Annotated in this window: 50 protein-coding genes (1 of these 50 only partly in view); 47 read left to right on the top strand and 3 right to left on the bottom strand. The window is 49.7% G+C overall.

Annotation, left to right across the window (positions count from 1 at the left end):
- The first annotated feature begins 57 nt into the window (after positions 1 to 57).
- The 8 genes from ACFRAM_RS04550 (at position 58) to ACFRAM_RS04515 (ending at position 6,482) form a co-directional block, all read left to right on the top strand.
- The gene (locus ACFRAM_RS04550) at positions 58 to 1,146 is read left to right on the top strand and encodes a hypothetical protein (protein ID WP_379464712.1); all 1,089 of its coding nucleotides are present in this window, start codon (positions 58 to 60) and stop codon (positions 1,144 to 1,146) included.
- Between the two features lie 248 nt (positions 1,147 to 1,394).
- Positions 1,395 to 1,574: an IDEAL domain-containing protein gene (locus ACFRAM_RS04545; RefSeq protein WP_066363216.1), complete on the top strand. Its 180-nt coding sequence runs from the start codon at positions 1,395 to 1,397 to the stop codon at positions 1,572 to 1,574.
- 242 nt (positions 1,575 to 1,816) lie between these two features.
- Positions 1,817 to 2,236 carry a DUF2487 family protein gene (locus ACFRAM_RS04540; RefSeq protein WP_379464711.1) on the top strand — a complete coding sequence of 140 codons (420 nt, stop codon included), beginning with the start codon at positions 1,817 to 1,819 and terminating at the stop codon, positions 2,234 to 2,236.
- 283 nt (positions 2,237 to 2,519) lie between these two features.
- A complete protein-coding gene (locus ACFRAM_RS04535) occupies positions 2,520 to 3,074 on the top strand; it encodes a Rieske (2Fe-2S) protein (RefSeq protein WP_175373677.1) in 555 nt (184 codons plus the stop codon).
- Positions 3,075 to 3,080: 6 nt separating this feature from the next.
- Positions 3,081 to 3,752: a menaquinol-cytochrome c reductase cytochrome b subunit gene (gene qcrB, locus ACFRAM_RS04530; protein WP_038594453.1), complete on the top strand. Its 672-nt coding sequence runs from the start codon at positions 3,081 to 3,083 to the stop codon at positions 3,750 to 3,752.
- Positions 3,753 to 3,819: 67 nt separating this feature from the next.
- Positions 3,820 to 4,692 (top strand): menaquinol-cytochrome c reductase cytochrome b/c subunit, encoded by an 873-nt coding sequence (locus ACFRAM_RS04525; protein ID WP_379464710.1) that lies wholly within the window; start codon positions 3,820 to 3,822, stop codon positions 4,690 to 4,692.
- A gap of 184 nt (positions 4,693 to 4,876) precedes the next feature.
- Complete coding sequence (locus tag ACFRAM_RS04520; protein WP_379464709.1) at positions 4,877 to 5,494, top strand: DUF1405 domain-containing protein; 618 nt, start codon at positions 4,877 to 4,879, stop codon at positions 5,492 to 5,494.
- A gap of 88 nt (positions 5,495 to 5,582) precedes the next feature.
- Positions 5,583 to 6,482: a sporulation protein YpjB gene (locus tag ACFRAM_RS04515; RefSeq protein ID WP_379464708.1), complete on the top strand. Its 900-nt coding sequence runs from the start codon at positions 5,583 to 5,585 to the stop codon at positions 6,480 to 6,482.
- Positions 6,483 to 7,930: 1,448 nt separating this feature from the next.
- Here the strand turns inward: ACFRAM_RS04515 and ACFRAM_RS04510 are convergent.
- On the bottom strand, positions 7,931 to 8,800 hold the full coding sequence (locus tag ACFRAM_RS04510) for a YitT family protein (protein WP_379464707.1): 870 nt from the start codon (positions 8,798 to 8,800) through the stop codon (positions 7,931 to 7,933).
- 178 nt (positions 8,801 to 8,978) lie between these two features.
- Here ACFRAM_RS04510 and ACFRAM_RS04505 point away from each other — a divergent pair, with 178 nt between their 5' ends.
- The 39 genes from ACFRAM_RS04505 (at position 8,979) to ACFRAM_RS04315 (ending at position 55,223) form a co-directional block, all read left to right on the top strand.
- Positions 8,979 to 9,308, top strand: a complete 330-nt coding sequence (locus tag ACFRAM_RS04505; RefSeq protein WP_066363194.1) for a nucleotide pyrophosphohydrolase — start codon at positions 8,979 to 8,981, stop codon at positions 9,306 to 9,308.
- A 61-nt stretch (positions 9,309 to 9,369) separates the two neighbouring features.
- The gene (locus ACFRAM_RS04500) at positions 9,370 to 9,891 is read left to right on the top strand and encodes a tetratricopeptide repeat protein (RefSeq protein ID WP_379464706.1); all 522 of its coding nucleotides are present in this window, start codon (positions 9,370 to 9,372) and stop codon (positions 9,889 to 9,891) included.
- A gap of 34 nt (positions 9,892 to 9,925) precedes the next feature.
- Positions 9,926 to 10,732, top strand: a complete 807-nt coding sequence (gene dapB, locus ACFRAM_RS04495; RefSeq protein WP_379464705.1) for a 4-hydroxy-tetrahydrodipicolinate reductase — start codon at positions 9,926 to 9,928, stop codon at positions 10,730 to 10,732.
- A 17-nt stretch (positions 10,733 to 10,749) separates the two neighbouring features.
- Positions 10,750 to 11,172 (top strand): methylglyoxal synthase, encoded by a 423-nt coding sequence (gene mgsA, locus ACFRAM_RS04490; protein ID WP_066363183.1) that lies wholly within the window; start codon positions 10,750 to 10,752, stop codon positions 11,170 to 11,172.
- On the top strand, positions 11,169 to 11,888 hold the full coding sequence (bshB1, locus tag ACFRAM_RS04485) for a bacillithiol biosynthesis deacetylase BshB1 (RefSeq protein ID WP_379464704.1): 720 nt from the start codon (positions 11,169 to 11,171) through the stop codon (positions 11,886 to 11,888). Before mgsA ends, bshB1 begins: the two co-directional genes overlap by 4 nt.
- 29 nt (positions 11,889 to 11,917) lie before the next feature.
- Positions 11,918 to 12,862, top strand: coding sequence for an alpha/beta hydrolase (locus ACFRAM_RS04480; RefSeq protein WP_379464703.1), 945 nt, complete (start codon positions 11,918 to 11,920; stop codon positions 12,860 to 12,862).
- Between the two features lie 56 nt (positions 12,863 to 12,918).
- Positions 12,919 to 14,091 carry an N-acetyl-alpha-D-glucosaminyl L-malate synthase BshA gene (gene bshA / locus ACFRAM_RS04475; RefSeq protein WP_379464702.1) on the top strand — a complete coding sequence of 391 codons (1,173 nt, stop codon included), beginning with the start codon at positions 12,919 to 12,921 and terminating at the stop codon, positions 14,089 to 14,091.
- Positions 14,091 to 15,473: a CCA tRNA nucleotidyltransferase gene (locus tag ACFRAM_RS04470; RefSeq protein ID WP_379464701.1), complete on the top strand. Its 1,383-nt coding sequence runs from the start codon at positions 14,091 to 14,093 to the stop codon at positions 15,471 to 15,473. The genes bshA and ACFRAM_RS04470 overlap by 1 nt, the downstream gene beginning before the upstream one ends.
- Positions 15,460 to 16,260, top strand: a complete 801-nt coding sequence (locus ACFRAM_RS04465) for a biotin--[acetyl-CoA-carboxylase] ligase (protein WP_379464700.1) — start codon at positions 15,460 to 15,462, stop codon at positions 16,258 to 16,260. The genes ACFRAM_RS04470 and ACFRAM_RS04465 overlap by 14 nt, the downstream gene beginning before the upstream one ends.
- 312 nt (positions 16,261 to 16,572) lie before the next feature.
- Positions 16,573 to 17,439, top strand: a complete 867-nt coding sequence (gene panB, locus ACFRAM_RS04460) for a 3-methyl-2-oxobutanoate hydroxymethyltransferase (RefSeq protein ID WP_066363166.1) — start codon at positions 16,573 to 16,575, stop codon at positions 17,437 to 17,439.
- Position 17,440: 1 nt separating this feature from the next.
- On the top strand, positions 17,441 to 18,331 hold the full coding sequence (panC, locus tag ACFRAM_RS04455) for a pantoate--beta-alanine ligase (protein WP_379464699.1): 891 nt from the start codon (positions 17,441 to 17,443) through the stop codon (positions 18,329 to 18,331).
- Complete coding sequence (panD, locus tag ACFRAM_RS04450; RefSeq protein ID WP_379464698.1) at positions 18,324 to 18,707, top strand: aspartate 1-decarboxylase; 384 nt, start codon at positions 18,324 to 18,326, stop codon at positions 18,705 to 18,707. The genes panC and panD overlap by 8 nt, the downstream gene beginning before the upstream one ends.
- A gap of 122 nt (positions 18,708 to 18,829) precedes the next feature.
- Positions 18,830 to 19,471, top strand: a complete 642-nt coding sequence (locus ACFRAM_RS04445; RefSeq protein WP_379464697.1) for a tetratricopeptide repeat protein — start codon at positions 18,830 to 18,832, stop codon at positions 19,469 to 19,471.
- Between the two features lie 117 nt (positions 19,472 to 19,588).
- A complete protein-coding gene (dinG, locus tag ACFRAM_RS04440; protein ID WP_379464696.1) occupies positions 19,589 to 22,447 on the top strand; it encodes an ATP-dependent DNA helicase DinG in 2,859 nt (952 codons plus the stop codon).
- A 415-nt stretch (positions 22,448 to 22,862) separates the two neighbouring features.
- Positions 22,863 to 23,516, top strand: a complete 654-nt coding sequence (locus ACFRAM_RS04435; RefSeq protein WP_379464695.1) for a redox-sensing transcriptional repressor Rex — start codon at positions 22,863 to 22,865, stop codon at positions 23,514 to 23,516.
- The gene (locus ACFRAM_RS04430) at positions 23,503 to 24,804 is read left to right on the top strand and encodes an amidohydrolase (protein ID WP_379464694.1); all 1,302 of its coding nucleotides are present in this window, start codon (positions 23,503 to 23,505) and stop codon (positions 24,802 to 24,804) included. The genes ACFRAM_RS04435 and ACFRAM_RS04430 overlap by 14 nt, the downstream gene beginning before the upstream one ends.
- Positions 24,805 to 24,858: 54 nt before the next feature.
- Positions 24,859 to 25,377: a cell wall elongation regulator TseB-like domain-containing protein gene (locus ACFRAM_RS04425; protein WP_379464693.1), complete on the top strand. Its 519-nt coding sequence runs from the start codon at positions 24,859 to 24,861 to the stop codon at positions 25,375 to 25,377.
- Between the two features lie 1,284 nt (positions 25,378 to 26,661).
- Positions 26,662 to 27,204, top strand: a complete 543-nt coding sequence (locus ACFRAM_RS04420; protein ID WP_379464692.1) for a hypothetical protein — start codon at positions 26,662 to 26,664, stop codon at positions 27,202 to 27,204.
- On the top strand, positions 27,197 to 28,699 hold the full coding sequence (locus ACFRAM_RS04415) for an AAA family ATPase (protein ID WP_379464691.1): 1,503 nt from the start codon (positions 27,197 to 27,199) through the stop codon (positions 28,697 to 28,699). The genes ACFRAM_RS04420 and ACFRAM_RS04415 overlap by 8 nt, the downstream gene beginning before the upstream one ends.
- 133 nt (positions 28,700 to 28,832) lie before the next feature.
- On the top strand, positions 28,833 to 29,705 hold the full coding sequence (locus ACFRAM_RS04410; protein ID WP_066363139.1) for a 3-hydroxyacyl-CoA dehydrogenase family protein: 873 nt from the start codon (positions 28,833 to 28,835) through the stop codon (positions 29,703 to 29,705).
- The gene (locus ACFRAM_RS04405) at positions 29,702 to 30,910 is read left to right on the top strand and encodes an acetate/propionate family kinase (RefSeq protein WP_379464690.1); all 1,209 of its coding nucleotides are present in this window, start codon (positions 29,702 to 29,704) and stop codon (positions 30,908 to 30,910) included. The genes ACFRAM_RS04410 and ACFRAM_RS04405 overlap by 4 nt, the downstream gene beginning before the upstream one ends.
- A 21-nt stretch (positions 30,911 to 30,931) precedes the next feature.
- On the top strand, positions 30,932 to 32,227 hold the full coding sequence (asnS, locus tag ACFRAM_RS04400; protein WP_175373655.1) for an asparagine--tRNA ligase: 1,296 nt from the start codon (positions 30,932 to 30,934) through the stop codon (positions 32,225 to 32,227).
- A 110-nt stretch (positions 32,228 to 32,337) separates the two neighbouring features.
- Positions 32,338 to 33,084, top strand: coding sequence for a DnaD domain-containing protein (locus tag ACFRAM_RS04395; protein ID WP_379464689.1), 747 nt, complete (start codon positions 32,338 to 32,340; stop codon positions 33,082 to 33,084).
- 224 nt (positions 33,085 to 33,308) lie between these two features.
- Entirely contained in the window at positions 33,309 to 33,857 is a 549-nt protein-coding gene (locus ACFRAM_RS04390) for an RNA polymerase sigma factor (protein ID WP_379464756.1), read from the top strand.
- Positions 33,854 to 34,345, top strand: coding sequence for a hypothetical protein (locus ACFRAM_RS04385; RefSeq protein WP_379464688.1), 492 nt, complete (start codon positions 33,854 to 33,856; stop codon positions 34,343 to 34,345). The genes ACFRAM_RS04390 and ACFRAM_RS04385 overlap by 4 nt, the downstream gene beginning before the upstream one ends.
- Positions 34,346 to 34,359: 14 nt before the next feature.
- Positions 34,360 to 35,463 (top strand): hypothetical protein, encoded by a 1,104-nt coding sequence (locus tag ACFRAM_RS04380; protein ID WP_379464687.1) that lies wholly within the window; start codon positions 34,360 to 34,362, stop codon positions 35,461 to 35,463.
- Positions 35,460 to 36,188: a hypothetical protein gene (locus ACFRAM_RS04375; protein WP_379464686.1), complete on the top strand. Its 729-nt coding sequence runs from the start codon at positions 35,460 to 35,462 to the stop codon at positions 36,186 to 36,188. Before ACFRAM_RS04380 ends, ACFRAM_RS04375 begins: the two co-directional genes overlap by 4 nt.
- Positions 36,189 to 36,424: 236 nt before the next feature.
- Complete coding sequence (locus ACFRAM_RS04370; RefSeq protein ID WP_379464685.1) at positions 36,425 to 37,546, top strand: ABC transporter ATP-binding protein; 1,122 nt, start codon at positions 36,425 to 36,427, stop codon at positions 37,544 to 37,546.
- Positions 37,543 to 40,500 carry an extracellular solute-binding protein gene (locus ACFRAM_RS04365; RefSeq protein ID WP_379464684.1) on the top strand — a complete coding sequence of 986 codons (2,958 nt, stop codon included), beginning with the start codon at positions 37,543 to 37,545 and terminating at the stop codon, positions 40,498 to 40,500. Before ACFRAM_RS04370 ends, ACFRAM_RS04365 begins: the two co-directional genes overlap by 4 nt.
- Positions 40,497 to 41,477, top strand: a complete 981-nt coding sequence (locus tag ACFRAM_RS04360) for a carbohydrate ABC transporter permease (RefSeq protein ID WP_379464683.1) — start codon at positions 40,497 to 40,499, stop codon at positions 41,475 to 41,477. Before ACFRAM_RS04365 ends, ACFRAM_RS04360 begins: the two co-directional genes overlap by 4 nt.
- A gap of 3 nt (positions 41,478 to 41,480) precedes the next feature.
- Positions 41,481 to 42,347: a carbohydrate ABC transporter permease gene (locus ACFRAM_RS04355; protein WP_379464682.1), complete on the top strand. Its 867-nt coding sequence runs from the start codon at positions 41,481 to 41,483 to the stop codon at positions 42,345 to 42,347.
- Positions 42,348 to 42,373: 26 nt separating this feature from the next.
- Entirely contained in the window at positions 42,374 to 44,389 is a 2,016-nt protein-coding gene (locus tag ACFRAM_RS04350; RefSeq protein ID WP_379464681.1) for a YIP1 family protein, read from the top strand.
- A gap of 127 nt (positions 44,390 to 44,516) precedes the next feature.
- The gene (locus ACFRAM_RS04345; protein ID WP_379464680.1) at positions 44,517 to 46,610 is read left to right on the top strand and encodes a DUF5696 domain-containing protein; all 2,094 of its coding nucleotides are present in this window, start codon (positions 44,517 to 44,519) and stop codon (positions 46,608 to 46,610) included.
- Positions 46,603 to 47,499, top strand: a complete 897-nt coding sequence (locus ACFRAM_RS04340) for a carbohydrate ABC transporter permease (protein WP_379464679.1) — start codon at positions 46,603 to 46,605, stop codon at positions 47,497 to 47,499. The genes ACFRAM_RS04345 and ACFRAM_RS04340 overlap by 8 nt, the downstream gene beginning before the upstream one ends.
- Complete coding sequence (locus tag ACFRAM_RS04335; protein ID WP_379464678.1) at positions 47,496 to 48,473, top strand: carbohydrate ABC transporter permease; 978 nt, start codon at positions 47,496 to 47,498, stop codon at positions 48,471 to 48,473. The genes ACFRAM_RS04340 and ACFRAM_RS04335 overlap by 4 nt, the downstream gene beginning before the upstream one ends.
- Positions 48,474 to 48,598: 125 nt before the next feature.
- Positions 48,599 to 49,960: an ABC transporter substrate-binding protein gene (locus tag ACFRAM_RS04330; protein ID WP_379464677.1), complete on the top strand. Its 1,362-nt coding sequence runs from the start codon at positions 48,599 to 48,601 to the stop codon at positions 49,958 to 49,960.
- 264 nt (positions 49,961 to 50,224) lie between these two features.
- Positions 50,225 to 51,763: an extracellular solute-binding protein gene (locus tag ACFRAM_RS04325; protein WP_379464676.1), complete on the top strand. Its 1,539-nt coding sequence runs from the start codon at positions 50,225 to 50,227 to the stop codon at positions 51,761 to 51,763.
- 27 nt (positions 51,764 to 51,790) lie between these two features.
- A complete protein-coding gene (locus tag ACFRAM_RS04320) occupies positions 51,791 to 53,431 on the top strand; it encodes a response regulator (RefSeq protein ID WP_379464675.1) in 1,641 nt (546 codons plus the stop codon).
- On the top strand, positions 53,424 to 55,223 hold the full coding sequence (locus ACFRAM_RS04315; protein WP_379464674.1) for a sensor histidine kinase: 1,800 nt from the start codon (positions 53,424 to 53,426) through the stop codon (positions 55,221 to 55,223). The genes ACFRAM_RS04320 and ACFRAM_RS04315 overlap by 8 nt, the downstream gene beginning before the upstream one ends.
- 307 nt (positions 55,224 to 55,530) lie before the next feature.
- Here ACFRAM_RS04315 and proC read toward each other — a convergent pair whose 3' ends face one another.
- Entirely contained in the window at positions 55,531 to 56,400 is an 870-nt protein-coding gene (gene proC / locus ACFRAM_RS04310; protein WP_379464673.1) for a pyrroline-5-carboxylate reductase, read from the bottom strand.
- A gap of 27 nt (positions 56,401 to 56,427) precedes the next feature.
- Positions 56,428 to 57,671, bottom strand: the 3' portion of a protein-coding gene (locus tag ACFRAM_RS04305) for a glutamate-5-semialdehyde dehydrogenase (RefSeq protein ID WP_379464672.1). The gene runs 4 nt beyond the window's last position; 1,244 of the gene's 1,248 nt are visible here — the last part of the coding sequence; the start codon falls outside the window, past its right edge; it ends in the stop codon at positions 56,428 to 56,430.

Genomic DNA, 57,671 nt, shown 5'->3' with positions numbered 1-57,671 from the left:
AGGAATAAAAAGGGCATTAAATCCCATAATGGTAGTAAAACGGTGAGGCGATAAAACATGAATCTGGCGGATATGCTCACTTACGCAGATATTGGTCAGCTAACCGCCATTGCGGGACGCTACCAGTGCCAATGCAAGCAGAATTCCAAGCATGATTTGATCCAAAGCATCTTGGTTACGCTGGGAAGCCGGGATTTTCTGGAGTCTTATATCCAGGGGAGCAGTCCGGAAGAATTACGTTTCTTGAACACACTTCTGTTCGATGGACGCAGCCACTTCAGTCTTGAGGATCTGTTGGCGGCAGCGAGGCAGGCAACCTTTGATGCTGCTCCAGATAAGCAAGGGAACTATCGGGAACTGGTATCACGCTTCAAAAACGGAGGCTGGCTCTTTAACGGCGCTTCACAACAGACACGGTATTTATACCAGATGCCGGGCGACTTGAAGGCACGTTTTCGGGAAGCCCTGGGCCGGCACATTCTGGAGAAGGTTGACGGAAGTCCAGAGCCTGAAGGGTACCGGAGCGAAGGTGATATGCTGGAGAGTGACTTGTTGCTAATCCTGCGGTATATTGGGGAGAACGAGCCGGAGCTAAATCAAGAAGGAGCGCTTTACAAGCGTTACCAGCAGGGGCTGATGAAAGCTCTTCATATCCCGGAGCCGCTGCTTAGCAAGGGGGGGTGGAGGTTCGGATACGGAAGGGCCGGCGAACATTATCCGCCCAGGTTGGCCCTGCTATATGATTATGCCCGTCATCGTCACTGGATCTCTGAGGCAGGCTTCCGACTAAGATTGACTGCGGCAGGAGTGGCAGTGCTGGAAGCTGGAAAATGTAAAGACCTGATGCAGTTATTCTCCTTTTGGTTAAGACTGTATAAAGGTGCCATACCCAATCTACCCTCACTGGTGTACTGGATCAGTACAAGTGCAGACCGGTGGGTCAGTGTTCCATCACTGGTCAGGGGAGTAGGCTGGCTAGTCAAGCCGTTTTATTATGATGATGCTACTTCCATTATGGAAGGGCGGGTTTTGCGGATGATGGTACATCTGGGAATGCTGAGGCTAGGTGAGAGCTCGGAAGGGCCTGCCGTCATGATGACATCATGGGGAACCCAGGCTGCGGCGCCAAAGAAGCTTTTTCAGTAGAAGAACAGAAGGTCATTAAAAAGATCTGAATGGTAGACGAACCTACATACCGCAGCTTCCTGAATTCTTCTCTTTGCAGAAGAAGCATAGCCGGGGGTAGGCACAGACACATTCATCGATGTGGAAGCCATAATGTTGAACGGAGCTGGAATTGGTGAATATGATTTAGTAGGAGCCGGCTTCAATGTAACCGAAAACAAAAGAAGGCCCGAAAACACGGAATCTCTTAAACAGCGGAGGTGTATCGAATGGACAAAATGAAGGCTACCTATGAAGTGATGCTTGGACTTGCAGCAGAAATGGTGTGGGACGAAGCGCTGCGAAAGCGGCGTACCGACATCTTGTACCGGGAGATCGACACGGCGCTGGCTGCGGGGGACGAGACTGCTTTCCGGAATCTGACCGCAGAGCTGAAAAACCTGGCTTAAGGATCTTATACATTTTCAGGACCCGCAAAGTACCTGAGAAAAAATCAAGGCATCAGCCTCACGTAGTGGGGCTGTTTTGGGATATCAGGACATAAGGTGCTTAAATAGGCCGGATGTCCTGATATTTATGTTGAAGTGACTTTTACGGATTCAAAGGTAGACGATCATCTCGCGCGTTCACTATAATAGGACCTGTATATTTCTGACTTGGCTCTATATTATCAACAAAGGAGAGGAACGAGATGAAATTTAGTGATTTTGATCCCGCAGCCTGGAAAGAGAATGGGAAATTCTATGATACTTGTCTGATTCCTTTCACGGGTTTGCAGGGTACAGAGAGCCCTGTTGAGACAGCTGCCGCGCTTGAAAGACTGCGTGATTTTATGGACATAGTTGAGATTCCATTTCGTGGCCGAATTGTGACCTATCCCGCTTTGCAGTACATGGGGGCCGGATATAAGGGATTAATTAATGAGCTTTGTCATAAAGTCAAATCCAGTGGCTTCCAGTATGCAGTAGTGCTGACTGTGGATGTGAACCTGTCTGGGCATGAGATTATTGAAAGCGATTTAGTGCTGGCCCTGCCTAATATTGAAGTGCCTAAAGGGGGACGTCTAAATACCATCGTGGGGGACAGAATTCAGGAAATGTGGCAGAAATAAAAGAGGGTTAAATGTGACGAAAAATCAACAATTTATGAATTTATGCCCTTTTCGGCTTGTCACAAAATAGACAATATTCTTGACGGGTTTTGGAGCCTGGGCTATGATTAGGTTGAACTTATGTGACATGTGATCTTATTCATTGAAATCGGATTTAGCAATAAAGAAACAAAATAACTGAAGCGCTTTTATTTCCAAATGGGCACCCATATTCGGTCCAGCCTCTTAATCTTACGGCGATATACATTTTCTTATATATTGAAAGAGGGGGTTATATTGCAATATGAGCAGCTATAATGAGCAACAGGAGACCTGGCCCGACCAACCACCCAGCCGTAAAGAGATGTCACGCAGGCAATTTTTAACGTACACGCTCGGCGGTGCCACTGCTTTTATGGGAGTGGGTGCGATTCTCCCCATGATCCGCTTTGCTGCGGACCCGATACTACATAAGAAAGGCGCAGGGGAGTTCATCAAAGTTGTGGAAACCGGAAAAATTACCGATGAACCACAGGAATTTACATTTGAGCTTCAGCAGCAAGACGGATGGTATGCCAGTACAGCTACGCTGACGGCCTGGATCCGTAAAGATGAGAGCGGAGAAATTTATGCGCTTTCACCAATTTGTAAACATCTGGGATGTACGATTGGCTGGAACAATAACAAGACGCACCCGGATGAATATCATTGCCCTTGTCACGGTGCTCGTTATACCAAGCTGGGCAAGAATCTGGCGGTGGCACCGAAACCTCTGGATCAATACAAGACGAAAATTGATAACGGCTGGGTGTATCTCGGAGACATTATACCGAATACCGTAGCTAACAAGGAGGCGTAGATTCCGATGTTTAAAAATGTCTATAACTGGATTGATGAACGTTTGGATATTACGCCGATCTGGAGAGATGTGGCTGACCATGAAGTTCCCGAACACGTCAATCCGGCGCATCATTTCTCGGCATTCGTATACTGTTTTGGCGGACTTACGTTCTTCATCACGGTGATTCAAATTCTCTCTGGGATGTTCCTCACCATGTACTACGTACCCGATATCATTAATGCTTATGCCAGTGTGGAATACTTACAGACAAAGGTTGCATTCGGACAAATTGTACGCGGGATGCACCACTGGGGCGCAAGTCTCGTTATCGTTATGATGTTCCTTCATACGATGCGTGTATTCTTTACCGGCTCTTACAAAGCACCGCGGGAAATGAACTGGATCGTGGGCATGCTGATCTTCTTTGTCATGTTAGGTCTGGGTTTGACTGGTTATTTGCTGCCTTGGGACAACAAAGCGTATTTCGCCACCAAGGTTACGCTGGAGATTGCCAACTCGGTTCCAGTGATGGGACCTGTGCTTAAGGAATTGATGCAGGGAGGTACGATCGTCGGCGCGGAAACGCTGACCCGCTTCTTTGCACTGCATGTATTCTTCCTTCCGGCGGTATTGCTTATTCTGCTTGTAGGACACTTTATCATGATCCGCAGACAGGGTATCTCCGGTCCGCTATAAGACAAGTACTGGATCGTGGCTTAACGGTGCTGGTGATGCGGGGCAACACTTATAAGGAGGAGTACAGATGGCACACGGAGATAACTCCAAAGAAAAGGTCGTGTATGTCGGTGATTCCCGTGTACGGAGGGGAAGCGGATTCATTACGCCGCCTGACTATACAGCTTATCCCGGTAAATCGGAAGCTTTTATCCCTAACTTTCTATTAAAAGAGTGGATGGTCGGCGTGGTAGTTCTGGTCGGTATTCTAGTGCTAACCATTTCCGAGCCAGCGCCGCTGGGCTTTCCTGCAAATGCAAGCGCGACAGTCATTCCCATCCCTGACTGGTACTTCCTTTTTCTTTATCAGTACTTGAAATTGCCTTATGCATCGGGGGATTACATCGTTCTCGGTACCCTGGGTGTTACGGGCGTAGCGTTCGGCTCGCTGCTTCTGGCTCCATTCCTGGATACAGGCCGAGAGCGCCGCTTCTATCGTCGTCCGATCGCCTCTTCGTTGATGTTCCTGTCCCTTGCGGCCATAGTCTACCTGACAAACACCGCCTGGACGGAATACAAGCATGAGATGGCGGAAACGGGTCAAATCCCGGAAGATGTTCAGCGTGAGGAAAAAGCGGCGGAGAACCGGGCCAAGGGCTTGCCTACGTCCAGTGCAGTCAAGGCTAAGGAGATTGCAATTGTGGACAAGGATGACCCGGCCATGGCGCTTTTCAAGCAGGCGACCTGTATCTCCTGTCATGCTACCGATTTGAAGGGGGCAGCAGGCCCTTCTCTACGCGGGGTGGGGGACACTCACGACAAGGAAGCGATTCTTAAAATCATTAAAGACGGCCAGGGACAGATGCCATCTATGCTGGAGGCTGCAACGGGTGCAGGCCTGTCAGATAAGGATATTGACGATCTGGCCGGATGGCTTGCGAAACAAAAAAGTCAACAGTAAAATAGAGTTAACGCAAACCTGATCGTGCATGCGGTCAGGTTTTTGCATGAATATAAGGATTTATATGTTTTAAGTTATAAATCAGCCTTATATTTCTTGCTGAACGGGTACCGTCCATTAGAGGATGGCAAAGCCGTTTCTGCTTGGTCTTGCATAAAGTGTCATCGGGAGGTTAATAGTCAGAATGTCGCAACATTGGGTTGAGAAACTGTTTAAACACCGGGGAATTCTTTGGCTCTTATTCATTGTGAACCTACTCGGTACGATTTATGGGTATATGTGGTACGGCAACCAGCTCGCATACACAGCGGATCACTATCCGCTTTGGCTGCTCCCAATGGTGCCTGACAGCCCAACGGCTAGCCTCTTCTTTACCATAGCACTCCTGCTGCTGTTGTTTCCGCCGAAAAGCCTAAACGGGAATATTGTTCGCGGAATTATTGAAGCGCTTGCGGTAGTCACTTCCGTGAAATATGGGATCTGGGCGGTCAGCGTTATTTTTGCCGGGGGCTATCTTGGGGATGCCCTGACCTGGCAGGATTGGATGTTAGTCATTTCTCATACAGGGATGGCTGTGGAGGCATTGTTATATGCGAGATTCTTCTCGTATCGAAAAATGCTACCCTTGGCCTTAATCTACACATTGTTCAACGATACAGTAGATTATTCCTATGGCGTTTTCCCTTGGTTGCCATCGGTGCTTACAGATCATGTGCAGCAGGTGATGTATTTTACCTTCGCGCTCACGATCTTTAGTACAGCTGCCGCCTGGGTGTTTCATGGTAGGAAAAACAGACTCTGAGGGAGCTCTAACGAGGCGTCATTTCCTTCATTGCATCTGTTCTATCCCTTGTCCTGCTGCCATACATTTAGGGTAGGAGGGATGTCTCATGCCGCGCAGAAGGTATAGTTTGTTGATTGGCCTGATACTCTGCTGGCTGGTGGCCGGGCTGTATGGAGCGACGGGAGCCGCAGCCTTTGGTACCGGAGCGGATCATTCGGGTAGCGGTACAGTGCAGAAAGTTCCAGAGACGACTGATGACGGTTCGGCTGTGCTTGGAGCAAGGAATGATGCACAGCAGCTGGAACAGGCAGCGGAAGCGCTGTATGGCTATGTGGTGGATGGTAATGTTGCCAAGGTCCGGCAGCTGACCGAGGAAATCTCGCGGATTTTTGTGTCCTCTTCCTTTGAAGGGCTGACCTCGGTGGAAGGCATCAATGCACTGTCGGCTGTAATTATAGACCTGAAGTCTGCCATTGCCGGGGTGAAAATCTCCCCTGAACGCTGGGAGTCTGCTGCCGCGAGACTGAGGCTGGCGGCTAACAGCCTGAATCATCCACGCCAGCCGATGTGGCTCCATTACTACAAGCTGCTGCGTGAGGACCTGAACGCGATGGAGCAGAGTGCCTCTGCTAGTGATTTGACAGCGTGGAAAACGGCGCTGGAGCGGCTGCAGGGCAGGTATGACAATATCCGTCCGGCGGTGCTGATCTCGCGTCAGCCTGAGGTCGTGAATGCCTTAGATTCCTGGCTGTCTTACGCAGCTGGTGTGCCGTCCCAGAGCCAAAAGCCGGAACGTGCCCGGCTTATGGAGATCATCTCATACGGCCACGAGGCGGTCCGGGTGATGTTTGGCAAAGAAAAGGATGAGCCCGCCCTATCGCTCCCGCTGGCGCCGAAGGAATACGGGGCCTGGGGACTGCTGGCAGCCGGATTTATTATTGCCGCCCTTGTCTACGTCGCTTACCGCAAATACCGCGGCCAGAACGAGGAATGGAAGCCGGTTTAGAGCGGCGGCATGAGGACTGGAAGCCGATGTAGAGAGGTGGTCCTGAGGATCGGGAGTCGATACAGGGTGACCATGTGAGAACCGGGGCTCATGTAGAGCGACAATGTGAGGGTTGGAAGCTATATAGAGCGACAATGTAAGGGATGGAAGTCAGTAAAAGGGCATTCCATGAGAGCTGGAAGTCGATTTAGAGAGGGACAACCTGAAGATTGGAAATTGATACACTGTGACCCCAAAAGGGGCGGGTAGTCCTTCGACAAGGTTCAGTGGTGGAATTGAACCAGGGGAATGAAGGGGATCGGCGAGGCACGCCGGTCTCTTTTTGTGTTGATTACTAGAGTGAGGAAGGGGTTGGACGGGTTTCTTTTCTAAGGTGAGTCGTTTCTGGACGGGCTGGAGCGGATAGGAAACTAGGTACGACCCTGCTTGTACGCGGGCAGTGGAGCTGCTGAAGAAACTAAGTGCAATCTTGACTAGACTGAGCTGTGGGGGCAATTTGAGAACTAAGTGCAATTTTGTACCTTAATTTGTTGGAAATATAGTTTTAGAGGCATTTAGTGGCAAAAATGTATGTTAAATATTGCGATAAAGCCTGTAACAGCCAATCTCGAGGTAATTAAGGTACAGAAATGCACTTAATCACTGGAATGATAAGTTGGAGAGAAAATTAAGGTGCAATATTGCACTTATTTCCGATAGCAGATGCTTTCGGCACTGCGGAATGGCTGGATTATGGATAAGAACATGTGTATTTGAGAATGGCTGGAGAGTATGTGCTAGAAGTTAGAAGTCGAAAATTAAAGAGTAAAGGGTGAAGGTTGAAGAGTTAGAAGTTAGAGTTTAGGAGTTAGAAGTTAGAAGTTAGAAGTTAGAAGTTAGAAGTTAGAAGTTAGAAGTTAGAAGTTAGAAGTTAGAAGTTAGAAGTTAGAAGTTAGAGTTTAGAGGTTAGGGGTTAGAGGTTAGGGGTTAGGGGTTAGGAGTTAGGAGTTAGGGGTTAGGAGTTAGAGGTTAGTGGTTAGGGTTAGGGTTAGGGTTAGGGTTAGAGTTTAGGGGTTAGAGGTTAGAGTTTAGAGGTTAGAGGTTAGAGGTTAGAGGTTAAAGGTTAGGGATTAGAAGCCAGTCCTTTATTGGTTTAAAAAGATTGCTGCAAAGTGAGAGTGGTTTTGTGTTCACTCAGAAACGTCGGTGTTGATGTTGGAGCTGTGGTGTATATGTTGCAGATAGTACGCTAACTTTTCAACTAAAAAAGCCGCTGATTTGATTGCTTCTCGCAACCGAACCGCGACTTTTTATATGTTTTTATCATGCGACTACTATTAGTACAGTCCAATTTATGTAATAGAACAATACTAAAAATCCGGATCAACAATTTCAATTATCATCAGTCCACACCAATCAATATTGATTAACGTCAATCTATATCAGTAATATCAATCAACATCAGCTAACTACGTCTCCCGGAACCCTTCACCCTGCACATCATGGACATCGTTGATAATGACAAAGGCGCGGGGATCAACGGATTTGACTAATTGACTGAGCCTGCGGATCTCTTGGCGGGATACCACGCAGTACACCATGTATTTGGCCTGTTTGGAATAAGCGCCGATGGCGGGTATCAAGGTTACCCCGCGCTCCAGCTCCTCGCTAATGAGATCGGCGATCTTTGGGGCCTCGTCGCTGATGATGGTAAAGGCTTTGGCGGCATAGGCGCCTTCCTGTATGAAATCAATGACCCGGGAGGAAATGAATACAGCCACGAGGGTATACAGAATCTTTTCCCGCGAAATGTATAACAGAGAAGCACCAATAATGATGACATCAGTGGTAAGGATAACCTGTCCCATGCTCCAGCCGAATTTGCGTCCGATGATCCGTGCAACAATATCGACGCCGCCGGTGGTCCCTCCGAAGCGGAATACGATACCCAGGCCAAGGCCGAGGGTCACCCCTGCATATAATGAAGCGAGAATAAAATCATGCTCTGTGCTAAACGGGTTGATCCAGCCCAGATCGATCATTTTTTCGAACAACCATAGGAATATAGTCAGAGAACCAATACCGACTCCGGTATAGACGATCTGGCGCCCGCCGAGTACCTTCCAGCCCATTAAAAAGAGCGGCAGATTAATTAGTAGTGTAGTCAGAAAGATCGGAATGTGGAACGCGTAGTTTAGCAGGATGGTTATCCCTGTAACACCGCCCTCCATCAGTTGGTTCGGAATGATAAAATACAGCAGTCCGAAGGCATAGATGGCGCTTCCCAGCATGATTGGCGCTACTGTTTTTGTAATCGCAAACAATTTGGATGAATTCATATAATCCCTCGTTAGGCCTCTATAGGGCATTTTTCTGGACTTTTACTTGTCTACAATAAGTATGCCTTTTTTATCTGATACTTAAAATTCCTTAAAAAAGATTTGTCTTCAAAACGTCTTTACGATAACATAGGGGCAAACAATAGGCAAGATGCAACAGGGGGCGAAGGAACATTTTATGGAAAAAAGTCTGAATGAAATTCAGCGTGAAGTAGATGCATATATCTCGCAGTTTAAGGAAGGTTACTTCAGCCCGCTGGCGATGTTGGCCCGAATGTCCGAGGAAGTCGGCGAACTGGCCCGCGAGGTGAACCATCAATTCGGCGAAAAGCCGAAGAAGGCGGATGAAGCGGACAATTCTATCGAGCTAGAGCTCGGGGACATCTTGTTTATCACCATTTGTTTTGCCAATTCACTTGGCATTGATCTCACAGAGGCTCATGACAAGGTCATGCACAAGTTCAATACGCGTGATGCCGACCGTTGGACCAAGAAAAACACCGATTAGGCAAATGTATCATATGCTGTACCAAACGACCGGCACTTGAAGCCGTGAGGATGGTGCATATATGAGTAATACTGATTATATCAAAGATGCTTACCGTGCCATTTTGCGCAGTGATTTTGCGGAGGCCGTATCCTGCTTCGAGAAGGCGATTACCGCCAGCCCTTGCGATGCGGAGGTTCGATACCGTTGTTCCATTACTTATGCGCGTAGTGGCAAATTGGATAAAGCGGTCGAGCACGCCCTTGTCGCAGTGAAGCTGGACGGCAGCAAGCCGGAATATAATCTCCACCTGCAGCATTTGCAGGCAATGAGGCTTGTCAACGAAGCCAAACGATTGCTGGAAGATGAAGAGGCAGGTACTCTCAACCCGTATCACCCCATTACATTATTAAAAGAAGCGGTCACGCTGGATCCTTTATATGGTGACGCTTATGTATGGCTGGCCATTGCGCATAGCCGGATGAATGAGCATGTACAGGCGATCTCCGCCTTGAAAGAAGTTATTTCCTTGCATCCGGATGATGCCGGATTACGGCAATTGATGAAGGACCTACAGAAATCATTGCAGACTTATATGCAATAACTACAGAACCAGCGAAAGCGAGGATGAATTTGATATGAGCAGTAAGAAAATCAGAGTAATTGTAGCAGGTGCAGGCGGAAGAATGGGTAAGGAAGTATTGAAGCTGGTTCTTCAGGATGAAGAACTGGAACTGGCTGCTGCGGTAGACCGGTCCTCAGCTGAAAGCGATGCAGGCCGTCTAGCCGGGTTGGAGGAAGCTGGCATCGTAGTGGTGAGTGACTTGGAGACTGCGCTTGCCAGCAGCAACGCGGATGTGCTTGTAGACTTTACGAACCCGAAAGCGGCTTATCCGCATACCGCGCTGGCTGTTAAATATGGCGTTCGTCCTGTAATTGGTACAACCGGATTTACTCCGGAACAAATCGCCGAGCTGGACAAGCAGTGTAAGGATCAGGGGATTGGCGGTTTGATCGCGCCGAACTTCTCTATTGGAGCCATTCTGCTCATGAAATTTGCTGCACAGGCCTCCAAGTACTTCCCTAATCTGGAGATTATCGAGTACCATGGAGACCAGAAGCTGGATGCACCATCCGGTACTGCCATTAAGACGGCCGAAATGATCTCTGAAGTGAGGCAAGAGCTTCGCCAGGGCAATCCGCTGGAAGAAGAGATAATTGAAGGCTCGCGTGGCGGTTATTACAACGGCTTCCGTATTCACAGTGTTCGTCTGCCGGGCATTTTCGCCCAGGAAGAAGTGATATTCGGCGATTTCGGGCAATCCCTGAAGATCCGTCATGATTCCTATGAACGTGCGGGTTATATGCCAGGAGTCAAGATCGGGATACAGAAGGTAATGGAATATACAGGAATGATCTACGGATTTGAGCATTTTATAGATTAGACGGGAGAGAGTACACCATGATGAGAATCGCATTTATTGCGCATGACCGCAAAAAGGATGAGATGGTTAACTTTGTGACGGCGTATGAGCATGTTTTTAAAGGGCATGAATTATTTTCAACGGGAACTACAGGTCAGCGGATTATGGATGTCACAGAGCTAGTCATTCACCGCTACATGAGTGGCCCTCTCGGAGGAGATCAGCAAATCGGGTCCATGGTGGCTCAGGATGAGCTGGATCTCATTATTTTCTTGCGCGACCCGCTGATGGCGCAGCCGCATGAGCCGGATATTACGGCGCTACTCCGTCTTTGTGACGTATATGGCATACCGGTGGCTACGAATATCGCTACCGCGGAAATTCTGGTCAAGGCGATTGACCGGGGGGATTTTGCCTGGCGTGAGCTGGTACATAAATATAAACCGGGGGTAGACGAATGAAGCTGGATATTCTCATATTCGGCGCTCATGCAGACGATGCTGAAATCGGTATGGGGGGAACGATTGCCAAGCATACAGCTGCTGGCCTGAAGGTAGGTTTGTGTGATCTGACGGCCGCTGAGATGTCCTCCAACGGTACAGTTGAGCTTCGCAAGACCGAAGCGCAGCGTGCGGCTGACGTGCTTGGCGTTACCGTCCGGAGTAATCTGGGGCTGCCTGACAGAGGTCTTCATATTACTGAAGAACACGTGGCTGCGGTTACCGCTGAGATTCGCAAGTACGCGCCTGATATTGTATTCGCGCCGTACTGGGAAGACCGCCATCCCGATCATATTGCCTGCTCCAAGCTTGTAGAGGAAGCGGTTTTTAACGCCAAGCTGCGTAAATATATGCCGGACAAGCCTGCGGTCGCCGCGCCGCAGCTGTATTTTTACTTCATCAATGATCTGGGCCGGACCGATTTGATCGTCGATGTAACAGAACAATACGGGGTGAAGGAGCAGGCGCTATCCTGCTACCGCTCCCAGTTCACCAAGCCGGAAGGAGAGGACGCTGTATCCACTCCCCTGACTGAGGGTTATATCGAACGTGTCCGGTCGAGAGACATGCTGCTTGGACAGCGCAGACTCATTCCTTATGCGGAAGGGTTCGCGACAAAAGTACCTTATGCTGTGGAAATGTTCACTGCCGGGAATGGTTCGCAGCAGTCATCGTGACGAGGCGCGACAGGGCACTTCTAAGGGAATTGCCGCCATCTTATAATGAAAGTGATTTATATTGGCGGCAATACCAGAAGTTCTTTCCTGAAGAAATTCAGCTAAAAGCAGTGGATCTTCCGTCCGAAGAATGGTGGGAATGGGACAAGGGAACTATTCATATAGATCGTATGCCTGTGACAAGCTCCAAACTGAAGATCATTTCAGTTCATGGAGCAGGCGGTAATGGCAGGATGCTTGCGCCCTATGCCAAAATGCTGCAGAACAGCGGATACGAAGTGGTGTCACCCGACCTGCCTCCTTACGGACTAAGCCGTGCGCATTCTTTTCATTCTATTGACTACCAGATCTGGATCCAGCTGATCTCGGATTTGATTGACCGGGAGCTGGAGCGGGATGAACGACCTATTGTTCTGCTCGGCAGCAGCATTGGCGGTATGCTGTCATATCATGCGGCTGCGCACAATAAAAAAGTAAAAGGCCTGATAGCAACGACATTTGTTGACACCAGCCGGAGTGAGGTTCGTGATCAGCTGGCTCCTAACAAGTTGATCAGCCGATTCGGCAAATTGATGTTGGACTCATTTCCAATGGTATTGGATTCCTTGAAAATATCTGTGAACCATGTTTCACGCATGCATTTCATTTCTAATAATAGCGAGTTAAACCAACTAATTATGAATGATTCAGGGGCGGCAGGCACCAAGGTTCCATTACGCCTGTTACGAACCTTTCTGGATATGAAGCTGTCCGTTAGACCTGAGCATTTTGAGGTCTGTCCAGTCCTATTGGTTCATCCACAGGAGGATCGAATGACGCCGATTTCACTTAGCGAACCCTTTTATAATAAACTTAGGGTTAGTAAAAAATGTGTGATTTTGGAGGGAGCCGGGCATTTCCCGCTCGAATCTCCAGGCATGGAGCAAATGAAAGATGCGGTGCTTGCTTTCTTGCAAGCATTAGAAAATGAGTAAACAACTCAACTTTATATAAGAAGTTACCAAACATTAGACAAGAAGGGGACGGAAAGATGGACCGGTTGTTAAAGATAGGCATTACTTGTTATCCGTCTCTGGGCGGCTCGGGCGTAGTGGCAACTGAACTGGGCAAGCTGCTGGCTGAAAAAGGCCATGAGGTCCACTTTATTACCCACAGTATCCCGTTCCGGCTCGGAACGTTTCAGAAAAATATATTTTACCATGAGGTTGAGGTCAACGATTATTATGTGTTCCGTTACCCGCCTTATGATCTGGCACTAGCTAATAAGATGGCTCAGGTTGCTAAAATGCAAAATCTGGACATTCTGCATGTCCATTATGCAGTTCCGCATGCGGTTTGTGCATTTCTCGCCAAACAAATGCTGAACAATGATATGAAAGTTGTAACGACTCTGCATGGTACGGATATTACGGTGCTGGGTCAGGATGAGTCGCTGAAGGATTTGATCCGGCTCGGTATTAATGAAAGTGATGCGGTCACCGCCGTATCGCAGGACTTGATAAAAGAAACGCGTAAGGTCCTTGATATCACACGCGATATTGATCTTACCTACAATTTTGTAGACAAGCGTGTTTACTATCCGCGGGATGTAACGGATTTGCGCGGCGATTTTGCCAAACCTGATGAGAAAATCCTCATGCACATCTCTAACTTCCGTCCAGTCAAACGTGTCGGAGATGTAGTGGATGTATTCGCCCGGGTCAGCCAGAAGATTCCTTCCAAGCTCCTGCTGGTCGGCGAAGGGCCGGATCTGCCGAAGATTCAGGCTAAAATCAGTGAGATGGGTCTTGACGACAAGGTTCGTTTCCTCGGAAAGCAAGATGAAATCGCTCAAGTGATCTCTTTGGCTGATCTGTTGCTTCTTCCTTCCGAGAAGGAGAGCTTTGGTCTTGTCGCGCTGGAGGCGATGGCCTGCGGTGTTCCGACCATTGGTTCTCAGGCTGGGGGCATACCGGAATTGATTCAGCATGGCAAAACAGGCTTTTTGGCCCCGATCGGCGACACGAAGACGATGGCAGAATATGCCGTTAAGCTGTTGTCCAATGAGGTCATGATTGAGGAATTCAGAGCAGCCTGTCTGCATCGGGCCTGTGAGGATTTCTGCAATAATACGATCACGGATCAATATGAATCCATTTATTACCGGGTACTTGACCGCAAGGTGCCGGAACTGGGTTATGGTTCGGGAGTTAGGAGCTTCTAATGGAATGGAAGATGGCGCCTGCCGGCATGGCGGAAGCTGCAGAGAATGTGATAGACAAGCTGATGGAGAACGGCCATGAGGCATTTTGGGTCGGGGGCTGTGTCCGCGATGAGCTGATGGGCCGTCCGGTCCATGATATGGATATCACCACTTCGGCGCTCCCGCAGGAAGTGGTGGCGCTTTTTCCGCGGACAGTCCCTACTGGACTTCAGCATGGAACCGTAACTGTTCTTGAGGGCGGTCATGCCTATGAGGTGACGACCTACCGGACAGAAAGCGGCTATGCCGATCATCGCCGTCCGGAACAGGTGGTTTTTGTCCGGGATGTAAAGGAAGACTTAAGACGCCGCGACTTTACGATGAATGCCATCTGCTGTGGAGCAGATGGTGTGCTGACGGATCCTTTTGGCGGTGCGGAGGATGTGAGCCGCCGGACCGTAAGATGTGTAGGGGACGCGGAGGAGCGCTTTGCAGAAGATGCGTTGCGGATGCTGCGCTGCGTGCGTTTCGCGTCCGTGCTGGATTTCTCCGTCGCCAAGAACACGTGGCGCGGGCTGCTGCGCCAGCGGGATAAGCTGGCGCATATTGCTGTGGAGCGGCTCCGCGCAGAGCTGGAGCGCATCGTAGAGGGGCCGCATCCCCTGCGCGGCCTCGGCATGCTGGCCCGTAGCGGGCTATTGCCGCGCGGCAAGGCCCCGTTCCCCTGGACCGATGCCGATCTGGCGGTAGCCGCCGCCCTGACGGCCGGGATCGGGGAACTTGAGGGTGCCCATCTGCGCTGGGCGCTGCTCCTGCATGCCCTAGGCGTGTCGGCCACAGAGGCCGACAGTCTGCTGCGGGCATGGACGTTCCCTGGGACGACGCGCACCGCCGTCGTCCGGGTGCTGCGGGTCCGCGAAGCCTGGACCTCAGCCCTTGAAGCAGCGCCCGCGGGGGACCCGGGCGCTGTGGAGGCCCTGCGGCGGCAATGGATCGCCGCCGTGCTGGCCCATGGCAGCGCCGCCGCCGAAGGCTGGCTGGCGCTGCTGGAGGCGCTCCCTGCAGCAGCGGGGAGCGCACCGGGCGGCGGCGCAGACCACGCCGCCTTCCTTGTGGCAGCGCCTGCGGATGCTGCCACAGCCGCTGGCCTTCCCCGTACTGGGGAAGGCCAGGACTTCCCGGCCATCGCGCGCCAGTGGATGGCGCAGATGCCGGTGCAGGCACTTGCCGGTCTCGCGGTGACCGGCAACGATCTGGCCGCGGCCTTGGAACAACGGCCGGGGCCATGGGTAGGGAGGCTGCTGCAAGACCTTCTTCAGGGGGCAGCAACCGGTGACCTGCGTAATCAACCAGAAGAATTGTTACTGGAAGCAAAAAGGATGGTAGGACATGAGCAACATTGAATTGTTATCGTTGTCCGGATTACAACAGGAAGCTTCGGCTTCCCGTTGGGGCGGACATGTACATATGCTGACGACTGTAGGGTCAACCCAGGAGGAAGCCAAGCGGCTAGCCGAGAACGGTGCTCCCGAAGGCACTACCGTCATTGCAGAGGAACAGACGGGTGGCAGAGGCCGGCAAGGTAAGAAATGGCATTCCCCGTTCGGCAAGGGCATCTGGATGAGTGTGGTGCTTCGGCCGAGTCTTCCGCTGTTGTCTACCCCGCAGCTCACGCTGATGGCGGGCGTAGCGGTCTGCCGGGCTATTCGGCGCGTGTCTGGCGTGGATGTCGGAATCAAATGGCCAAATGATCTACTCGCCGGAGACCGTAAAATATGCGGGATTCTGCTGGAGTCATCCTGTTATGAGAATGAGCTGGCCTATTGCATTGCCGGTATTGGCATTTCCGTTAATCTTGCGGAAGAGGATTACCCGGATTTTCTGAACGGAGTGGGTACCTCGCTGCTGATTGAACGGGGAGGGGCTTCTGTTGACCGTTCGGTTCTGGCCGGAGCCGTACTGACCGAGCTGGACAGTCTGTATGCCTTTTATTTGGAGCACGGTTTTTCCCCGGTTGCTCGACTATGGGAAGCCATGTCGGTTACGCTAGGCCGTCAAGTGGCCCGAAATACTCCACAAGGGCGAATGGAGGGTCTTGCGACAGGTCTGGATGATAATGGTGGCTTACTGCTGATGGACCGATCGGGACAAATTCACAGCGTATCCTCTGGTGAAATCGAGCTTATTTGAGACTTTGTACCATGACTTGTCACATTTTTTTCGTGTATTTGCGGCAATCATTTGTTATACTATGGACAGAGGCGGTATCGGAATTTAAGCGAACTGCACTCCGGAATAGATCATGTGTTTCTTGGATTCACCTTCATAACTGTAATGAACGGTTACGTTGGATTCTGCTCTGAGCCGTAAGGACCGAGACAGAAGGGACGATCGCGAGTGACTCTTTTTTGCCCTTCGGACCTTTTTAGCGGACTTATGCTAAAGGGTTTTTTATTTGCGCGTTTACGCGCTATCTACTCAGGAAAAGGGGAATGAGGAGCAATGGCAGACAAACAGGCATTGAACATTGTGAAAATGAAAAAAATGAAGGCGGACGGTATTCCGCTAACTATGATTACTGCATATGATTACCCTTCAGCCCGTCTGGCCGAAGAGGCCGGCATCGACATCATCCTTGTTGGCGATTCGCTGGGCAATGTGGTGTTGGGCTATGATACGACCCTTCCGGTCACATTGGATGATATGGTATACCACACACGTTCCGTAGTCCGCGGAGCACATAATACGTTTATTGTGGCGGATATGCCTTTTATGACCTACCATGGCAGTATTGACGAAAGTCTCCGCGGGGTGCGCAGACTGATGCAGGAGGGACGTGCCCATGCGGTTAAAGTGGAGGGCGGCGTCGAGATCTGTGAGACCGTTAAGCAAATTGTGTCTGCTGGTGTACCCGTACTTGGACATATCGGCTTGACTCCGCAGTCCGTGAATACCATTGGCGGTTACCGGATTCAGGGTAAGGACCCGGCGGACGCGCAGCGGTTGATGGATGAGGCCAAGGCACTAGAGGCTGCAGGCGCTTTTGCCGTAGTGCTGGAGCTGGTGACTGAGGAAGTGGCGGAGGCCATTTCACGGGCTATTAGCATTCCAACTATCGGTATCGGAGCTGGACGTTATACTGACGGGCAGGTTTTGGTATATCATGATGTACTGCGTTATGCCTCCCCTTACCGTGAAAAGCGTTTTGTTAAAACCTATGCCGATATCGGTACACAAATCCGCGAAGGGATCACTCAATATGTGCAGGAAGTCAAGCAGCGCGCCTTCCCTGATGAGAGCCATATTTTCAAAGCGGATGAGACGGTTCTAGAGTCCTTGTATGGCACCGCGTCAAAAGGAGCGAAATAAGATGAGAGTGGTCAGAACAGTAGAACAATTGCGCGAAGCGCTGGAATATATGCGTGGCGGCGGTCATACACCGATTGGTTTTGTGCCGACCATGGGTTACTTGCATGACGGACATGCCAGCTTGCTGCGCCGGGCTACGGAAATGTCCGGTACGGTGGTTATGAGTATATTTGTCAACCCGCTGCAATTTGGGCCAAATGAGGATTTTGCTTCATATCCCCGTGACGAAGCCCGGGATCTGGAGCTTGCGGAGCGTGAAGGTGCAGATATCGTATTTATCCCGTCTGTGGAAGAGATGTATCCGCGTCCTATTCGTACAGGAGTGTCCGTCTCTTCACTGACCAACGTGCTGTGTGGGGCTTCGCGCCCGGGACACTTTGACGGTGTCACTACCGTGGTCTCCAAGCTGTTTAATATGGTGCAGCCTGATTATGCCTTTTTCGGTCTGAAGGATGCTCAGCAAGTAGCCGTTCTCCGCCAAATGGTGTCTGACCTGAATATGAATGTGCAGATTATAGCCTGTCCTATCGTTCGTGAAGCGGATGGTTTGGCGCTCAGTTCCCGCAATGTGTATCTGTCGGAGGAAGAACGACTTCAAGCACTTGTACTGTCACGTTCCCTGCGGGCGGCACGCGAAGCTGTTGAAGAAGGATCAGCCAAGACGGCCGAGGAAATCAGACAATTACTGGCCTCGATCATTTCTTCTTCACCACTTGCGGTGATAGATTATGCGGAAATTTTGACTTTTCCAGATCTTGAGCCACTAGCTGACGATTCTGTTTTGGCACAGGCAGATGGTGAGATCATTATGGCACTGGCCGTCAAATTCGGTAAAACCCGCCTGATCGACAATATTGTGTTTACTCCTAAGGAGGTAGCTGCAATTGTTTAGACATATGATGAAATCCAAAATCCACCGGGCAACAGTGACGGAAGCTAATTTGAATTATGTGGGCAGTATTACCATTGATGAAGATTTGATGGAAGCCGCAGACTTGCTGGAGAATGAAAAGGTGCAGATCGTGGACAACAACAACGGGTCTCGTCTGGAGACTTATGTCATTCCCGGTCCGCGCGGCAGCGGTGTGATTTGTCTCAATGGTGCGGCAGCCCGGCTGGTGCAGCCTGGCGATACAGTGATTATTATTTCTTATGCGATGCTTTCTCAAGAGGAGCTTCAGGGCCACAAACCGACTGTAGTTTTTGTAGATGAGCTGAACAAGCCGGTCAAACTCGCCGATCATGAGATCCACGCGACCATCGTCTGACCGTTTCTGACGGGCATGTAATCAATGGCAGGCATGAAAGACCCTCACCTTGCGAAAAATGAAGTCAGGCAAGCTGAACTGAACTGAACTGATACCATTTTCAGTAAGGGTGGGATGAAGTCATGTTTCAACATTTATTTGCTGAAATGAACCAGATGCTACAGGAGGTCGTCACTGACTATCCTAAAGCGCAGGGTGCCCGCCGGGAAGAGCTTTTATGCAAGTACAATTTGTTACACCGGATCAGCGATCATGTCATGGATGAATGGCTGGTCTTCGCGGAGAAGCTCAGCCATTTCCGTGACAACCTGGAAGTGCCGGATGAGCCTCTGGAGCCTGCCGCTCAGCAGGAGGCGCCAGAGCTGTCCATGGAGTCCTTCGTCAGAGGTCAGGGCTATTATAAGCTGCTGATGTACCCGCAGTGTATCGAACAGTTTAAGGGCGTCGTTCAGGAGTACCCGGACAGCCTCGCCGCCCGACTGTATCTTGCCATGGCTTATCTGCAGGAAGGGGAAGGCGAAGCCGCATGGGTTCATCTGAACCATATGCTGAATCTCGTTCGGGAACGCAAGCTCAAAGCGATGATCTATAATGCTATGGGCTGTATCCGAGCTTCTCAGGAGCGCTTCCCTGAAGCGCAGGAGTTGTTCGATTTGTCTCTTCAGCATGATCCGGCCCTGCCGGAACCAACTGTGAATCTGGAAGTGTGCCGTAAGCGTGGGGGACAACTCCAGTATGGCAGCCAGCTTGTCTCGCTTTTATAACCATCAGTCTTGCCACAGAAGCGATGCCTCCACTGTTGACAGCGGGGTGCATCGCCTTTTTTCGCAACTTCTGTTATGCTGATTAAGAGTCTCAAGTGAAAGGGAATAGAACTTACAATGAAATTTGCCGTGCTTGATTTTGAAACAACGGGAACCCAATCGGTGGGTGAAATCATCCAGGTGGGTCTTGCCATTATAGAAGAAGACCGGTCCATTTCCCGGGTATATGGTTCCTTTGTCAAGCCCGGAGCGCCGATTCCTCCTTTTATTACGGGCTTGACAGGCATAACCGACAGCGACGTGGCGGATGCGCCAGAGCTGGATGAGATGATGATGGAGCTAGTGCCTTTACTGGACGATGTCGTTCTGGTAGGGCATAATGTGGCCTTTGACTTCCATTTTTTACAAAATGCATTGGATCGATGCGGATATTTGCCGTTTCAAGGCCGTATTCTGGATACGATCGATTTTCTGAAAATTTGCTTTCCTTCGCTGACGACTTATCAGCTAGGTGCCGTCAGCAGCCATTTCGGCATTACGCATGAACGGCCGCATCAGGCCGACAGCGATGCTTTGGCTACCGCGCTCGTGCTGCTCCAATGTCTGGAGGAGCTATACAGCCTGCCGCTTCTAACAATACAGCGGCTCAGCGAGTTATTCGCCGCAGAAGACAGCGATCTTGGCTGGTATTTCGACGGGCTGCTGCGGGAACGGGAGATGGAGACTTTCCAGCCGGAGAGCGATTTAACATTTTACCGGCAGCTTGCCCTCAAGGTAGGCGACTGGACAGAGCTGGAGCCTCCAAGGGATCAGCATGGTGCTAATCCACTGCATTCATTATCTTTCTCTGATTATATGGATGAGATTAGACAACGGCTCAAGGACAAGTTACCCCATTATGAAAGCCGGGAAGCCCAGGATATTATGTTTAGCGAGGTTATAACCGCACTTTCCGAGGACAAGCACCTGCTGATTGAGGCAGGGACGGGAACCGGCAAGTCGCTGGGTTATCTGCTTCCGGCAATTTATCAGAGCGTTCGCAGCGAGCAAAAGGTCATGGTCAGCACTCATACCATTAATCTGCAAGACCAGCTCCGGGAGCGCGATATTCCGCTGCTGACCGAAGTTGTACCATTTCCGTTCAAGGCTGCTATCTTCAAGGGAAGAGGGCACTATTTGTGTCTGCGCAAATTTGAACATAAAATAAATAAAAGGGACTTTACGAGTCCGAGGGAAGATGCCATCATTGCCGCGCAGATGATCGTGTGGCTGACTCAGAGTGAATCCGGGGATGACGAGGAGCTGAACCTCGGCGGACGCGGCGGGGATTTCTGGGAGACGGTAGCAAGCGACACCGATTCGTGCCTGGGCCGTGCTTGCCCTTGGTTCCGCAAGTGCTATTACCACCGGGCCAAGCATGAGGCCGGTATTGCGGACGTGGTAATTACGAACCATTCCAAGCTGTTTGCAGATGTGAAGGCTGGACATCAATTGTTGCCAGCCTATGAGCATCTGGTTATTGATGAGGCCCATCATCTGGAGGATGTAGCCGGGAAGCATCTCGGCATGCACATGAAGCATTTTACGGTGTCACATACTCTGGGTAGACTCTACAAGGACAGCCGTAACGGACAGCTTCCGGCCTTGCGTCAGATTCTGCAAACTTCCGGTAGCGAGCAGGCTTCCGAATGGAGTGTCATCATTGACAGGCTTTATCCGGACTTGCTTACGGTGAAGGAGACATGGGATGTATTAAGCGAGAGGCTGTACACTCTCCTGCCGGAGCGCAGCGATGCGGCCGCAGGGGAAGCGGGACAGCTTGTGCTTCGTCTCCAGCCGGGAAGCAAGCCGAAGGACTGGGAAGAGCTGGCGGCATTAGAGAATACAATGCACCTGAGCCTCAGCGAAGTCATCCGTAAGGGTGAGAAGATGCTGAGCGAGATGCGTGAACAGGATGGTCAGTCCAGCTCGGACAGTCTGGTGACCGATCTTGGGGGTCTCTTTAAGGATTTGGGCGCCATTCGCGAACAGGTGCGCTTCTTTATGAATCTGAACGACGTGAATGTTGTCTATTGGCTGGAAGCCAGCACTAATTATCGCAGCAAGTCCCTGCAACTCTATGCGGTGCCTGTCGATGTCAGTGCCCAGCTTAAGGAGCTGTTCTTCGACAAGAAGAACAGCATCGTGCTGACCTCGGCCACATTGTCGGTCGATAAATCATTCCAATTCATGATTGACAATCTGGGGCTCGGCGAGGCAGCGGAGCAGGGGCGTCTGATGACCTCGCTGCTGCCTTCTCCGTTCAAGTACCGTGAACAGGCCCTGCTGGTCATTCCGCGCGACTTCCCGAGCGTTAAGGGCAGCATAGGCGATGCCCGCTTTGTGGACACGCTGGTGCAATCACTGGCGGAGGCTGCGGTAATCACACGCGGACGGATGCTGGTGCTGTTCACTTCTTACCGTATGCTGCGCCAGGTCTATGATCCCCTGAAGGAAGCTCTGGCTTCACAGGATATCAGTGTACTGGGCCAGGGAGTCGAAGGTGGAAGCCGTAGCAAGCTGATCCGCCGTTTCCAGGACAGCAACGCTTCTGTGCTGCTTGGTACAAGCAGCTTCTGGGAGGGCGTAGACATTCCGGGCGAGGCCCTAACCTGCCTGGCCATCGTCAGACTGCCGTTTCAGCCGCCGAATCATCCGCTCGCGGAGGCTAAGGCTGAGCTGCTACAGGCGCAGAAGAAGAACCCGTTCATGAAGCTCTCCGTGCCGCAGGCGGTTATCCGCTTCAAGCAGGGCTTCGGCCGTCTCGTTCGGACGGCACAAGACCGGGGGATCGTTATTGTTTATGATACCAGGGTGATTGAATCCTATTACGGTAAATATTTTCTGTATTCGCTGCCCGGTCCCAAGATGGAGCATATGAAGACCGAGCAAATGGTTCCCCGAATTGCAGAATGGCTGGAGGAAGGGGGCAAATAATGCCCCTTTCATTCCTCGTGTAATGCGTTATTTTCAACAATCGGATTAATCTATATAGAACACATTAATGATCTCCGAAGTGTAATTAACGGCATTTTTGTACCCTAATAAGTCTGAAGTTAAGGGTGTACTTAAATTAAGAGCAATAATGTACCTTAAATCTTCCGTAATACGCTTTCGGGGTGCTTTTTTGAAAAATAAGATACAATAATGCTCTTATTATCCTTTTTAAGTATTTATCTAGAAAAATAAGGTGCGGAAATACTGTTAGTTGGGGAAACAGAGCTATTTTTCACTGGTTTAAGAAAGCCGATATAGGGGAAGATGGATTTGCGACTTATAGCCCTAACTTCACCAGAGTAACGCTTTGTCTTCTGTTTGAATCTTTATTTCACTTAATCTAGGAGGAGAAAACATGAAATCGGATAAAATCTCGGAGGCGGTGGTACGCAGACTTCCTGTATACCTGCGATTCCTCAACGATCTCCAAAAACGTGAAATCTCGACAGTTTCTTCTCAAGAACTTGGTCAGAAGCTGGATCTTAACCCCGCCCAGATCCGTAAGGATCTGGCTTATTTTGGCGACTTCGGCCGTAAAGGTATCGGTTATGATGTATCTTATCTCATTGAGAAGATCCGCCATATCCTGAAACTGGATCAGCAAATTAACGTGGCTCTGGTAGGCGCCGGTAATCTTGGACATGCCTTGTCCAACTACAATGCTTACTTGAAGGACACGATGAAAATAACCGCTATTTTTGATTCCTATGATCCCAAGGTAGGTCAGAAAATCAACTCACTCATTGTACAACCCATGAAGGATCTGGGCAGCACTATCCGTGAGCAGGGCATCCGTATCGGCATTATTACTGTACCGGATACCGAAGCGCAGAATGTAGCTGATATCCTGGTGGAATCCGGTATTGAAGCGATTTTGAACTTTGCACCTGTAATTCTAAAAACGCCAGCGCATATCCGTGTTCATGCGGCCGACTTCACAACGGATTTGCAGAGCCTGGCTTATTATTTGCAAGATGGAAAGGAGGAGATTGGGCATGAGCAGCAGTAAGATTCTTATCCGTAACGGGAAGTTTCTTGTGCCTGGGTCTCCTCTGTCTGTGTTGAACGGCTGTATGATCATTGAGAATGATCTCATCACATACATAGGCGAAGAAGAGCCGTGCCTTGAAGAAGAGCTGCAAGTGATCGATGGCAGCCGTCTGCTGTTCATGCCTGGTCTGGTGAATACCCATGGTCATGCGGCGATGTCGCTGCTGCGCGGCTATGGTGATGACCGGACTCTTCAGGTCTGGATGCAGGAGAAAATGTGGCCGATGGAGGGCAAGTTTACCCCGGATGATATCTACTGGGGAAGCTCGTTATCCATACTTGAAATGATGAAGGGCGGCACGACGACCTTTTTGGACATGTATGACAAAATGGACCGGGTAGCTGAGATTACGGAGCAGTCCGGCATGCGCGGGGTTCTGACACGCGGCGTTATCGGTCTATGTCCGCCGGAGGTACAGGATGTGAAGCTGGCTGATGCTGTCCGGTTCGCTCGCGACTGGAATGGCAAGGCAGACGGCAGAATTACAACGATGCTGTCCCCGCATTCTCCTTATACTTGCCCGCCGGAGTTTTTCGTCAAGTTCGTACAGGCGTCCCATGACCTGGATCTGCCGCTGCATACGCATATGTCGGAGACAAAGCGGGAAGTGGAGCAGAACGTAGAGGAATACGGACTGCGCCCTGTCGAACACTTGGAAAAGCTGGGCATGTTTACACGACCATCTTTAGTCGCGCATGGTGTGCATTTGAATGACGAGGAGATCGGGATTCTGGCCCGTCACCATGTCGGGGTCTCCCATAACCCTGGGAGCAACCTGAAGCTGGCTAGCGGCATTGCCCGGGTTATCGACCTGCTGAATGCAGGTGTCACCGTATCGCTTGGCACGGATAGTGCAGCCAGCAACAACAATCTGGACTTGTTTGAAGAGATGCGTCTGGCAGCTCTTATCCATAAAGGATTCAGCGGTGATCCCACAGCTGTTCCGGCTTCAGAAGCCATGCTGATGGCTACGGAGTACGGTGCGAAGTCACTTTTCCTGGATAGTGTGGGCCGACTTGCTCCCGGCATGAAGGCTGATTTTATTGCCATTGATATCGACCAGCCGCACCTCCTGCCGCATACGGATCTGCTCTCACATGCGGTATATTCTGCCAGCGCTAAAGACGTGCTCCATGTCTGGGTGAACGGAAAGCAGATTGTGAAGAACGGGGAGTGCCTAACGTTGGATGAAGAGGCTATCCGACGCAAGGCACAGGAAACTTTTGAAGGTCTGTTGAAGCGGTAGACAGGCGAGGAATAGGCATCACCGCCGCGGAACAAGTAGAAAGGAAGCTGTAACTTGAAAAAGAGGAAAAAATGGATCCTGATAGGAGTGGCAGTGTTTCTGCTCTTGCTGCTCGGCCTAATTCAGTTCTACGCCTTTATCATGAAAGACCAATGGAAAGAACGGGATGCAGCAAAGGAAGTTGCCAAGAGCCGTGCGGGCTTGACTCTAATGGAGAAGGCCCAGAAATCGGTCTGGGATGAAAACTCGGTGTATTGGGTGCTGACAGGGAAAAATGAGGCGGGTACCGAGCTCATGGTGTGGGTTCGCTTTACAACGGACGGTAAAGTTGCTGAGGGCGACAATGTGGTATTCAGCGAAGAACTGAGCAAGGGCACATCGGAGGCTAAAATCAGGTCCATCATCAGCGCACAGCTTCCGGATATTAAGATTCAAAGGCTGCTCCCGGGTGTGTATAACGGGGAATATGCCTGGCAGCTTTTTTATGAACAAGGAGATCGTTATTATTATCAGTTCTACCGCTTTTCTGACGGAATGCCTATCGGAGGGCGTTTCAGTTTGCCGAAGCGCTGAGACTGAACCTCATTGGGCTTTCTTTACGGATAAAAGTAAGGGGAAGTTAAGTGTGATTTAAGAAAAAACAAACAAGCGAACCGGATGGCGGTTTCGCTTGTTTGCGTTTAGATTAGGGTTTCTATATGTTGTCTGATGAGTATCAATAACGAGATTGCTTAACGACGATTTTTACGAGAATTCATTGATCTATTTGGAACGTATTAAAATAACAAACTAGGCCAGGACAAAAGAAAGTCTATAATAAGAATCCCCGTAGTGAATTAACGGCATTTTTGTACCTTAAATTCTCTGCAGCTAAGAGTTAATAGGAATTAAGTGCAATATTGTACCTTAAATCTTCCAGAATACTCGTCCAGCGATGCTTTTTCGAAAAATAAGATACAATAATGCCCTTATTTTCCTCATTTCTTTATATTCAAGAAAAATAAGGTACAAAAATGCTGTTAATTAGGGAGATGGACTATTTTTCTCGCTGTTAAAACGATTGGTGTGGGGGAATATCGGTTGAAATAGGCGACAGCCAGTGAGAGCCGATGAAAGATAATTATAATGCATTACCTAGTGTGGAAAGTGAAGTTCTGGGTGGATGTTTACATTTGTAAATATATTCATGGAACCGTTCCCGCGAAATCATTTCCACGTAAATCATTCCCACGTAAAAATCATTCCCGCCGAACCATTCTTATGTAAGCTTTCAGGCGAACGCTCCGCTCCTACAGATACTCCTACAGATACTCCTACAGATACTCCTACAGATACTCCTACAGTTCCAAACTTCCCCTTTGCTCCTCTTAGTTTTTGTTAATTTCTTTTGTTAATTTCTTTTGTTAATTTCTTTTGCTAATTTCTTTTGCTGATTTTTTTATTTTCTTTTGTTACTTTCTTTTGTTACTTTCTTTTGTTTATAAAATATATAATTTCGTATTGATTATCGTATATCAAATTAGTCGCTGTAATTATATCTATTAGTATATCATCGATAATTCGTATAGATGCAGATGTCAGATTTACGGGTAGATATTTTTATCAAAATAAGCCCCAGAACTAAGTTCTGGGGCGAGCTTTGTCGATAAATAATAAAAAAGGTTAGATAAATCTGTAAAAATTAGAATCAAAAATTTTAAATATATTCACACTTTTTTTCGTTTTCGTATATACACCTGTGATATACTACTATTTGTATTCAAGAGGGCATGCCGAATTGAATCCCTGATCATAGGGATCATCGCATACCGGGACGTATTCATATACTTGTTGTAATCATCGAGAGGAGGACGTTTCTTGAAACTGCGTCTTGTACCTGTACTGCTAACGTCACTGTTGACAGCTGCCTTGTTATTTGGTGGATGGTTTCTCTATCGTGAATTTGTGATTCAGGAACCGCTCCAAAAGATAGTGGCTGGCTATGAAGGTGTCAACAAGTCTCAGATTACTATTAACCGCGATCAGGTGACTTTGAAACTCGATCTTAAGCCGGGCACGAAAATGCGTGAACTGGTTCAATATGTTTCGACCGAAGGCAAATCGGCTATCAACGGCCGCACATTGAAGCTTGATGTCGATCAGCACTCCAGCGCAATGCTGGATGATTATTGGAATAAAGCAATGTTCTCAGTGGCAGAAGCCATGGAGAGCGGTAAATATACATTGATTCCGTCGACGCTTGACGGATTGAAGGAGAGTCATACGGAATACAAGGGTGTTGTTGCAACGACAGAGATTGACGATAGCAATGTCTATGTAAGCCTGAGCAGCGGCAAAGATAGCAAATTCATTATTCTGCCGCGCAAGCCGGCCAAGATGGGGGTTTGGAACAATGCCTAAATGGACTAAAGAAGTACTGGTAGGATTTATTCCTGTGGTGTTAATTTTTATGGTGTTTGTTGGAATTAATATTTTTCCGGTCATTATTGCGGCTGGCATGATCGGTGCGCTGCTGCTGATAGCACATATGCGTGGCGGGATCGCTGTTGGTGCCGGAGCGGAGAAGAAGCGCAAGAAGGACGGGCCGTCCAAGCTGACTTTTGAAGAAATCGGCGGCCAGGATAATGCCAAGCAGGAGCTGCGTGAAGCACTGGATTTTCTGATTCGTCACGAAGAGATCAGCAAGTTCGGGATTCGCCCACTCAAGGGCATCCTGCTGACCGGTCCTCCGGGAACCGGGAAGACACTGATGGCTAAAGCAGCTGCACACTATACGAATTCAGTATTCGTTGCCGCCTCCGGCAGTGAGTTTGTTGAAATGTATGTCGGGGTAGGTGCAGGGCGTATCCGTGATTTGTTCCGCGACGCCCGTGCTCGGGCTGTGAAGGAGAACAAGCAGAGCGCGATTATTTTTATCGACGAAATTGACGTTATTGGCGGTAAGCGTGAAGGCGGGCAGCAGCGTGAATATGACCAGACACTGAATCAGTTGCTCACGGAAATGGACGGTATCTATAACAATGAGACTCCGCGCATTCTCCTGGTGGCTGCTACGAACCGCAAGGAAATGCTAGATTCGGCGTTGCTGCGCCCAGGCCGGTTCGACCGGCATATCCAGGTGGATATGCCTGATATCAAGGGCCGCAGATCGATTCTGGCTCTACATGCCAAGAACAAGCCGCTGAGCGCTGAAGTGAGTCTTGATAAAATCGCCGAGGAAGCTTATGGGTTCTCTGGTGCTCAACTCGAAAGTGTGATGAACGAAGCGGCCATCTACATGATGCGTGAAAATCTGACAGAGGTGGAGCATCGTCATTTGTCCATGGCCATCGACAAGGTGATGATGGGTGAGAAGACAGACCGCGAGACTAATCTGGAAGAGAAGAAACGCGTGGCTATTCATGAGCTGGGACATGCGATCATGGCCGAACTGCTGCGCCCGGGCAGTGTCAGCCAGGTTACCCTTACCCCACGGGGGCAGGCACTCGGTTATGTACGGCATAATCCGCAAGAGGAACAGTATCTGTATACCAAGGACTATCTGGAGGATCAGATCATGATCGCACTAGGCGGAGCCGCTTCCGAGGAGATTTTCTATGGCGGACGCAGTACCGGTTCGAGGGGAGACTTCGACCAGGCGTTGAGTATTGTCGAAACGATGATGAAGTCCGGACTTACCTCTCTGGGGATTGCCAATCTGGATATGGTTACCACAGAAGAGCTAATGAAGGAAAATAGTAAAATACTGGACGAGCTTATGCTTCGTACGCGTGAAATGCTGGAGAATCAACGGAATGTATTTGATTACTCTCTTGACATTTTAATGAAAGAAGAAGTCCTTTCTGGAGAGCAATTTCGTTGTCAATTTCGTGACAGCGTCCTTTTACCGGCATAATTATTTATGCCGGTTATTTTTTTTTACTTTTCAGGCATGCTAAGATATCATTATATGTCGGGCTATTTAAATCTTTACGACAGACAAGGTACAATACTAAGGTATAGATACCTGAAAGGATGGAGACTTTTTTATGAATTTTAAGAAAATCGGTGTCATCGGCGGCGGTACGATGGGACAAGGCATCGCAGAAATGCTCGCTGCCAAGGGCTTGGATGTAATGCTGGTGGAGAAAACAGAAGAAAGACTGGATTATTCCTATGATATGATCGAAACCAGTCTCGACAAACAACTGGAGAAATGGGCCATCACCCAGGCAGAGAAGAAGCTGATTCTCGGCCGCATCCAAAAAGTGACACATTTTGCAGAGCTCAGTTCCTGTGATATGGTTATTGAGACAATCATTGAAGATCTGGAAGCCAAACAAAAAGTATTTCATCAGCTTGACCAAGTGTGTCCGAGCCACATTATCCTGGCGAGTAATACTTCCACACTCAGCTTGACTGAACTTGCCAGCTCAACAATGTACCCGGAACGCGTCATTGGCATGCATTTTATATACCCTGTAGCGAAAGTGGATCTGGTCGAAATTGTACGCGGTCTGAAAACATCGGACAAAACATTCGAAGATACAAAAGCTTTTGTAGACGAGGTTGTAGAGAAGAAGGGCGTAATGATTTATGAATCCCCGGGATTTGTAACTTCACGCCTCATTTGTTTGCTTATCAACGAAGCTATGCACGTATTGCAAGAAGGTGTCGCTTCTCCTCAGGATATTGATGATGCTATGCGGATTGGCTACCAGTTCCAATATGGACCACTGGAAATGGCTGACCGGTTTGGCCTGGATTCGGTGCAGGCTGCGCTCGAGCGGATGTTCCGCGAATACGGCGAACTGAAATACCGTCCATCGACCATTTTGAAAAAGATGGTGCGTGCGGGACAACTGGGCATGAAATCGGGCGAAGGCTTCTTCAAGTACGACAAGGATGGTGACCGTATATGAATATTCTAGTAATTAACTCGGGGAGTTCTTCTCTGAAATACCAACTGTACAACATGACTGATGAATCTGTTTTGGCAAAAGGTCTGGTAGAACGGATCGGGATGGATTCCTCCATTCTGAATCACAAGCCGACTGGCAAGCAGGAAGTGACAGAAGTCAGCGAAATCCTGGAACATAATACAGCGATTCGTAAAGTCCTTGCCATCCTTACTGACAAGGAACACGGCGTAATCGAGTCCATTAAAGAAATCAATGCTGTTGGACACCGCGTGGTACACGGGGGCGAATACTTCAAAGCTTCCGCGCTGGTAGATGCCGATGCTAAAACGAAAATTCGTCAGTTGTTCGACCTGGCGCCACTGCATAACCCTGCTGCAATGATGGGGATTTCCGCTTCCGAGACGAATATGCCGGGCGTGCCACAGGTTGTTGTCTTCGATACTGCGTTCCATCAAACTATGCCTGAGAAGGCCTATATGTATGCTATTCCAAGAGTGTTGTATAACAAATACAAGGTTCGCCGTTACGGTGCCCACGGTACATCCCATGATTTCGTGAGCAAAGCTGCTGCCGAGTATTTGGATCGTCCGCTTGAGGACCTCAAAATTATTACTTGCCACATCGGTAACGGTGCGAGCGTAACGGCTGTTCAAGGCGGTGTGTCTGTTGATACTTCCATGGGGATGACTCCGCTGGAAGGCCTGATGATGGGTACACGCAGCGGTGATCTTGACCCTGCTATTGTTCCATATGTAATGAACAAGGAAGAGCTGTCTGTAGGCGAAGTGAATTCGATGCTTAACAAGCACAGTGGATTGCTTGCGATTTCGGGCGTCAGCAGCGATATGCGCGATATTATTGACGGTGCGGAGAAAGGTGAGCCTAACTCTACGCTTGCTTTTGAAATGTACGAATACCGTCTGCGCAAATACATCGGTTCTTACGCAGCTGCTATGAACGGTGTAGACGCGATTGTGTTCACAGCCGGTGTCGGCGAGAACGCTTCGTTGCTTCGCGAAAGAGTGCTTAATAACTTGACGTTCCTTGGAATTGAACTGGATGCTGAAGCCAATAAAGTCCGCTCCGGCGATCCGCGCCGCATCTCGACGGCTGATTCCAAGGTACAGGTGCTCGTAGTGCCGACAAACGAAGAGCTTGTCATCGCACGCGATACACACCGTATTGTGCAAGGAATTAACGGCTAAATTAGAGGAGAGAGTGTAGGCATGGCTAACAAAAGTGTAATCAAGAAAGTGAACGAACATGTTGGAGAGAGTGTTGTAATCGGCTGTTGGGTTAACAACAAGCGCTCCAGTGGTAAAATCCAGTTCCTGCAGCTGCGGGATGGTACAGGTTATATCCAGGGTGTTGTCGTGAAATCGGAAGTACCTGAAGAGGTATGGGATGCCGCCAAGAGCCTGACACAAGAAAGCTCCCTGTACGTGACCGGTATTATTCGTGAAGAACCGCGCAGCCAATCCGGCTTCGAGATGACAGTTACCGGCATTGAAGTGCTGCACATCACTGAGAATTACCCAATTACTCCGAAGGAGCACGGCGTGGACTTCCTGATGGATCACCGTCACCTCTGGCTGCGTTCGTCCAAGCAGCGTGCGGTTCTGGTCATCCGTGCCGAGATCATCCGTGCGATTCAAGAGTTCTTTGACACGAGCGGCTTTACTTTGGTCGATCCGCCGATTCTGACGCCGACCTCGGCAGAAGGAACGACCAACCTGTTCCACACTAAATATTTTGACGAAGATGCTTATCTGACACAGAGTGGTCAGCTTTACATGGAAGCAGCTGCGATGGCGCTAGGCCGTGTATACTCCTTCGGTCCAACCTTCCGTGCGGAGAAGTCCAAGACACGCCGCCACTTGATAGAGTTCTGGATGATCGAGCCGGAAATGGCCTTCACCGATCATGAAGAGAGCCTGAAGGTACAAGAGCAGTTCGTTTCTCACGTGGTGCAATCTGTCGTTAAGAACTGCCGTACCGAGCTGGAAGCGGTAGGCCGCGATATTTCCAAGCTGGAAGCCATTCAGGCACCGTTCCCGCGGATTACTTACGATGATGCCATCAAGTTCCTGAACGAGAATGGACACGAGATCGCGTGGGGCGAAGACTTCGGTGCACCGCACGAAACAGCGATCGCTGAAGCGTATGACAAACCGGTGTTCATCACCCATTATCCGGCATCCTTCAAGGCTTTTTATATGAAGCCAGATCCGAACCGTCCAGAAGTGGTGCTGTGTGCGGATATGATCGCGCCTGAAGGCTATGGCGAGATTATCGGCGGCTCTCAACGGATTGACGATCCGGCGCTTCTGGAAGCACGCTTTAAGGAACACAATCTGTCGCTGGACACTTACAAATGGTACATGGACTTGCGTACCTACGGCACTGTACCACACTCCGGCTTCGGTCTTGGCCTGGAGCGCACGGTAGCCTGGATTTGCGGGCTTGACCACGTACGTGAAACGATTCCGTTCCCTCGTACACTCTACCGTCTATACCCATAATATTCGGCAATAACAACTGCGCCGTCCTTTCACAAGGAGGCGCAGTTTCTTATAGAATGACAAGTAAGTTGGATTTTATGATAGGTTATTTTTAACAAAGGGGGGCGTATATGGACGGCAAAGGATGGAATGCCTGGGGAGAAGGCGTCGCCTTCGGCCTGGAGAGCGGAATGGCTATCATTCCTTACGCGTTGCTCAAGCATTACCGCAAGCTCGGCTTGGCGGGTAGTGAGGCAATGCTGCTGATTCATTTGCTAGCGTTCAGACAGGTGGAGGGAATGGAGTTCCCGACCCTGGAGGATCTGCAGGGGGTAACCGGACGAAGCGTGCCCGTAATCGCAGGCGAGCTCCAGAAGCTGATGAAGGATGGATTTATCGGTATCGATGAGGATAATGACGAGCTGCGGGGTATCCATTACGAACGCTACAACTTCTCTGGACTATACAGCAAGTTAGGAGCTTATCTAGCTGAAGTCGCCCAACAGGCTGGACAGACACAGGAGCTACTGACATCGCAGCGTTCCTCTGCGGATGTCTTGTCGAACGGTGGTTCAGGCTGGAATCCTGCATCTCTCCAGAGCAAGGGGGAAGAAGAAAGCCGAAGCTTGTTCAGTGTATTTGAAAAAGAATTCGGGCGTCCGCTCTCCCCAATGGAGTGTGAGACGATTTCCGGCTGGGTCGATCAAGACCAATACCTGGAGGAACTAATTCTGCTCGCTTTGAAGGAAGCGGTCTTTGCCGGGAAGCTGCATTTCCGGTACATCGATCGTATTCTGCTGGAGTGGTCCCGCAACCGCCTCAAGAATGCTCAGGATGTCAAAACTTATTTGAAGAAATTCCGTAATGGCGGCAGATAGATTTTTTCATATAGAAAGATTCTTCCATGGGAGATTGATTCTTCTGGATTGAGAGAAATTGAACCGTATTGCGCTGGTTACCGCCAGCCGATACGGTTTTTTTACATATTGGATACTAATAATTGCTATATTCCCTCTATTTTCCTCTCCGGAAAAAGTTTACGCTTAACGCAGGGGTAAGTGATAGATGCTGCGTCTATTACTGTGGGAAGGAGGGGAGAGCCATTGAAGATGAACTATTAATCAAGAGAATTTGCCAGGGTGACGAGGATGCTTTTCGAAAGTTCGTGGACAGGTATGCCGGGCAAGTGTACAAGATCACCTACTCGGTGTTGCGCGAAGCCAGAGGCGCCGAGGACGCGGCCCAGGAAGCCTTTCTGCAAATTTACAAATCTCTCCCCGACTATCGTTTTCAAGGATTAGTAACATGGATTTCGCGTATTGCCTTACATAAGGCGATTGACTCCAAGCGTAAACGGGATCGTCAGCGGGAGCAGCCTGTTGACTGCGAATTGACACTCCGCCAGATCTGCTCGGGTGATGAGGATATCCTGGTTGGTGTTGTCCGGCGCGAACGCAGAGAACGTCTGTGGAATGAAGTGCAGATGCTGCCGGAGATGCATCGTGAGGTGATCGTCGCCTATTATATCGAACAGCAAAATTATGAACAGATAGCAACCCAGAAGGGCATTACATTGAAGACGGTGGAATCCAGACTCTACCGGGCCCGGCAGTGGATTCGAAAACATTGGAAGGAGGACGATTGGTTATGAGGCAAGACGGAGAATTAAAGCAGGATGATACCCGTGCACGACAGTATCTAGCAGGCGAAGGTAGCCCGGAAGAGCGGGATGCCTGGGAGCAACGGCTGTTGGAGGATGACGATGCGCTTCTCTCCTACCTGGAGTCGTTGGAGGAGCTTCAAGGGCAATTTCCGCCGCTAGAAAATCAGGAGCATTTTACAGAAAATGTGATGGGAAGCTTATCTACGGTGAAGAAGCACGCAATCCATCCCAGTAAGGAAATCCGGCCAGCCAAAGAGGGTCAGCGGCGAAGTCGCTGGTATGAGCAAGCGATTGTCCATTATGTAATCGCCGCTTCACTAACGCTGATCTTTCTGTCCTCCGGCGTGTTCGACCGGCTGTTTTCGGGGGAGATAGGGATGTTCGTTCCGGAGGGCAAGCATCCGTCATACAGCGAACAAATGATGGAAGCGACCAGCGGCTGGCTGGATCAGTTGATGAACAGTAACCGCAAGTGAGAGGAGAGATAACGTTGCAGCAGCAAAGTAAACTAAAAGCTTTATTTATTAATATTTTTCCCGGGGCAGGTCATTATTATATGGGAAAACGCACCTCGGGCATCGTCTATTTCCTGGTCAGCTTTGGTGGATTATTTCTGTCCATATTGCTGGCAATGGCGAGCGGAAAAGATGAACTAGCCTTGCTCGGACTTGTTGGCTTTATCGTGATGTGGTTCCTAAGTATGGTCCATCTGCTGACTCAAATGTTAAAAGCGCCGACTCCGCAAATTGCGCTGCCGCCAGAAGAGATAGACGGGCTACCTTACACGCCGGTAAAGAGTAGAGACAATGAACGTTTTCATGTCATACTGCTGTCCTTTATTCCGGGGTTGGGACATTTTCATATGGGCCTGATGCAGCGGGGGCTGTCGTTCTTAATTTCCTTTTTCGGCTTCATGACGATTCTGCTATTCTTGGCCGGAATAACATCCAGTGATGCGTTTCTGCTGCTGTTCGGCGTATTGCCGGTTATTTGGTTGTACTGCATGTTCGATGCTGTTCAGCATATCCACCGAAAGCAGGCAGGAGAACTCCTTTACGACCGGACGCTGTTCGAGGATTTGGAGGCAGGGCGTGAGGATGGGCGCCGGAGTAAGGTGCTGGCGACACTGCTGGCTGCGTTTCCCGGGGCGGGACAAATGTATTTGGGTCTGCAGAAAAGAGGGCTTCAGCTGATGCTTCTGTTCCTTGGCAGCATCTATGTTATGGACCTGCTCCGTCTAACGCTGTTATTCTTTCTGATCCCGGTCATCTGGTTCTACAGCCTGTTCGATGCTCTGCAGCATATTAGCCGTTATGGCAGAGAGGATCTGGAAGACCGTCCGGTCATTGCGGGTTTCATGAATCATCAGGGCTGGCTCGGAGCGGTACTGCTCTGTATGGGGTTGTATTATATCATTGCGGATGTGGCGATTCCCGCTGTTGATGGACTCTTTCCGCAGTGGCGACTGGAACACCGGCTAAATGCTTATTTTAAAACAGTGCTTGTGTCGCTGGTACTGATCGGCGGGGGCATCAAGCTGCTGCTTGGGAATAAAAAGAGAGCACAAAACAAGGGAACGGGGGAACCACTATGAGCATGGATATGAATTTAAGCCCTACACCGAACCTCCCCGAGGCAGCTCCAGCCGTTCAAACCAAGGCAGAAAAAGGTCGCAGCTGGCGTGTCGGTACTTTGTCGATGGGACTAAGCCTGCTGTTCCTGGGCGTTCTTATCATGGCTTCCCAATGGAATGGTGCAGAGGTCTTTGCGATGACCCTGGCCTGGTGGCCGGTAATATTTATCTTGCTGGGTTTGGAAATTGTGATTTATACACTATGGTTTCGGGGAAAAGGGAAGGTGTATTACGATGTGATGAGTGTCTTGTTCGTAGGCTTTCTGGCGATCTGCTGCCTCCTTTTTGCTGCGATCAGTTCCTTGGGCTTGACTCAAGAGATCAAACAGATGATGTCGTTGTCAGAAGAACGATACGAACTGCCGGCATACAGCGCTCCGCTTCCCGCGGGTATCACGAAGATCATCGTCCAAACCGAATGGATCCACAATGTGAAGGTTGACCAGACCGGTGGATCAGCGTTAAACGTGTTTGGTACCTATTTGTCGGACCAGGGGCGACTTCAGAAGGATCAGGAGAGCAGTCTACTGTTAACCAAGCATGTGGGAGACACTGTGTATATTATGGCTGGGACGACTAAGGGCGGATCGTTCTTTAACCGGCATAAGAATGGGCTGAATGTAACTGTGGCGCATCCGGCCGGTGTGCAGATAGTCGTACGAGATAACTATGGCAACGAGCTTTAATGATACGGTGATCATAAAAAGCCAGTAAGTCCTCCAGGTGGTCATACCCCTGTTAAGTAGACAGATGAAAAAACTATGCAGCGCGTACCGATATTCAATGGGTACGCGCTGTTTGAATTTTGTCTGGAAATTAATAAACCACAACAAAAATTAATTCCCCCTCATTTTTGCTTCTTTATGAATGCGCTATCATAAAAGTGTGAACCGCAGATGAGTAAAGCGTGAGGTGAGAACAGGTGGGAAGCATTTCTTTTAATCATGTCTTCAAACGCTACAAAGGCGAATCCCGCCCTGCTGTAAATGACTTTCATTTAACGATTGATGAAGGGGAATTCCTTGTATTGGTCGGGCCCTCTGGCTGCGGGAAGTCGACGACGCTGCGCATGTTGGCTGGACTTGAGGAGATTAGCAGCGGGGAGCTCTATCTGGACGGAAAATTCATCAACTATGTATCTCCCAAAGACCGGGATATCGCGATGGTGTTTCAGAACTATGCGCTGTATCCGAATCTGTCTGTGCAAGAGAATATCGCATTGGGACTTAAGCTGCGTAAGACGGCCAAGCATGAGATCGACTCGCGGGTCAAGCGGGTAGCGGGAATATTGGAGATCTCGCATCTGCTGGAGCGTAAGCCCAGCCAGCTATCGGGCGGACAGAAGCAGCGGGTCGCGCTTGGGCGGGCGATCGCGCGGGAACCGCAAGTATTTTTGATGGATGAGCCGCTTTCCAATCTGGATGCGAAGCTAAGGTCCCAGACACGGGCGGAATTAATCAAGCTGCAGCAGGATTTGAAGCGTACGACCGTTTACGTTACGCACGATCAAGTTGAGGCGATGACCATGGGGTCACGAATCGTGGTGATGAAGGACGGCATCATTCAGCAGGTTGCTCCGCCCAGACAATTGTATGATGAACCGGCGAATGTCTTCGTTGCCGGATTTATCGGTTCCCCGCAGATGAATTTTATGAACGGAACGGTTGAAGTGAGTGACGGGAACTACTATTTCTCCAATAAAAGAATGCGTGTACCGCTCTCCGGGGAGCAAGGGCAGCGCTTCCAGCGCTTGGCTGGACTGACGCACAACATTATTCTCGGCATCAGACCAGAACATGTATTGATTAAGCGGGGGAGTTATGAAAAGGATGATGATTATATACCTGGCGTAGTGCAAATGACAGAACAGACGGGAGCGGATTCTTATGTGTACGTGGAGCTGGGGAAGATTCGGCTGATCGTAAGAACAGCGCCCGAAGTGCTATACGAGCAGGGGGAGTTAGTATCGGTGAACCTGCAGATGAACAAACTTCACTTTTTTGATGAAGCGACGGAAATGGCCATCGGGAGAGATGAGGCATGAGGCTAAAGAATGTTCCACGGTCTATCCGAATCATTGGACGAATGACTGTGATTGCGGCCATTGTCGTTATCCTGATCCTCTGGGCAACATCCAAGGAGGAGATCGTTCTCTCCGATCGGGTGACTGAGGCGCAAATGGTGGATTTCGATCATGGGAGCGGGCCTGTTCCCTATATTCAGCTGATACATGATAAGAGCGAGGAGGAACTGGGCAATAAGGAGGAGCGGCAGATTACGCTGAACGCGCTGACTTTCGAGGAAGCCTCTTCAGATGCTGACGTTAGCGAAATCACTGAAGACGGGGTACGCGCGCTGGCTTGGCAAAATGATCGCGGTACAGTGGATTGGAGTTTCCAGGTAAAGGCACCCGGTTGGTATGAGCTTCATATCGATTATAAGCCGCTCCCCGGCGACAATAGCTCCGTTGTTCGTGGTGTGATGATTGATGGCGGCTATCCCTTTGCCGAATCGGAACGGATTGAGCTGGAACGGCTGTGGAAGGATGCCAAATATCCATACGAACGCAATAACAATGGGATGCAGATCAGGCCGCAGCAGGTTGAGCTCACAGGGTGGAACAATAAGGCTGTAAGCGATTACACAGCCTCTTCGAGGCCGCTGCTATACTATCTGGACGCTGGAGAACACAACCTGCGACTGATAGGAGAGCGGGGAGCGGTCGCTATTAGCGGCATGTCGTTCCAGTCCAGAAAGCAGCTGCCGGCGTACGAAAAATATGTTACCGCACAGCCTGAGGGTGTTAAGCAGGAAGATTGGTACAGCATTCAAGAGAGCGAGCAGTTCCAGCGCAAGTCCAGTCTATCGATCCAAACCGACCACTGGTCTGAGCCATACGTTTCTCCTGAGCCTAAAGGCCGGACCACGTATAACGTGCTTGGAGGAAACCGCTGGAAAAATACTGGTGAGTGGGTGGAATGGGAGCTTGAAGCTCCTGCTGACGGCTGGTATGTCATTGACATCAAGGATTACCAGAACTATCGATCCGGTTTCAAAGCCTATCGGACCATTCAGATTGATGGAGAGGTTCCCTTCCAGGAAATGCTGCATTATGCTTTCGACCATCATAAGGAGTTTGAAATTAATTCGCTTGCCGACAAGCAAGGGGAGCCTTACAAGTTCTATCTAACCCAGGGCAAGCACACAATGCGCATGGTGGTGGACTCCTCCAAGATGCAGCCGATTCTGATGGCCCTGAGGGATGCACTGGGACAGATTGCTGAATTCGATCGTCATATCCGGCTGATTACGGGCAACTACAGTAAAAATGCAGCCGATGCCAACGTGGATTCTACCCGAACCTGGGAGATGAAAAAATATGATCCTGATGTAGAAAAGAAGCTGCAAACCATTACTAATCGGCTGTCTCAAATTCGAGAGTATACCAACTTTGTAAATGAGAGCGATTCAGACTTGTCACAATCCTTGAAATCTTCCATCTCAATTCTGGACAATATGCTGCTGGATGTGAATGAAATCCCTAGTCGAATTAACGATTTTTCATCGATTCAAGCCAATATCGGCACCTGGCTAACGACACTGACCCAGCAGCCATTACTGCTAGATTATATTGTGTTGCGGACGCCGGACACGAAGACAGGACTCAAGGAACCTACACTGCTGTCCCGTGTGCCTTATACAGTCATGGATTTTGCCCGGTCCTTCTACTTGAACTATGATCAGGACGGCAATCAGGATGACGAGTCGCTGACGATCTGGGTGGGACGCGGTCGGGACTATGTCGACCAGCTTCGGGAACTGGTTAGTCAGGACTTCACACCTAATACCGGTATTGAAGTGAATATCAACCTCATGCCTAACCCTAATATGCTCATTCTAGGAAATGCGGCAGGCGAGGTTCCTGATTTGGCGTTAGGCGTCGCTGAGGCATTGCCAGCCGATTATGCGATGCGGAATGCAGTAGAGGATCTGTCGAAATATCCGGGCTTTGCGGACGTGCAGAAACGGTTTATTCCCGGCGTCTCACGGGCGTTGAATTATAACGGAGGGACCTACGGGCTTCCAGAGGTACAGAACTTCCAGTTATTGTTCTATCGTTCCGATATCTTAGAAAGTCTGAAGCTGAAAGTTCCGGATACATGGGAGGATGTATTTGATATCCTGCCCACGCTTCAGGAAAACGGGATGATGATGAACTTCCCTAAAGCGGATTTCTCGACCCTGTTCCTGCAAAATGGTGCTGATCCTTATTCCAGTAGTGGACAAAAATCCACTCTGTTCAGCGAAGAAGGACAAAAGGCGTTCAAGCTGTGGACAGAAATGTTCACTAAATACAATATGCCGATAGATATCCCGGCTTTCTTCCAGCATTTCCGGGACGGCGACATTCCGATTGGCATCTCGGACTTCAATACGTATGTTCAACTGCAGGTTGCTGCTCCGGAAATAACAGGGCATTGGAAGGTAGCTCCGCTTCCAGGCATTGCTCAGCCGGACGGCGAGGTGGCTCGTTGGTCTCCTCAAGCGCTAACCGCAGGAATGATTATGGAGAAGAGCGATAAGAAGGATGCCGCTTGGGCATTTCTGAAATGGTGGACTTCGGATGAGGTACAGAGCAGATACGCCGCTGATATGGAATCGTATTATGGCATTGAATATCGCTGGAACACCGCCAATGTGAATGCTATGAAATCGCATTCTTGGCCTTCTGATGATTTGAAGGCGATTCGGGAGCAAACGCGCTGGGCCAAGAACATGCCCAATGTTCCTGGATATTACTTCCTGGGCCGTGAGATGGATTTCGCTTGGAACAAGACGGTGTTTGACGGAATTCCGGCCGACGAGTCATTGGAGGAGGCGAGCTTATCGCTACAGCGCGAGATGGAGCGGAGACAACGGAACTTCGGGATCTCTGGCACTGACTTGCATATTCCGCAGATCACGAAGCCTTTTGAATGGGAGGATAGTAAACCGTGAAGACAGAGGTTGTTCCAGTCATACCGTCACCGGGGGCGGCAAAGCCGCCCTCTCCGGTACAACTCCGGTGGAGAAGATTCGTGAAGCAAATTCGGAAGGATGTGTTCTGCTATCTATTCCTGGCGCCGTTTCTGATCTGTTTCCTGATATTCATCGTGATCCCGGTTATCATGGCGGCCACGCTCGGATTCACTTCGTATGACGGATTCGGCAAGCCGCATTTCATCGGATTTGATAATTACATTTCCTTATTTACACAGGATATTGTGTTTTTGACCAAGGCGCTGCCTAATACCTTCTTGTTCGCTTTGATTGTGGGGCCGGGGGGCTATATTTTGTCCTTCCTGTTCGCTTGGCTGATTCATCAGCTTCCACTGCGTGTGCGGGATTACTATACGCTGGTATTCTATGCACCATCAATGGCTGGTGGAGTGGCGTTATCCGTTGTGTGGATTGCTGCTTTCAGTGGAGACCGGGTCGGTTACCTCAATAATTTCCTGCTGCAGATGGGCTGGGCAGATGCGCCTGTTACCTGGCTTCAGGACCCGAAATATTTGCTGAAAGTCATGATCCTCGTATCGCTGTGGATGAGCTTCAGCGTAGGTTTTCTAGCGATGCTGGCTGGCCTGCAGACGGTGAATCGCGAGCTGTATGAAGCCGGACGGATTGACGGGATTTCCAGCCGTCTTCAGGAAGTATTCTACATTACCATCCCGTCCATGAAGCCGCAGATGCTGTTCAGTGCCGTCATGACCATCGTATCCACATTAAAGGCTGGAGCGATCTCCACTCAATTGACCGGACTTGCGATTACTCCGCAATATTCAGGTCATTTGATTATTAACCATGTGGATGACTACGCCTTTATCCGATTCGAGCTTGGCTATGCGTCTGCTGTATCGGTCATGCTGCTGCTTATCAGTTATTTTGTCATGCGGTTTGCTTATCGTCTGTTTAACTCGAAAGGGGAGCAGTAGACTATGATCGCAAGACTGCGCAAGCTCCGCCAAGTCTCGCCTTTTCAGATAGTGCTGGTTACGGTTTTCACGGCATTGGCAGCCTTTATGTCACTGCCCATCATCTTCATATTTAGTCATGCCTTCAAACCGAAAAATGAGCTGTTCTTGTTCCCGCCGCGATTTTTAGTACAGCATCCGACGATTCACAATTTTGAAGTGCTGCTGCTTCACGCATCTAATGCAACGGTGCCATTCACACGCTATTTGTTCAACAGCTTGCTCGTAGTGTCGCTGACGCTGTTCAGTGTCATTGTGGTTAGCACGATGGCGGCTTATGTACTGGCAAAGTACAAATTCCACTTCAAGGCACTGATTCTATCTTTGATCACACTGTCCCTGATGTTTGCTCCGGAGACGGTATCGATCCCGCGCTACCTCATCATCAATGGATTAGGGCTGAACAATACGTATTTTGGGCATATTCTGCCTTCGTTGGCCTCACCTGTTGCTGTGTTTATGCTAGTCGGGTTTATTTCTCAGATCCCGAACGATTTGATGGAAGCCGCCAGGATCGACGGGGCAAGTCACTTGGGAATCTTTACGCGAATCGTGCTGCCGCTATCTGTCCCGGCGGTTGCCACCATTTCGATCCTGACCTTTCAGACGGTGTGGGGAGATGTGGAGACATCGACCTTGTTCATGCAGAAGGAAGCGATGCGTACGCTGCCCTTTTATGTTAACAGCTTGTTAAGCGGCCTGCAGAATAACGTAGCGGGACAGAATATGGCGGCCGCGGCCGGACTGCTTATTTTTATACCGAATCTGATCATCTTCCTGCTCTTTCAGCGCAAAGTGCTGGAGACGATGGTCCACTCCGGTATTAAATGATGTCATCAGCAAAGGAAGTCGGAATCATGAAAAAATGGCTATCCATCCCCCTGTTAGTTTTGGTATTCATTTCATTGCTTCCGTCCACTGCTTCGGCACGGCTCCCGTATATTACAGCCTACTATGATAGCAACCAGTCGACCTGGTTCCGGATTCAGCCGATCTATAGTCCTGCGGAAACGCTTACGGTTGAGCTGGGAGACCCGGTAGATATTATGGTTGCTCCCAATGATGAGGTATACGTGGTGGATAAGGAACTGGAACAGGTCATCGTGCTGAATAATGACGGAAAGGTACAAAGAACGATTGGCGCTAGCGAAGGAACCGGGAAGCTGGCAGCGCCTGAAGGCGTCTTCGTGACAGCCGATGGAGACGTATATGTCGCCGACTCCGGCAATCAGCGGATCGCTGTGTTTACTTCCGATGGCACTTACCAGCGGGAATATAAGAAGCCGGACACGCCACTACTTGGATCGGATCATTTCGTGCCTGTCAAGCTGGTGGTCGACCGGCGCGGAGTGATGTATATCCAGCTCAATTCCTCCTATCAGGGGCTGGTCAGATTAAGTCCGGATGGAGAGTTCATGGGGCACTTCGGTGCCAACAAGGCCGATCAATCCATGATTAACCGGCTGAAGCAGCTTGTTCTGAACAAAGAGCAGCTTGCCCAAGAGAAGCCTGCACTTCCTAAGCCGATAACGAACGTAGCGATGGATGCTGATGGCTTCATTTATACGGCTACAGCCGGCGGAGAAGGCAAAGGAGCCATCCGCAAGCTGAACGCAGGCGGCGTGGACGGTTTCAAGAACAAAGCGATGTACAATGGCCATGGAATCGTTGATGTTGCGATTGGGCAGGAGGGGTTTCTGTATAACGTCGATTTGGATTCGATGCGCATTAATCTGTACGACCATACCGGAGACGTGCTCTTTGCGTTCGGGTTTATCGATAAGGAGACGCAGCAATACGGCGTCATCGGATATCCTACCGGGATTGCTGTAGATTCCAAGAACGCCGTCTGGATCTCGGACAGTGGCACGAATATGGTTCATAAGTATGTCCGCACCGAATTTGGCAAGGATGTGCTGCAGGCGCTGGCCTTGTACGCAGGCGGCAAATACGAAGACAGCAAGCCTTACTGGGAGTCGGTTTACGCTCGCAATGATATGTATAATGGCAGCTTTCAAGGGCTTGGAAAGGTGTACCTGCATGAAAATGATCATGCTGATGCGTTGAAATTCATGAAGGTAGCCTTTGACACGGACGGTTATTCCAAAGCATTCTGGCAAATCCGCCTGGAGTGGCTGCAAGAACATTTTGTGATGCTGGTCCTTGGAATCATCAGCGGATTCTTGGTACTGCACTTTGGCATTCGGGGATTGAGAGTCCTTCGCCGCAAGTACCCTACACCTATCTCCTGGAAACAGCCGCTGCAGGACATAAGGAACTTTGGATATGTGATGATCCATCCTTATGAGGGGTTCTATCGGATCAAGGAAGCCAGAATTGCGCCATGGATTACGATAGCATTGCTCTTGTCTGTCATTGCCGTGAAGATTGCTAGGATATACTGGACCGGTTTCCTGTTCAATCCCGTTGAACTTAGGAATGTGAATGCGCTTAGAGATTTGGCCTTCTTCATCGTTCCATGGGTGACTTGGATTATCGCGAATTATCTGGTTTGCAGCATCAAGGATGGTGAGGGCAAATTCAGGGAGGTTGTTCAAGGCAGTGTGTATGCCTTGTCACCGTATTTGTTCATTTCCATTCCAGTCCTGATTCTGTCCAATTTGGCCTCTCTTGATGAGGCGGTATTGGTTCATGCGCTCAATACCTTAGCGACACTATGGATGCTGGCCATGTTCTTTGTTATGACCCAGGTCATTCATAATTTCGACTTTTTGGAGACGTTCAAAAACTCGGCGATATCTGTCTTTGCCATCGTTACCATCTGGGTGTTTGGCTTTATCATTTTCGGATTGTCGTATAATCTCTACGACTTTTTCTATGAGCTGTACAAAGAGGTGAACTTCTATCATTAATCTAGCGAAATCACTATTCCTCAAGATCAGGTGGATTGCTGTTGCCATATTCGTTCTAGGGTTGCTGGTTCTGTTCTTCTTACGGCCCTGGGAATTGACGACAGAGGCCAGCTTCGCAAAAACCGGTATGACGATGCCGAAGGTTTCTGTTAATGAATTGTACGAGGGCGAGGCTTGGAAACCTTCGGCGGGAGCGGATGGCTATGCTCTGGTCAGCGAGAACGACAGCTATAGCTTGTATGTTCGTCCCGATACCACGGAGATTGCTGTCCTTGATAAAACAAGCGGTTATCGCTGGACCAGTAATCCTGGTGATGCAGAGCTGAAACACGAGAATGTCAAGGGTCAATTGCTGGATCAACTGAAATCGCCATTTGTTATGACTCATGTCCGTACCAAGGGAAAGGATCAGACCGTTCGCGAGTCACTAAGCAATGCGGTTAAAGACATGACAACTTCGCTGATCCGTCAAGGCGATGGGCTGCAGATCTCCTATTTCTTCCCTTCCAAGGGCCTGGGCTTCACGATGCAATATGAGTTAACGAAGACAGGTCTGAAAGTACGGGTACCATCCAAGGGAATTAAGGAGGAGGGAGAATATGCCTTGTTCACCCTGGATATTCTGCCGTACTTCGGCGCTGCTTCATCTCAAGATGACGGCTACCTGTTTGTACCCGATGGTCCCGGTGGACTCATTCGTTACGATGCCGCACACGCGAAGCTATCGAGAGGTTATATACACCAGGTATACGGCAGCGAAATGACGAATTCCGGGAACTGGACCCGCTCTGGCCAGCGGCGGGAGACTATTGCATATCCCGTATTCGGGCTCAAGAAGAATGATCATGCTTTTGTAGCGATTATGACGGAAGGCGAGGACTCGGCGAATGTAACAGCATTGTCGCCAGGAATGAAATCATCCTTCTTTAATGTCTTCTCAAGCCAGATCTACAGAGAAGAATATCTCTACCGCATGAGCCGGCTGGCTGCGCCGAGTAAGGCTGTGCAGCTAGAAAAATTGGATCGTGACCGTGAGATCGAATATCGTTTCCTGAATGATCAGAACGCCAACTATTCCGGCATGGCCGCCACTTACCGCGAATATTTGCAGGAGAAGGGCTCCCTGGGCAAAAAGCTGGATCCTGTCGCGCATGTTCCGCTTTATTTGAAGATTATGGGCGGCAACTATGAGCAGGCTTTCGGACAGATTCGTTATGTGGCCGCGACTACCTTCGCGCAAGCAGAGGACATTGTACGCCGGTTGCAGGAGCGGGGGGTTACGTCACTCCAGACCATTTACTTCGGCTGGACCAATCAGGGTGATTATAACATGGAGAAGCGGTTCCCCATTGAGGAGGCACTCGGCGGGGAGGCAGGTGCCCAATCCTTTGCCTCGCAAATGAAGGAAAGGGGAGTCGGAGTCAGCTTCTACGAAGATTTCTTATGGATTGACAGCAAATCTTCCTTCTCGCCCAAGCAGGACGCCATACGGGGGATCGACGGAACGGCGTTTGTGGATGGCGACTGGTATGTCGCGAAGCCCATGTACACGGCGGTAAGTGCGGCGAATACAATCAGCAAACTGAAGGAAATAGGTGTGGAAGGCATTCACTACAGTGCCGTCGGGGAGATACTCCTCAACGACTATGAATCTTCCGGTATCCGCACCAGAGATTATACGAAGCAAATCTATACCGAGTTATTGGATTATACGCGTAAGGAGCTTGGAACAGCCAGCGTGTTCCGGGGCAATGCTTATGTGCTTGGAGCTAGCGATTATATTGACGGTCTGCCCTCAGCGTCCAGCTATGACTTTATGGTTGATGAGACAGTACCTTTCTATCCGATCGTTCTCCATGGCTTCGTTCCCTATACCTTTGAAGAAGGAAATCTCCGCGATGATGAAGAGGTGGAGTTCCTGAAGGCGATTGAATATGGGGCCTTGCCTTCGTTCTTTGTGACCCACGACGATTCCCGTAAACTCAAGAATACGGGGGCGAGCTTCTTGTACAGCAGCAGCTTCGACAAATGGGAAGAACGAATGCTGAAGGAATACGGGAACTTCGATGCTTTAAGCAGCTTGTATTCGCAAAAGATTACCCTGCATGAGCGTCTGGCAGATCAGCGGTACGCAACCTTGTATGAGGATGGAACGAGGGTTATCGTTGATTACTCCGCGAAAAGCTTCAAGGTAGAGAAGGGGGCGGGCACCAATGAGTAAGCTGACCGCGCACAGAAAAGAAGCGCTCCGTTATCATATGAAGCAATACGGAACCGGGCTGATGTTCATGCTGCCCTGGATCATCGGGTTTCTTATATTCGTGGCGATTCCGGTTGGCTGGTCGATCTTCATGTCGCTGCACAAGGTAGCTGTCGTACCGGGGGGCTTCCAATATACATGGTTAGGGTTTCAGAACTACAAGGACGCCTTTCTGAAGGACAGCGTTTTCCCGATCGAGATGATTACCTATTTCCAGGAAATGCTGCTCATGGTGCCGATCATTGTGATCTTCGCTTTGCTTATCGCATTGCTGCTGAATCAGCAGTTTCCGGGGAGATTTCTCTTTCGTGCATTGTTCTTCCTGCCCGTAATATTTGCTACAGGTCAGGTGTTGTCGGAATTATTTACACAGGGAGCAGGCGACATTCCGTTTCTGGAACAGTACAATCTGGAACCGCTTGTTCGCCAGTATGTGGGAGGAGAACTGGCCCTTACCGTGATGGAGGTTCTGGGCCGCATCGTCCTGATTCTATGGTATTCCGGAGTACAAATCTTAATTTTTATCGCCGGATTTCAAACCATCTCACCCTCTATCTATGAAGCTGTGAGAATAGACGGAGCATCACCATGGGACAGCTTTTGGAAGATTACCCTGCCGTCTAGCCTGCCATTCATCAGCCTAAATATGCTGTACACGATTATCGATCTGTTCACATTCCCGCTGAACCCGGTGTTGGCGCATATCAGGGAGAATATGTTCAAGGTCAATACCGGTTACGGCTATGCCAGTGCGCTGGCCTGGATTTATTTCGCCTTTATCTTTGTATTAATCGGTATTGTGCTGGCATTGTTCAACCGGAGTTTGCGACAGAGGGGGAGAAGGTCATGAGTGATCCTGTTAGAATACGGGGGCTTCAGCAGCGAATCAAGAGCGTCATGTGGAGCCGGAACAGTCAGCGGTTCAAGATGGTCATGCTTGGCAGGAACCTGTCAGACGGATTGATTGCCAAACTAATCATCTATATGCTGTTGTCCATTGTGGCGTATCTGTACCTGCAGCCGCTATTGCATATGATAAGCACCATGTTCATGACCGTCAGCGATCTGCTTGATCCCGCCGTAAAGTGGATTCCCAGAGAAATCACATGGGAGAACATGACGAAGGCGATCGAAGGTCTGCAATACCCGCAAGCGTTGTTTAACACAGCGACAATTGCCCTAACCTGCTCGATTGCTCAGGTGCTGGTGTGCTCAATGACCGGCTACGCACTGGCAAGGCTGTCTGTACCATTCAAAGGTTTTATTACGGCGATGGTGCTGCTGACCTTTCTCATTCCGCCGCAGGTCGTGATCATTCCGCTATACGTCATCTTCAGTAAATTAGGTTTGCTCAATACGATGTTTGTCTTTCTTGTTCCGGCGATCTTTGGCCAAGGGCTCAAGGGAGCGTTGTTCATCTTAATCTTCCGGCAGTTCTTCCGGGCACAGCCGCCCAGTCTGGAGGAGGCGGCGAAGCTGGACGGAGCCTCCGTCATCCGGTTATACGTCCGCATTATGCTTCCGCTGGCCCGTTCCGCATGTCTGGTAGTGTTTCTGTTCTCCTTCATCTGGTATTGGAACATGTATTACGAGCCGTCCATGTTTCTGGCAAAGGGCTTTACGCCGTTGTCGATTCGTCTTGATAATCTGGAGAACGTCCTGAATCCTTCGCTGCTCGGAAATAAGAACAATATTACCAATCCGGTAACAGAGGGAACAAAGATGGCAGCCGCATTCCTGATTATTTTTCCGCCCATGCTGATCTTCATGTTCTTGCAGCGCTGGTTTATTACAGGTATCGAGAGAACCGGTATTGTGGAATAAGCCGAACTGGTAAGTCAGGTGAAGTGAAGATGCTGGAAAGGGGGAATGCTGGGCAAATGTAGAATGACTGGTACACCCGTCCAGGTTGGCAAGCATAATCATTCAATTTAGGGGAGGAATAGACTTTGAAAAAGAGAACTGTAACCTCATCATTATTGGCCGCTGTGTTTACGCTGTCACTCGTATTATCCGGGTGCAGCGGCAGTAACAATACCAAAACTGCGACTAATACACCTGACACGAGCCCGACGGAAAGCGCTGTCAACAACACACCTAAGGTGGAAGAAAAGCATGATCCGGTTACGTTGCAGATCATTTCCTGGAAAGATAGCTACAATGATCTCTACAAAATGTTCGAGGAAAAATATCCGTGGATTACAATTGAACAAATTCCGGTCAACTCTCAGCCGATCATGGAGATTATCGCATCGATGGAAGCGGCGGGCACACCGGCTGACATTACGGAGATCGACTCCGACCTGATTTCCTTCGAGCAGAATGGTCTCATTGAAGATCTTACCCCTTACATTGAGAAGAGTGAAGCGTTCAAAACAACGAAATTCCCTGATGGATTCTTTGACACGATGATCTTTAACGGTAAGAAGCTGGCGATTCCAATGGTTGACGTTCCGATGTGGGTACTAGTGAACAAGGATCTGCTGGCCAAACACGGGGTTAATATGCCGGCCAATGACTGGACCTATGATGATTTCCGCAGTATTGCCAAGAAAGTGACGGACAGTAATGCTGGAGAATACGGAATCACTACGCAAGCAGAGATTCAAATGCGGATGTTATCGACCAAGGCAATCGCCGATGGATATGCAGCCAATCTGCAGTATTTGAATGAAGATTTGACACAAAGCTTGCTGAGTACCCCTGACATTATGAATGAAGTGAAATGGTTCCAGGAACTGGTTACGAAAGATGGTTCCATGCAGTCTAATGCGGTTTCCGAGGCCGACGGTAGTGTAACCAAAGAATTTATCAACGGGAAAACAGGATTTGCCATTGGCGGGGACTGGGTACTCCCGAACCTGAAGGAGAAGGCAACCTTCGAATGGGATGTCCTTCCGTTCCCGAAAGGCAAGGTAAGTCAGCCAGGGTATACGATTTACGGACCATTGTCGCTCTTGGCCGGATCGAAGCATAAGGAAGAAGCCTTCCTGTGGCTGGAGTTCCAATTCTCTAAGGAAGCCCAGAAGTGGAAGATCGATCAAGGGGCAAACGCATCGGTTGTTGATGATGAACTGACGGCTTATTATGACCAGGCTGAAATTTGGAAAGGCAAGAATATCGAGGCTGTTAAGCTAGCGCGTGAAAACGCGAAAATTCAGCCAGGCCTGACGGTTCCAGGCTGGAGTGATTACAACTGGAACAATATTTTGAATGATATTATTTTTGGTGACCGTGATATTAACGATATTATTCCAGAGACGGAAACGTGGAACAAGAAGACCTTGGAGCTGCGTGATAGCCTGAAGTAATTTGAAGCAGCACAGGTATAAAACCATGGAGAACGTATAAAAGTTGATGGAAAAGGTGACGTCCCTAGTCCGGCGCAAGTCGGTAAGGGACGTTTCTTATTGCCAACAGTTTATAAACGCACTAGATAGTTTTGAATTATCTTATATCAGAAAGGATCAACATAAGATAAGTTAATAAATGTACTTGTAGTTTAAAGAAAATTTTGAAAGCGTTACCACTATAGGGATGATTCAGAAGCTCAACAAGAAAGGAAGGGAAGCAGGATGCCGTCCATTCATCCTTGGAAAGTGAGAATACTTGCTTTGGTATGTGTGACGATGATCGTAATACCGGCAGGTTATTTCTTCAGTAAGACTTCGAGCTCGGAGCGGGTAGATTCTGAAGAATGGATGCAGGATGCGAAACCTGAAGTGACACTGAAGATGTATTTCGGTGGGGAGAAGAAGGCGGCTACTGATGAAGTGTGGAGGGAGGTCAGTCAATACGTCAAGTCAAAGGGGCTGAATGTGAAATTCTCGGTGAACTTCATTCCTTGGACCGACTATTCCAGTAAGCTGCTGGTTATGGCTGCGGCAGGCGATCGCTGGGACTTGAATTTTGATTCGGATACTTCTTTCCGGCAGATGGCTGCCCGTGGCTCATACTTGCCGCTGAATACCTTGCTTCCGGAATATGCTCCTCATTTGAATGAACGGTATAAAAGCGATGGAACGCTTCTGTCTACAACACTTGACGGTGAAATACTCGGTTTGCCCTGGGCGATCAAGATGAATCAACGCCCGTATGCCGTGTGGCGTGCTGATCTGGCAGAACTTGCAGGCATTGCCCCGCCTATGAATTCCATCCAAACGGTAGAAGAAGTTGACACTCTTCTACATCAACTTAAGGAAGCTTATCCGGACAGGAAGCTGTCCCTTGTGACAGCTCTGCCTTTTTATTTTATTAGAGAAGAATGGCTTGACCTCGAATTTCATGGGCTCGGATGTTATATAGGAGATCCTGAGATGAAGGTGCGGGCTATCGAACAGCAGCCGTTTTATTTGGAGGCCGCGCTGATGAGTAAGCGTTGGAATCAAGCGGGTATTCTTAACCCCGATTCCATACTGGGACTTGAGGATAGTGCGAATCAATGGCGGAGCGGGAAGCTGCTGTTTACGATTACATCCCATGAATGGGCGTATGCTGCAGATCCTGGTTTCATCGATTCTGCTTATCGGCAGCAAGTATCACTTCTGTATCCTGAGAAACGTCAGGTCAATCGTCGCCCGACCTCTAATGTCATTGCGATTAACCGCAATTCAGAGCACCCGGATTTGGCATTGCGCTTTCTTGATCTGCTCGAGACGGACAGAACCCTCTTCGATCTTGTGATCTATGGAATGGAAGGGAAGACGTATAAGCTAGAAGGAGATACAGTACGTTATCCCGATAATTTGAATTTTTCGACCAGTAATTATATGGATTGGGGCGGACAATGGGGGTTCTGGAAGCCGCAATTTTTAAGGCCAACGGAGACCTATCCCGGCGATTTTTGGAACAAAGAAGCTGCATTCGCCGAGCTTCCGCAAAATGTGGATTCACCATTTGGCGGTTTAATGTTGTCTGACTACAAGATTGGCAAAGCACTTGAAAGAAGAGATGAGCTCTATGAAGATCTCGGAAAGGCCATTGAATATGGCATGGAGGGAAATATAAGCGACGCGATAGCAAAGTACAGGCAGCGACAAATGGACAATGGACTGGAAACCATCATCGCAGAGGTACAGCGTCAAGTGGATCAATATTTATTGTTCAATCGTTAAGCACTAATCATTGGGGGAGGCCGCGTAATGTTCAGTGTGCTGATTGTGGATGATGAATTTGAAATACGTGAAGGGCTGTGCCAGCAGGTGCCTTGGCATGAATATGGAATAAGCTCTGTTACCCAGGCTGCGGATGGAGATGAAGCGCTGCGCCTTGCTGAGGAATGCCGTCCGGACCTGATTATTACCGATATCAAGATGAGAGGCGTATCGGGGTTGGATTTGCTGCGGCAACTACAGGCGATAGAAGATTATCATTGGAAGGCGATCCTGATCAGCGGGTACAACAACTTCAGTTTTGCCAAACAGGCTCTTCATTTAGGCGCGATGGACTACATATTGAAGCCGATCAGTATGACCGAGCTGGATCAAATCGTCCGTAAGTCCATTGAGATCCTTACGATGGAACGAATGGAACAGAAGAAGCGGGCTCACATCAACGACCAGATGCAGTTTGCTCTGCCCAAGCTTCGTGAGGAGCTGCTCCACGAGATTGTGGAGAATGACTATGATCCATATCGGGAGACACGAATATCCCACCGCCTGAAGACGCTGAAGCTGGGCTGGATGAAAGAGATGGAGCTGCAGCTCATGATTGTAGAGGCAGATAATCTACGGGCTTTTACGAATCGTCATGGCTTCGCTGATGAGAAGAAGCTGATCCTGTTCGGGATTGGCAATGTGGTCAACCAGACGCTCGGTGAGGAGATTGGGGCTACATCTGTGCTGTTTAAGGATAGCCACGAGCGCTGGATAGCGATTATCGGCTATAGCGGCTATGAAGCGGCCGAGAGGTGCTTATCACTGGCAGAAAAGTGTCTGGAGCGAATCAATCAGTTCGTCAAGGTTCACGCCAGTATTGCCCTCAGCCCTCCGGTACAGGAACTGCACCAGCTGCATCAAATGTATTCGCGGTGTGAGGAATATTTGAAGCGGAAGGCCCAGCAAGGAGGCAACAGGCTGTTTATGGAGGAGGGTGAGGAAGAGGAGGGAAGGATTTATGAGAAGCCTTCAATCCGGGAGCCTAAAGCTGTGATTGACCTGGTGAAGTACGGTAGCGACGAAGAGATCCGGGAGACGCTCTCCGATTTCGAGGAGATGGTTCAATTCTGGGGCTCACTTGATCTCAGGGATGTTCAGCAGCACATCTTCACCTGGCTGATGGAAGTGTACCGCGCTGCCGCAGCGGTAGGTTGGTCTGACCGATCATGGGAAAGGGACCCTATAGCGCTTTGGGATAAGCTGGAGCAGTATGATACGCTGCAATCTTTGCAGGAACAGGTTCAGCAGTGCCTGTTGGCATTGGCCGGTGATTTCCGGAAAATGTCCAATGCTTCGAGTCAGATCGTTCAGGAGGCGGAGCGCATGATTCGTAGCCGTTACGCGGAGAATTTATCCCTTCAGATTGTCGCGTCTGCAGTGCACGTTACTCCAGTATGGCTGAGCAATCTGTACAAAAAAGAAAAAGGGCGAACCTTTCTGGAGGAGCTGACTCAGGTTCGTATCTGCAAGGCCAAAGAGATGCTGGGCGAGAGCATGTACAAGATCTATCAAATCTCTTATCTTGTAGGCTATAAGGACCCTGTTCATTTCTCGAAGCTGTTCAAAAAGCATGTCGGGATTACGCCTAAGGAATACCGGCGGATGAGAGGCATTGTGGATGATTAAGAATATGCGGAGCTTAACCCCGTCCCTTCGGAATCGGCTCATCCTGATCTTTTTCGGGATAACGATTGTTCCGTTCATTCTCTTCTCCGGATATGCGCATACGAAATCTGTCGAGGGGATCAAACAAGCTAATGCGGCATTCTCAATGAGTTATCTTGAACAGGCCGAGATGAATGTGAGGACCTATTTGAATCACTTGAACGATCAGATCAATAATTTAATCGGGGATCGGGATTTGCAAAGGCTACTGGAGCGGCAGCCGCAAAGTATAGAAGAGGAACAGGCGATTTCCATAGAACTGCTGAGCATCGTTCATCAGAAAGGACAACATCTTGATGCGCTGCGGCTGCGTGTTCTTCCGCTTCATCCTGAACTGTATCCCACATATATGAAAGCGCTGGGGGAGGACTCCACGATCCGCACGGAGAACTGGTTTCATCGCGCTTCAAGCAGTACGGTGCCCTTTTGGCAGTTATCGATGAACAAAGGTCCAGGGCGCAGCCCGCTGCTTCTATACATAAAAACATTTACTAGTTTGCACAATCGAACACCGCGCGGCATTGTGGCAGTCGACCTTGCAGATCATTACTTTAATCGTTTCTTTATTCCAACGAAGCGATTGAACGGACAGAAATTTCTGATTATCAATGAAGACGGACAAGTGATTTATGATTCTGCCAGCAATGAGTGGACTGGCGAGCAGTTTCCTTCTCCAAGGCTGCTGGAGCAGCGCAAACTGTACAGTGAGGGTGTTGATACCTATACCATCTATGATCGTGAGCAATTAGCAGCCTATGTGGGGATGGATACCTTGCCTTGGACCATTATCAGTCTGACACCAATGCGGGAGTTGACAGAGCCCGTAACGAAGCTGAACCGGCTGCTGCTCTTTTTCCTGGTTGCGTATTTGATCTGCTCCGTCTGGGTGCTGGTGTATATTACCCGGAACTTCAGTCAGCCGGTCCTGCGGCTTGTACGGTTAATGCGGCGTCTGGAGGAAGGGGAATTCAATATGGATATTCCTCATCAGGAGCGTAAAGATGAAATCGGCTGGCTGTTTCGCGGGTTCCACAGCATTGTGCGCACGATTGAAGAACTGATCCAGCACTCCGCCCGGTCGGAACGCGTGAAGAAGGAGCTGGAGTTCCAGGTGCTTAGCCACCAGATCAACCCTCATTTTCTCTATAATACGCTGGACTCCATCCGCTGGAAGGCGGAGAAGCATGGCCAGAGCGATATCGGTGAAATGGTATCTGCGCTCGGCAATTTGCTGCGGCTCAGCCTGAATCAGGGCAAGGACATTACGACCGTTGGACGAGAGATCGAGCAGGTCAAGGCTTACGTCCTGATTGAACAGGCCAGAATCGGCATGCCGCTGCGGGTATTGTATTTTTTTGAAGAGGAGCTGCTGGATCTGCAATTTATACGCTTGCTCCTACAGCCTCTGGTGGAGAATGCCATCCAGCACAGCATACGCGACAACTTCGAGCATGGGAAGGTTGTACTGTCAGGGCGCATTGAAGGGCAGGACTTATTGATCAGTATTGCGGATAACGGCAAAGGCATTCCTCAGTCTGTTCTGGATGACTTGGAGCAGGATCATTCTGAGCAGCGAGCGGGGAAGAGCTCCGGCGTCGGACTGCGTAATGTGAACGAGCGTCTCAAAATCACCTTTGGAAGTCACTATCGGCTACAGATTGAGAGCAGGGAAGATAAAGGAACCCGAATTACGATCAGGCATCCGATTCTGGACGGCGAATTCACTGACAAGACTGATGATATGAAGGAATAGCCGCCATGCTGATTTGCTGATGACCTGAAACTTTGGTATACGAAGCCGCGGATCACTGTAAAGTCAAGGATCTGGAGTCGGCCTATGCCGTCACCAACTACAGTCTGGATGATTTCAAACATGTGATGCTCCCCGCTATCTTTTGAGTGGAGCCTCGTTAATCCCGCTTCGTTGTCTTCGCAAAGGATACCTTTTTTACGTTATAAAAACAGTAAAGCGGGCGCTTCTCCTATTATGGGAGAAACGTCCGCTTTATATTTCTGGATTATAGCTGCTTATTTTTGTAGATGTGGGTCTCAGGGGAATTCTATTGCTGCAGTTCTTTCTCCAGCGCCGTTCCCATTTCGCGAGAGCGTTCAGCACAGCGGTTCACCGCAGCGATGACGGTCTCGAAGAAATCACCGCGCTCTAGTTCTTCAAGCGCCGCCTGGGTGGAACCGTTCGGCGAGGTAACCTTCTTGCGCAGGGCCGCCGGTTCCTCACCGGTCTGCTGCACCATCCGGGCTGCGCCAAGTACGGTCTGGACCGTCAGCTCCGCACTTTGCTCAGAGGATAGCCCGCCACGGATACCGGCGGCGATCATGGCCTCCATCATGTAGTAGATGTAGGCAGGACCGCTGCCGGAAATGCCGGTCAGCGTCTCCATGCGCTCCTCATCGATGACGGTTGTGATGCCCACGGCATCGAAGATGTTAAGTGCCAGACGTCGGCTGTCTTCATCCACTTCTTTGGAGAAGGCCAGGCCGGTTGCGCCAAGCCCGATGGAGCTGGAAGTGTTGGGCATCGAGCGTACAACAGGCTGCGGAGTGCCTAGCAGCCCTTGCATCGTGCGGATGGACATTCCGGCAATCACCGAGATGACAAGCTGGCCTGGAGAGAGCAGCGGTCCCAAATGGCGCAAGGCTTCTGCGGTGTCCTTCGGTTTCATGGCTAGCACAATCACGGGAGCGCTACGGAGATACCCGTTTTTTTGCTCAGGGTCATTCGATCCTTGAACGCCATAGCGGGCCCGAAGCTCAGCCAGACGTTCGTTACTGCTGCGGTTCAGCATAATGATATTTTGCGAAGATACCACATTGCGGTTAATCAATCCGCGGACAATGGCTTCAGCCATGGAGCCCGCACCGTAGAACACGATCTCATGATTAAGCAATGGAATGGATTGCTGTTGACACATAAGGTTAACGCCCCTTTTAAAAATGATTTAGCCCCGGATCTGACCGTTGCCGTATACTTTATATTTTGTGGATGTAAGCGCTGGGAGTCCCATAGGACCACGGGCGTGCAGCTTCTGAGTGCTGATGCCGATCTCAGCTCCGAATCCGAATTCGAAGCCGTCAGTGAAGCGGGTGGAAGCATTATGGTATACGGCAGCCGCATCGACTTCTTGCAGGAAGCGGGCTACATGGTCGGTAGTTTCGGACACGATACACTCCGAATGTTTGGTTCCGTATCGTTCAATATGCCCCATTGCTTCATCCAAATCCCCGACGATTTTGATGTTCAGAATATAATCGTTATATTCTGTCGCATAGTCTTGCTCCGTCGCCGGAAGCGCCCAAGGTACAAGAGCCACGGTCTCTGGACAACCTCGCAGTTCTACATTAACCTCGCGGAAGGCTTCAGCCAGCGCTGGCAGATGGGCCTGTGCGTAATCCCGATTTACAATCAAGGTTTCCATGGAATTGCAGACAGAAGGACGCTGAGCTTTGGCGTTAAGGCTGATATTAAGCGCCATTTCCGGATTAGCATCCGCATCCAGATACGTATGACAGATTCCGGCACCAGTCTCAATGACAGGTACGGTAGCATTCATTACCACGTTCTGGATTAAAGAGCTGCCGCCGCGCGGAATGATGACATCCAGCAGACCGTTCAGCTTCAGCATTTCATCAACAGAAGCACGGCTAGGGTCTTCGATCAGTTGCAGGGCATTTGGCGGGAGGGCTGTTGTGGCCAAGGCCTTGTGTAACACCTCTACAATCTTTCGGTTGGAGGAAAGGGCGGAAGAGCCGCCGCGCAGCACAACTGCGTTGCCAGTCTTCAGGCAAAGTCCTGCCGCGTCCACTGTGACGTTGGGACGGGCTTCATAGATGATGCCGATAACGCCAAGTGGCACGCGGATTTTCTCAACGGACAGGCCGTTTGGCCGTTCAAAGGTCTCCAAGGTGTCACCTACTGGGTCAGGAAGTACGGCAATTTGCCGCAGTCCTTCAGCGATCCCCGCAATCCGATGCTCATCCAGTGCCAGCCGATCCAGCATTGATTCCGGGGTACCATTCTGACGTCCGCGCTCCAGATCTTCAGCGTTGGCGACGATAATCGCAGCAGCTTCATGCTGAAGCGCTGCAGCCATCACCAGCAAGGCTTCATTTTTCTGCTCGGTGGTCAATTTAACTAAGGACCCTACGGTTTCCTTGGCCAAGGTTGTTTTGTTTACAACTTCAC

The organism is Paenibacillus sp. NPDC056722 (genome assembly GCF_042790635.1).
Classification (GTDB): Bacteria; Bacillota; Bacilli; order Paenibacillales; family Paenibacillaceae; genus Paenibacillus_AQ; species Paenibacillus_AQ agri.
The sequence above is the reverse complement of the archived record's forward strand: the minus strand, read 5'-3'. Positions and strand labels throughout refer to the sequence as shown.

Bases quoted from the DNA above. Each gene is read 5' to 3' on its own strand.
- ACFRAM_RS04515 (WP_379464708.1), top strand. From the start codon at position 5,583: ATGCCGCGCAGAAGGTATAGTTTGTTGATTGGCCTGATACTCTGCTGG.
- ACFRAM_RS04315 (WP_379464674.1), top strand. From the start codon at position 53,424: ATGATTAAGAATATGCGGAGCTTAACCCCGTCCCTTCGGAATCGGCTC.
- ACFRAM_RS04520 (WP_379464709.1), top strand. From the start codon at position 4,877: ATGTCGCAACATTGGGTTGAGAAACTGTTTAAACACCGGGGAATTCTT.
- ACFRAM_RS04510 (WP_379464707.1), bottom strand. From the start codon at position 8,800: ATGAATTCATCCAAATTGTTTGCGATTACAAAAACAGTAGCGCCAATC.
- asnS (WP_175373655.1), top strand. From the start codon at position 30,932: ATGGCTAACAAAAGTGTAATCAAGAAAGTGAACGAACATGTTGGAGAG.
- ACFRAM_RS04375 (WP_379464686.1), top strand. From the start codon at position 35,460: ATGAGCATGGATATGAATTTAAGCCCTACACCGAACCTCCCCGAGGCA.
- ACFRAM_RS04385 (WP_379464688.1), top strand. From the start codon at position 33,854: ATGAGGCAAGACGGAGAATTAAAGCAGGATGATACCCGTGCACGACAG.
- ACFRAM_RS04465 (WP_379464700.1), top strand. From the start codon at position 15,460: ATGAGCAACATTGAATTGTTATCGTTGTCCGGATTACAACAGGAAGCT.
- ACFRAM_RS04430 (WP_379464694.1), top strand. From the start codon at position 23,503: ATGAGCAGCAGTAAGATTCTTATCCGTAACGGGAAGTTTCTTGTGCCT.
- qcrB (WP_038594453.1), top strand. From the start codon at position 3,081: ATGTTTAAAAATGTCTATAACTGGATTGATGAACGTTTGGATATTACG.
- ACFRAM_RS04335 (WP_379464678.1), top strand. From the start codon at position 47,496: ATGAGTGATCCTGTTAGAATACGGGGGCTTCAGCAGCGAATCAAGAGC.
- bshB1 (WP_379464704.1), top strand. From the start codon at position 11,169: ATGAAGCTGGATATTCTCATATTCGGCGCTCATGCAGACGATGCTGAA.
- ACFRAM_RS04410 (WP_066363139.1), top strand. From the start codon at position 28,833: ATGAATTTTAAGAAAATCGGTGTCATCGGCGGCGGTACGATGGGACAA.
- ACFRAM_RS04365 (WP_379464684.1), top strand. From the start codon at position 37,543: ATGAGGCTAAAGAATGTTCCACGGTCTATCCGAATCATTGGACGAATG.
- ACFRAM_RS04470 (WP_379464701.1), top strand. From the start codon at position 14,091: ATGGAATGGAAGATGGCGCCTGCCGGCATGGCGGAAGCTGCAGAGAAT.
- ACFRAM_RS04415 (WP_379464691.1), top strand. From the start codon at position 27,197: ATGCCTAAATGGACTAAAGAAGTACTGGTAGGATTTATTCCTGTGGTG.
- panC (WP_379464699.1), top strand. From the start codon at position 17,441: ATGAGAGTGGTCAGAACAGTAGAACAATTGCGCGAAGCGCTGGAATAT.
- panB (WP_066363166.1), top strand. From the start codon at position 16,573: ATGGCAGACAAACAGGCATTGAACATTGTGAAAATGAAAAAAATGAAG.
- ACFRAM_RS04505 (WP_066363194.1), top strand. From the start codon at position 8,979: ATGGAAAAAAGTCTGAATGAAATTCAGCGTGAAGTAGATGCATATATC.
- ACFRAM_RS04395 (WP_379464689.1), top strand. From the start codon at position 32,338: ATGGACGGCAAAGGATGGAATGCCTGGGGAGAAGGCGTCGCCTTCGGC.
- ACFRAM_RS04345 (WP_379464680.1), top strand. From the start codon at position 44,517: ATGACGATGCCGAAGGTTTCTGTTAATGAATTGTACGAGGGCGAGGCT.
- ACFRAM_RS04500 (WP_379464706.1), top strand. From the start codon at position 9,370: ATGAGTAATACTGATTATATCAAAGATGCTTACCGTGCCATTTTGCGC.
- ACFRAM_RS04550 (WP_379464712.1), top strand. From the start codon at position 58: ATGAATCTGGCGGATATGCTCACTTACGCAGATATTGGTCAGCTAACC.
- mgsA (WP_066363183.1), top strand. From the start codon at position 10,750: ATGATGAGAATCGCATTTATTGCGCATGACCGCAAAAAGGATGAGATG.
- dapB (WP_379464705.1), top strand. From the start codon at position 9,926: ATGAGCAGTAAGAAAATCAGAGTAATTGTAGCAGGTGCAGGCGGAAGA.
- ACFRAM_RS04355 (WP_379464682.1), top strand. From the start codon at position 41,481: ATGATCGCAAGACTGCGCAAGCTCCGCCAAGTCTCGCCTTTTCAGATA.
- ACFRAM_RS04540 (WP_379464711.1), top strand. From the start codon at position 1,817: ATGAAATTTAGTGATTTTGATCCCGCAGCCTGGAAAGAGAATGGGAAA.
- proC (WP_379464673.1), bottom strand. From the start codon at position 56,400: ATGTGTCAACAGCAATCCATTCCATTGCTTAATCATGAGATCGTGTTC.
- ACFRAM_RS04535 (WP_175373677.1), top strand. From the start codon at position 2,520: ATGAGCAGCTATAATGAGCAACAGGAGACCTGGCCCGACCAACCACCC.
- ACFRAM_RS04435 (WP_379464695.1), top strand. From the start codon at position 22,863: ATGAAATCGGATAAAATCTCGGAGGCGGTGGTACGCAGACTTCCTGTA.
- bshA (WP_379464702.1), top strand. From the start codon at position 12,919: ATGGACCGGTTGTTAAAGATAGGCATTACTTGTTATCCGTCTCTGGGC.
- ACFRAM_RS04525 (WP_379464710.1), top strand. From the start codon at position 3,820: ATGGCACACGGAGATAACTCCAAAGAAAAGGTCGTGTATGTCGGTGAT.
- ACFRAM_RS04340 (WP_379464679.1), top strand. From the start codon at position 46,603: ATGAGTAAGCTGACCGCGCACAGAAAAGAAGCGCTCCGTTATCATATG.
- ACFRAM_RS04350 (WP_379464681.1), top strand. From the start codon at position 42,374: ATGAAAAAATGGCTATCCATCCCCCTGTTAGTTTTGGTATTCATTTCA.
- ACFRAM_RS04320 (WP_379464675.1), top strand. From the start codon at position 51,791: ATGTTCAGTGTGCTGATTGTGGATGATGAATTTGAAATACGTGAAGGG.
- ACFRAM_RS04405 (WP_379464690.1), top strand. From the start codon at position 29,702: ATGAATATTCTAGTAATTAACTCGGGGAGTTCTTCTCTGAAATACCAA.
- dinG (WP_379464696.1), top strand. From the start codon at position 19,589: ATGAAATTTGCCGTGCTTGATTTTGAAACAACGGGAACCCAATCGGTG.
- ACFRAM_RS04445 (WP_379464697.1), top strand. From the start codon at position 18,830: ATGTTTCAACATTTATTTGCTGAAATGAACCAGATGCTACAGGAGGTC.
- ACFRAM_RS04325 (WP_379464676.1), top strand. From the start codon at position 50,225: ATGCCGTCCATTCATCCTTGGAAAGTGAGAATACTTGCTTTGGTATGT.
- ACFRAM_RS04545 (WP_066363216.1), top strand. From the start codon at position 1,395: ATGGACAAAATGAAGGCTACCTATGAAGTGATGCTTGGACTTGCAGCA.